We start from the raw sequence: 57,671 nt of genomic DNA on the forward strand, positions 1-57,671 counted from the left end.
GCTATCCGGCATCCAGGTCTCAGACGTCGGGTTGGGCTGGGTGAGCGTAGCACTCATAACGCGTTCCTGTTCAGTTGGGCTGATTACACACAAATGGTAAGCAGAAGGGTAAAAACAATCTCTCTTGGGCATGAATTTGCCAAAGGCGGCTGCCTTTATGTCTAATATGCACAAATTACGCAAATAGCGTTTGCTGGCCCAAGCCATGTTCTGGTCAATGGTGTGGCATCTGCCCCACTCTTGACCAGAGGATTTGGATTTTTGCACTTTTGGTGTGATAAGGGGGACCAGTATGGAACCTGCGCGGCCATGTGCTTTATGGTTTGTGTGGGGTGTTTTTTCTTTTTTCTTGCGGGGTAACGCGCAATGGCGCAGCTGCGTAGACCGTTTGTAAACGTGATGTCCGGCCTTCTGGTGGGGGCCAGCCTTGTGGGGGCAGTAAGTGTTGCTCACGCGGACCCCCTGATGACCCCCAATGACGATGTTTCCTTCTCCGAAGGGAATGGCAACATGGACACGGGCGCGGGCAAATCAACCGAAGCAAAGACCGTGCACGGGCACCGTAGCCTGCCCCCCGGTTATCAGGATGCTCCGTCCATGGAGTTCCAGCATGGGGATGACCCGGACCATCTGGCCAAGGTGCACAGGGATTCGGTCACGGGCTCGGACCTGTCCCGCTATGGTTCCGCTTACCAGAGTTCCGGTCCGTTTGGTTCGGGGCAGGTGGGGGATTCCACAGGCAATGGCTGGGTTACCCCGCGCTAAACTGGTGTGGGTTCGTCCTCTATAAGACGAATATCGGCCTGGCCACTGGTCAGGTCGGTCAGCTTTGCACAGACGTCCTGTTGCAAAGCCTGTGGGAGCAGAAGCTGGAACCACGCCCCGTTTTCATCAAAAACGGGAGGTTCGGCCTCCACTCCCCACTCAGGCAGACGGGCCTGAATAATTCCCAGTAATGAAAACGGGCAGTGGAACCCAAGCCTGATCCGCTCGATCAGCTCTTCCTTCGGGGCTTCACGCAGGCATTCGGCTGCCGTGCCGGCATAGGCCCGCACCAGCCCACCCGCACCCAGTTTGATCCCCCCAAACCAGCGGGACACCACAATAGCTACGCGGTCCAGCTTTTGGGCAACAACCACCTGCAAAATTGGGCGGCCTGCCGTGCCCGAGGGTTCTCCCGCATCGTGGCAGCGGCAGTGGGGGCCAAACTGCCATGCCCAGCAATGGTGGGTGGCATCCGGCTCGGCTGCGGCAATGCTGGCAATAAACGCATCGGCTTCCGCAATGCTGGCAATGGGGATTGCGCGCGCGAGGAAACGGCTTTTTTTAATATCCCGTTCCAGCAAAAAAGGGCCGACCAGCGTTTGTGTCATGCGCCCTTCTTATCCTTTCCGTTCCGGTTCGGGCAAGTCGGGCGGGGGCAATGCGCAGCTTCACGAGGGGCATATGCCAAAACTGGGGGCTGACAGTCTTTTGTAACAGGAGTAACGCGGTAACAGATGTTAACCTGTGTTACGCTAGCCCGGAACTGGCAAACCCTGCCACCAGAGGTCTGAACAAAGGAGAAAGCACCCACATGATGCCGGTATTCCGTAAAAAATGGAAAATCCTGTTTGGCTTGTGTGCGCTTGCACTGCCCCTTATGGCCGGTGTGCCCGCCCACGCCGATGGTGACCCGCTCAATGGTGGGGATGATGATGACACGGACGCCCACCGTGCCTCCAGCATGCATAATCTGGCAGGCAAGTTACCTTTGCCACGCGCGCACAAGGACTTTAGCAAATACCGTTTTGTGCCACCGGGGGACAGGGTGGTGGAACAGGCCGATACAAACCGGCTGCTGTTCTGGACCAAAGGCGGCCAGCCAGATGGGTATGCCCAGCGGCGCGGGAGCAGTGTGATTTATTACAACGCCCAAGGGCAGGCTGTGCGGGTACAAAGGCTGACAGCGCAGGAAATGAACGACTAAATGCCTCGCCCAGCCCATGGTTCTGTTCAATCAAAGCCAGAGGCTGGGAGGATACCCCTGTGGCCCCGTTAAAAAGGGGCAACAGGGGCGTGTTTTCAGGCTGTGGTGGCAATCAGTTCCAGAATGGAAGCAGACGACTCCTCAATGGAGCGGCGCGTTACATCTATGACTGGCCAGTTATGGCGGCGGCATAACCGCCTTGCCCAGTGCAGTTCTTCCTGCACTTTTTCCAGATCAATATAGGCGTAATCGGTTATGGCCTCTGGGCGGGACTTGCCCGGGATCATCTGGTTCAGGCGGTTGCGGCGGATTTCAATCAGCCGTTCGGGGTCTATGGTCAGGCCAATAACCGGCTTGGTTGTGGTAAACAGGGCTTCTGGTGGTTCTATGCCCATAACCAGCGGTACGTTAGCCGCCTTTATGCCCCGGTTTGCCAGATAGAAGCAGGTCGGTGTTTTGGAAACGCGTGAGACGCCAACCAGAATAACATCCGCCTTGTTCAGGCCGCGTGTTTCCTGCCCATCATCATGGGCCAGCACATAATGCATGGCCTCAATACGCTGGTAGTAGTTTTCGTCCATAATATACTGGCCGCCGGGGTGGCGGGTTGCCTCTTCCCCGGTTTCTTCGGCCAGAAAGTTCAGGGCGTTGTCCAGCACGTCCAGAAGCCTGATCTGCAGGCTGGCGCAACCGGCTTCCATATCCGCCTGAAGGATCGGGTCTGTCAGGGTAGACATGACCGGCCCACGGTTATTGGCAATATGCCGCAAAACCCGCCGGAGCTGGATCTGGGTGCGGATCAGGTTCCAGTGCCGTAGCCGGACTTCAGTGTTGGGGAACTGCGCAATGCAGGCCCGCGCCACGGAATCGAGCGTTTGCCCCGTAGCCTCGGAAACGAGGTGGAGAGTAAGAATTTTTTGCATGGTATCAGATTGAAAAATGGCCGCCTCAAAGCGAGGCGGCCACTTTTTCCTTAGGCTTTAACAGCCTTGTTATTGCGTGCGGCAAGAGCTGCCTGTGCTGCGGCCAGACGGGCGACCGGCACACGGAAGGGGGAGCAGGAGACGTAATCCAGCCCGACTTCTTCAAAAAAGGCGATGGAGAGCGGGTCCCCACCATGTTCACCGCAAATGCCCAGCTTGAGGTCGGGCTTGGCGGCACGGCCTTTTTCCACACCCATGCGCACCAGAGCGCCCACGCCTTCGCGGTCGATGGAAACGAAGGGGTCCTGGGGCAGCAGCCCTTTTTCCACGTATTCAGGCAGGAAGGAGCCTGCATCATCACGCGACAGGCCAAGGGCTGTCTGGGTCAGATCGTTGGTGCCGAAGGAGAAGAAGTCAGCACTCTGTGCAATCTGGTCCGCAGTCAGGGCTGCACGGGGCAGTTCGATCATGGTGCCAATCTTGTAAGCAAGCTTGACGCCACGTTCGCTCAGCACATCGGCAATAACGCCTTCGCAGGATTTACGAACCAGATCCAGCTCGGCTTTGGTGCCGATCAGCGGGATCATGATTTCGGGTTCCACGGCCTTCCCGGTTTCCTTCGCAATGTCCAGAGCGGCCTCGGTAATGGCACGCACCTGCATGGCGTAGATTTCGGGGTAGGTAATGCCAAGGCGGCAACCACGGTGGCCCAGCATGGGGTTGGATTCGGAAAGGGCCGAGCGGCGTGCGCGCAGGCTTTCCACATCCTTGCCCAGTGCCTTGGCCACATCAGCCAGCTCGGCCTCACCATGCGGCAGGAACTCATGCAGCGGCGGGTCGAGCAGGCGGATGGTAACCGGCAGGCCAGCCATAATACGGAAGAGTTCCGTAAAGTCGCTGCGCTGGAACGGCAGAAGGGCCTCAATAGCGCGGGCGCGTGTCTGTGCGTCATCCGCCATGATCATCTGGCGCACATGGCCAATACGGTCAGGGCCGAAGAACATGTGCTCGGTCCGGCACAGGCCAATGCCTTCCGCACCAAAGCGGCGGGCGGTCTGTGCATCTTCGGGTGTTTCGGCGTTGGCGCGCACACCAAGGCGGCGTACGCCATCTGCCCAGCCCATAAGGGTGGCAAAATCGCCCGAAAGGGTGGGCGGAATGGTGGGAACGCGACCCTTGTAAACAGCACCCGTACCACCGTCGAGCGTAATCCACTCGCCCGCTTTGAGCGTGTGGCCATCCACGGTCATGGTCTGGGCCTTGTAGTCCACGGCAATGCTGCCAGCACCGGCCACGCAGACACGGCCCATGCCACGGGCCACAACGGCTGCGTGGGAGGTCATGCCGCCGCGGGTGGTCAGCACGCCACGGGCTGCGTGCATGCCGTGTACGTCTTCTGGCGAGGTTTCAATACGCACCAGAATAACGTCTTCACCCTTGGCTGCGCGGTCTTCCACATCCTCGGCGGAGAAGGCGATTATCCCGGTTGCAGCACCGGGGGATGCGGGCAGGCCGCGGGTCAGCAGCTGGCGCTCGGCTTTGGGGTCCAGCACAGGGTGGAGCAGCTGGTCGAGCGATGCGGGAGGAACGCGGGTTACCGCTTCTTCCTGCGTGATCAGGCCTTCCTTGGCCATGTCAATGGCTACGCGCAGGGCTGCGGCTGCGGTCCGTTTGCCCGAGCGGGTCTGGAGCAGGTAGAGCTTGTTGGCCTGTACCGTAAATTCAATGTCCTGCATGTCGCGGTAGTGGCGTTCAAGCAGGTCGCGCACCTTGAGCAGTTCGCTGTACGCGTTGGGCAGGGCTTTTTCCATCGAGGTCTGACCCTCGACCGAACGACACTCCGCCATGGGCTGCGGGGTGCGGATGCCGGCCACAACGTCCTCGCCCTGTGCGTTGATCAGGTATTCGCCGTAGAAGATGTTTTCACCCGTGGACGGGTCGCGGGTGAAGCACACGCCCGTTGCACAGTCATCCCCCATGTTGCCGAACACCATGGACTGAACGTTAACAGCCGTGCCCCAGCTTGCGGGAATGTCATGCAGTTTGCGGTAGGTGTTGGCGCGTGGGTTCATCCATGAGCCAAAGACGGCTCCAATGGCACCCCACAGCTGGTCCTTGGGGTTTTCGGGGAAGGGGGTTCCCGTTTCGGACAGGACGATCTGCTTGTAGCTTTTTACAACGTCCTGCCATTCTTCGGCGGTCAGGGCGGTGTCATCAATCTTGCCAGCGGCGCGTTTGGCCTGTTCAAGCAGGTCTTCAAATTCGTGGTGCGGCACGCCGAGCACAACGGAGCCGTACATCTGAATGAAGCGGCGGTAGCTGTCCCATGCAAAGCGGGCATCGCCCGAGGAGCGGACAAGGCCTTCAACCGTTGCGTCGTTCAGACCAAGGTTGAGCACTGTGTCCATCATGCCGGGCATGGAAACGCGCGCACCGGAGCGGACAGAAACCAGAAGCGGGTTTTCGGCATCGCCAAAGCGCAGGCCCATGGCCTGTTCTACCAGCCCCATAGCCGCTTCAAGCTGGGATTCCAGCTCGGCGGGGTACTTCCGTCCGTTGTCGTAAAAGGCGGTGCAGACTTCAGTGGTAATGGTAAATCCTGGGGGCACCGGCAGGCCAATATTGGCCATTTCCGCCAGATTGGCGCCCTTGCCGCCGAGGAGATTGCGCATCCCGGCGTTGCCTTCGCTTTGGCCAGCGCCGAAACTGTAGATCCACTTGGTCATTTTGCCGTTCACTTCATTCTTTTGTGCCAGATGAGCTGAAGTTCCGACCGAGGGGATGGGAACAGGGGATACCGGAACAGCAGCCGGACTGGGCACGGAATTTTTATTTTTGGTTTGGACGACGAACTCCACCCCTTCGTTGCCCGGCAGCATGGCGCAGATTTGGCCGCCGGGCAATCTCTCTTTTACACGTAAATGGTAAAAAACTGCGGGTGTGGTGGTTCTATCCGTTTGTTACGCAAAAGGCGTTCCATTCTGCTTCGTCCATGGTGGGAATGTTCAGCTCCGCCGCTTTTTTGGCCTTGGAGCCTGCCTTTTCCCCCAGCACCACCAGATCGGTCTTTTTTGATACGGAGTCGGACACCTTGGCCCCCATGCGTTCGGCCGTGGCCTTGGCCTCCGGGCGGGTCATGGTGAGCAGCGTGCCGGTAAACACAATGGTCTTGCCCGCCAGAGGGCCGCCACTGGCGGCACTTTCCTCGGTAATGGTCAGCTCGGCGCTCAGTTCGGCCAGCGTGGTCTGGTTGTGGGGCTCAGCAACAAAGGCCACCACATCCGTTGCTATGGCGTTACCAATGCCGGTAATGGACCCCAGTTCCAGCCGGGCGTCAGAGCCGATAATGGTGGCCGCCTCCATCTGCTGCAGCCAGTTGGCATAGCTGCCGTAATGGCGGGCCAGCAGGCGGGCGTTACTTTCCCCAATACGGCGGATACCCAGCGCGTAAATAAAGCGCGAAAGTGGGATTGTGCGCCGGTCGTCTATGGCCTGAAGCAGATTACGCACAGACTGCTCACCCCAGCCATCACGCTGTTCCAGAGCTGCTGCGTGGGCCTTGAGCCGGAAGATGTCGGTGGGGGTGTGGATCAGCCCGGCGTCATAAAACTCGCGAATACTGCGCTCACCCAGCCCTTCAATGTCAAAGGCAAGGCGGGAGGCAAAATGGATCAGCCGCTCCACGGCCTGTGCGGGGCAGGTCAGCCCGCCGGTGCAGCGGCGCACCACTTCGCCTTCAGGTCGCACGGCCAGCGCGCCGCATACGGGGCAATGATCGGGAAAATGAAAAAGAGGCTGCCGTTCGGGCGCTGGCTCACCTGCTGGGACCGTACCAAGCACCTGCGGAATAACATCGCCTGCGCGCTGGACGTACACAAGGTCACCTTCGCGCACGTCCTTGCGGGTAATCTCGTCTTCATTGTGCAAGGTGGCGCGGGTTACAAGCACCCCGCCAACGTTAACCGGTTCCAGATGTGCAACAGGGGTCAGGGCACCGGTGCGCCCGACCTGAATTTCTATGGCGTTCAGGCGCGTAATGGCCTGTTCTGCCGGGAACTTCCACGCGATGGCCCAGCGGGGGGCACGCCCGGCAAAGCCCAGACGTTCCTGCAGGCTCAAGTCATCTATTTTGTAAACAACGCCATCAATATCATAGGCCAGACTGGCGCGCTCGCGGTTGATTTCCTCAAAAAAAGCTTCGGCATCGGCCGCTCCCTCAATCTGGCGGGAGAGCGGGTTGACCGTAAACCCCCATGCCTTGAGCTGCTCCAGATAAGCCCAGTGGCTACGGGTTGCCTTGTTCGAGCAGAAACCCTGCGCATAGGCAAAAAGGGAGAGCGGGCGCTGGGCCGTAATGCTGGCGTCCAGCTGCCGCAAGGACCCCGCCGCCGCATTGCGCGGGTTGGCAAACAGGCGCTTGCCTGCTGCCTCCTGTGCGGCATTGAGTGCGATAAAGTCGGTTTTGGAGAGGAAGACTTCCCCGCGAATTTCGATCAGGTCGGGGTAGGGGGCGGGGAGCTCCAGAGGCAGACTGCGCAGGGTGCGCAGGTTGGCGGTTACGTCTTCCCCTTCCGTGCCATCGCCCCGAGTGGTGCCCCGGATGAACTTGCCGGATTCGTAAGTAAGGCTGATGGAAAGACCATCAATCTTGGGTTCACCCACCAGACGCAGGCTGGACGTATCTGCCTGATCCAGCCCCAGAAACCGTGCTGCACGGGTGATGAAGCCTTCAAACTCCTCACGGTCAAACACGTTGTCGAGCGAGAGCATGGGGGCAAGGTGGACATGCTTGCCAAGCCCCGTATCCGCGCTGGCCCCGACTGCATTGGCTGCGCTGTTCTGTGGTTCAGCATCGGGGTAAAGGGCGGCAAGCTCGGTGTAGCGCTTGCGCAGGGCATCATACTGCGCGTCGCTTATTTCCGGGGCGTCATGACCATGGTAGGCGGTGTTGTGGTAGGCAATCTGGCTGGCCAGTTCCGCCAGTTCCGTGCGGGCCTGATCACTGTTCATTTCCGTGACCGGGGTGGTGTTCGTTGTCATTTTTTGGAGTCCAGCAGGCTGGCGGCGGCAGCGCGGGCTGCATCGGTAATGGTGTCTCCTGCCAGCATGCGTGCGATTTCTTCCCTGCGTTCGGTTTCTGCCAGAGCTATGGCGTGGGTTGCGGTTTGTCCGTTACGGGTCTGTTTGCCAATCCGTAAATGCGCATCAGCACTGGCGGCAACCTGCGGGCTGTGCGTAACGGCCAATACCTGCACATTCAGTGCCAGACGGTGCAGGCGCTCACCAATGGCGGCAGCGGTTGCACCGCCTACGCCTGCGTCAATTTCGTCAAAAATGAGCGTGCCAATACCAGATTGCCCGGCCAGAACCAGCTTGAGTGCCAGCATCAGGCGGGATAGTTCCCCCCCCGATGCCACCTTGGCAATGGGGCCGGGGGGCTGGCCGGGGTTGGCGGCAATAAGGAACATGACCTGCTCCATGCCGTGGCGGCTCCACTGCTCGGAGGGGAGGGGCTGCAACTCGGCCAGAAAACGGGCTTTTTCCAGTTTAATGGGTTTGAGTTCGGCCGTTACGGCCTGCTCCATTTTTTTGGCGGCAAGGGTGCGGGCATCGGTCAGGGCGCGGGCGGCCTCCATATAGGCAAGCCGGGCGTCTTCCGTGGCTTTGCGCAGGCCCTCCAGCTCGGTGGCGCCATTGTCCAGTGCGTGGATGCGCGCAGTCAGTTGCGCCAGCAAAGCTGCCAGTTCATCCACCAGCACGTTGTGTTTGCGCGCAACGGTGCGCAGGGCAAACAGCCTTTCTTCCGTTTCTTCCAGCTCCCGTGGGTTGGCTTCCGTATCTGCCATAAGGCGGGAGAGCAGGCTTTCAGCTTCGGCCAGTGCGGTTTCTGCATTTTCCAGCGCGCTCAGGGCTTCGGCGGTGCGGCCTGCAAGCTCATCGGTTTCAGGCGGTGTGCTGTCCGATGTGGTGGAGGGGACCAGACGCAAAAGGGCGCGGTTGGCAGCGCGCAGGGCGGCGGCTGGCCCGGTGGAGCGGCGGTCACGCGGTGTGAGTTCGGACAGGGCGGCTGCCACGGCCTCGCCCCGGCGTTCGGCCTGCTGGAGCGCGTGGCGTTGTTGCGCCAGCTGGCTTTCCTCCCCCGGTTGGGGCGCTAGTGCGGAGAGTTCGCTCACCGTATGGCGCAGCCATTCTTCCTCACGGGCGGCGTCTTCCAGTGCCTGTTGTGCGCTGGCAAGGCTCTGGCGCAGCTCCTGCCAGTGGGTAAAGGCCTGTGCGACTTTTTTAAGGAGGGAGGGCTTAATGCCGTAAGCATCCAGCAGGCCGCGATGGGTGGAGGCATCGGCCAGCCCCATCTGCTCATGCTGGCCCTGAATTTCGATAAGAGCGGAAGCAATTCGGCGCAGCAGGGTCAGGCCCACGGGCTGGTCGTTAATCCATGCGCGTGACCGCCCCTCGCGCGAGATCACCCGGCGCAGCACAAGGGGTTCGCCTTTGTCGGCCGGAATGCCCTGTTCTTCCAGCTGGGTGTAAACCGTATGGCTTGCCGGGGTTTCAAAACAGGCGGTTACACGGGCTTCCTCCGCACCGGCGCGGACAAGGCCCGCATTGGCGCGCTCGCCCATGGCAAGGCCCAGACTATCCAGCAGGATGGATTTGCCTGCCCCGGTCTCCCCCGTTAAGGCGGTAAAGCCGGGGTGGAGAGCAAGGTCTAGTGCCTCGATCAGCACAACGTCTCTGATGGAAAGATGTGTCAGCATAGCGACATCCGGCTTTTAGGTTCACACCTGAAATGACTGGAGTCTGCGGAACAGACTAAACAAATGCGCCTGCTCCCGCCTGAGCGTGAACAGGCATACCCTTGCTGCGAACAGGAAAGGTGAGTCCTGTATGTTCCTGTTGTGTTCTTAGTTCAAGAGTGAAAGTGAAAAAGCCGTATTACTTTTTGGTGGCCGCCGCAGGAGTAGCGGTTGCAGGCTGCTGCATGGCTGCCGGGGCGGCCATACGCTCATCCCGTGTGTCTGATGCCTGTGCTTTGAGCAGGTCCGGTTTGGCAGGGGTGGTAACTGCCTTGCCCGGAGGCGGCAGTTTGCCGTCGATCAGGTGGTAGCTCTTCAGCTTGTTGTAAGCGTAGTGGTACCACTGGCTACCGGGGTAGTTGTAACCCAGAACAATGGCGGATTTGCGCGCCTGATCGGTTAGCCCAAGGTCTAGGTACACTTCCACCATGCGTTCGAGTGCTTCAGGCACATGGTTGGTGGTCTGGAAGTCCTGCACAACGCGCTGGTAACGGTTAATGGCACCTTCATAATTACGTTCGCGCTGGTAATAGCGGCCAACCAGCATTTCCTTGCCAGCCAGATGGTCACGGCACAGATCGATTTTAAGCTGGGCGTCGCGGGCGTATTTGCTCTGGGGGAAGCGGGTAACCACTTCTTCCAGCGCGTCCATGGCTTCTGCCGTGCCCTGCTGGTCACGCTGCACGTCTGCAATCTGCTCATAAAAGCAGAGCGAGCGCAGGTAATAGGCATAGGCGGAATCGGTGCTGGTGGGGTGCAGGCTGATAAAGCGGTTCAGTTGCTGCACGGCTTCGGGGTATTTTCCTTTGAGGTAGTAGGAATACCCTTCCATCAGCTGCGAATTGGGGATGTAACCCGAATAGGGGTAGTTCTGCTGGAGTGTTTCAAACTCGGCAGCAGCCAGCTCGTAGCGGCGTGTGCGCAGGGCATCAATGCCGTTGTTATAGAGCGTCTCCGGTGGTGCAATTTTGGGCGTGATCGGCCCTTTTTTGCTGCCGGTCAAAAGACTGCAACCCGTAAGCCCGGTCAGCACCAGAGCTGAGAGCACGAACGGCAGACGACGACGGACTGACTGTGTTTTTATAGAAATATCAAACATACCGGCTCTTCAGATCGAGACGAAATCTTATAGCATGTCAGCGGGTCAAGAAAAGCAAAGAAACGCCGATTATTGAAAGAGCCGTGCAAAAAGCTGGTCAGGCTGCAGCAGAGGTGGATTGCAGGTCTGTTGTGTCCTGCCATGCGGTGCTCTGGGCAAACAGGGTTTTGAGCAGCATGTTGTTGAGCGTGTGGCCCGAGCGGTTGCCCCGGAAGCTGGCGTTGAGCACGCAGCCCGCTAGATACAGATCCCCCACCGCATCCATGATCTTGTGGCGTATGAACTCATCCGGGCAGCGCAGGCCCGCCGGGTTGAGTACAACGTCATTATCCACAACAATGGCGTTATCCAAAGACCCGCCCAATGCCAGCCCGGCTTGATGCAGGGCTTCAATTTCCTGCCGCATGGCAAAGGTGCGGTTGCGGGCCAGCTCGTTGCGGAAGGAGGTCGGGGTCAGGTCCAGAGCATAGCTTTGTGCGCCAATGGCGCGGGCGGGAAAATCAATGCTCATGGACAAATGCGGGCTTGGGCTGCTGTGGGGGAGCAGTTCCACCCAGGCATTCTGGTGCTCCACCCGAACAGGTTCCAGAACCTGTACCACCTTGCGTGGCAGGTCCTGCGTTTTGCGTCCGGCGCAGTCGAGCAGAAAAACAAAATCTGTGGCGGAGCCATCAAACACCGGGGTTTCCGGCCCATCAACCAGAACAAGTGCGTTGTCTATGGCGCACCCGCAAAGGGCGGCCATCAGGTGTTCAACGGTTGCAACCCGGTTTTCGGGGCGTGCTTTTTCGCCCAGAACGGTGCTCAGATGTGTTTCCACTACGTAATCATAACGCGCGGGCAGGGGGGCTGCCTGTGGCAGGTCGGTCCGTTGGAAAACAATGCCGTGCCCTGCGGGAGCAGGGGCAATGGTCATGTTAATGGAGCGGCCAGTGTGCAGGCCAATACCTACGGCAGAAATGGCATGGTGCAGCGTGTGCTGGGCCGGTGCGGTTTTTTGGCGCATCTGTCGCATGGTGGTGGGGAGGATCTCCACAGATTTGGAACATGGGGTAAGCTCCCCAGACAGATTATCCATGATCCCGACCGCCCCGTATTGGTGTGGAAAGTTATCTCACACTAACGCTAGGGCCTGTTTGGGGCAGATGCGAGTCAATGATTATTGCCGTCTGTTTCATCCCCCGCCATGCGGCACACAGGTGCCGGGCGGGGGTAGCCCATAAGGCTTAGCGGCGCAGAAAGGTTGGAATTTCCAGCCCGTTATCGCCTTCACCATGGCGGGGTGCACCCTGCTCGGCCTGGCTGATGGTGGGGTGAGACTGCGCTACAGGCTCTTCCCGTGTTTCTGGTGTGGTGGCCCGGCGGAATGCACCAGTCACGCGGCCAAACAGGCTCCGTGCATTGGGGTCCTGCACAGGGTAGGCCGAGGGACGCGGCGGTTCGCTGAACAGATTGGCATGTTTGGATGCAGCAGGCGCTGGTGCGGGGGCCGGTGCAGGCTGGCGGGGCTGTTGTGCCGCAGCGGCAACCTGACCGGGAACCATGTGCGCCGGGGGGGCGGCATGGCCGGGCTGGGGAGCATAGGCCTGCTGCTGTACGGGGGCACTCTGCTCGGCCACGGGGGGCTGAGGCTGTGCAGGCGGCGGCGCGCTGGGCTGTGCCGCAGGGGCAGCGTAGGTCTGTTCCGGCTGGGCTTCGGTTTCCACTGCTGCCAGATGCGGGCGTTCAGCCGCGCCTGAGGGTACGTCAATCCCCGTGGCAACAACGGATACGCGTACGCGCCCGCTCATTTTTTCCTCAATGACCGTACCAAAGATCATGTTGGCGTCTTCTGGTACTTCACGGCAGATGCGGTTGAAGGCTTCTTCCGCTTCAAAGAAGGTCATGTCTTCACCACCGGTAACATTGACCAGCAGGCCCTTGGCGGTAGCCATGCAGGTATCTTCCAGCAGTGGGTTGGAAATGGCGGCTTCGGCAGCTTCCACCGCACGGTTTTCACCTTCGGCTTCGCCCGTACCCATCATGGCCTTGCCCATTTCCGCCATAACGCTGCGGATGTCGGCAAAGTCGAGGTTGACGTAGCCGCGTTCCATCATCAGGTCGGTAACGCCGCGCACGCCCATGTTCAAAACTTCGTCAGCCAGCTTGTAGGCTTCACGCAGGGTGGTGCGTTCGTTGGCAATACGGAAGAGATTCTGGTTGGGGATGACAATCAGCGTATCAACATACTGCTGAAGTTCCTGAATACCTTCATCCGCTACACGTGCGCGGCGCTTGCCTTCGTAGGCGAAAGGCTTGCTGACCACGCCAATGGTCAGAATGTTCCGCTCACGCGCCATGCGGGCAATAACTGGTGCTGCCCCTGTACCCGTGCCCCCACCCATGCCGGTGGTGATGAACACCATATGTGCGCCGTCCAGGTAGCGGGCAATTTCGTCCGCTGCTTCTTCCGCTGCGGCACGGCCCACTTCGGGCTTGGCGCCTGCGCCAAGGCCGTGGGTCAGGTGCGGGCCAAGCTGGATGCGGCTGTCGGCCAGACTTTTGGCCAGACTCTGCGCATCGGTGTTGGCTACAACAAACTCCACACCCTGCAGGTTGGAGGCAATCATGTTGTCAACCGCGTTCGTCCCCCCGCCGCCAACGCCTATAACGGTGATCTTGGGCGAAAAATCAGCATGAGTCTGGGGTGGAACGGTTAGGTTGAGTGTCATGTGTCTCTCCCGGACTGCGGCGGGTTAACAGGGGCGTTGTAGATAAGATTGCGAATAGTTTACCAACCTTTTGCGGGGCAAATCAAACCCTCTCACGAATAAAAGCAACCAGTTTTTGTAAAAAACCAGTTGGCGCGGCTTCGCGGAATTCCACATCACTGAACGGACGCTCCGCACTGGCCGCCCAGAACAGCAGGCCAGCAGCCGTGGCAAAGCCTGCTGCGGCTGCCGTATCTTCTGGCAGACCCGCAATATTCTTGGGCCTGCCCAGACGGACCGAGCGCGTAAAACCAGGGCCGGAATGACGGCCAACACTTACCGGCACCCCCAGAATACGCTCGGCCAGCGGGCGGATTCCATCCAGCAGGGAGCCTCCTCCGGTCAGCACAATGCGACCACTGGCGGCCATGCCAAGGCCCGCGCCATCCAGTTTTTCGCGCACCAGTTCCAGTGTTTCTTCCATACGGGGGCGAATGATGCGGCCAAGCTGGGCGCGGGAGATCTGCTCAAAATGAGGCACATCATTGCCCAGCAGTTCCACGGTCAGGATTTCGTCCTCCACGTCGGAGGAGAGGTCCGCACTGCCATACACGGTTTTCAGCCGCTCGGCATTGTCAAGCGATGTGCCAAGCCCGCGGGCTATGTCACGCGTAACATGCAGCCCGCCAACCCCGATCTGGGCGGTGTGCAGGATCTGGCCTTCACCAAACACGGCAAAGGATGTGGTGCCCCCGCCCATGTCCACAACCGTTGTGCCAAGGTCGCGTTCATCCCTGTCCAGCACGGACAGGCCGGATGCCAGCGGGGAGGATACAAGAGCCTCCATGCGCAGTTCGGCACGGCTCAGCACGGTTTCAAGGTTCAGCAGGGCGGTGGTGGCGGCATCAATAATATGCAGGCGCGCCTTGAGCGTTTCGCACAGGTGCCCCCGTGGGTCAGACACGCCCTCAGTATCATCCACCGTAAAGTCTATGGGCAGGGTGTGAATGACCTCGCGCCCCTGCACGGTGGCCTGCACGCGCCCTTCCGTAACCACGCGGCGGATGTCCGCCTCGGTTACGACCCGCCCGCCAATGGGCCAGCGCACATTGAACAAGCGGCTGGCCGGATGCCCGCAGGACAGGTTGACCACCACCTTGTCTATGGTGCGCTCGGCCATGTTCTCAGCCTGCGCTACGGTTGCGCGTATGGCGGCTTCGGCCTCCTGCAACTCGGTTATGGCGCCATTGCGCACACCAGCGGAGCGGCGCCAGCCAAAGCCCGCCACGCGCAGCATGCCGTTGGGCTCCCCCTTGCCAATAAGGCAGGTAATTTTGGTCGAGCCAATATCCAGCACCGCACTGTAGCCGTTGCGCCATGTGTGCGGGCGTTTGTTGCGCTCACTGGGGGGGAGCGGAAGGGATGCTTCCCCCCCGCTCATGCGCAGTGTGGGGGAGGCTGAAGAATGGCTCCGCTTTTTGTGCAGCCGGTCCGCCAGACTGAGTGCGGGGGAAGCAGGGGAGTGCGCGGCGTCATTCATCTCGGCTTTCCTCCGTGGGGGATCGGGTGGGCTGGGTGTGGTGGGGTGTGTGCTGCGGGCTGCTTTTTGCGCCATCCCCTGCCGGTGCGGAGGGGGCAGGGGGCGGTTCAGGAGGGCGTTCACGTATGGTCAGCCGGTCGGGCAGGCGCATGTCAATCAGTTCAACGGGGCGGTCAAGCAGCTGTGTTGTGGCGTTAATTCTGGCCAACCGGTGAATGGCCGGGGCTTCCTCCCCTTCGGGCAGGAGCACGGTTGCGCCATCTTTCAGGCTCAGGTTCCAGCGGCGGTCGCTTACCCGTACAGCGGCTGTTACGTGGGATTTTACGTCCGGTTCCTGTGCCAGCACGTCTATCAGGGCGGCGGCGTTTTCGTTCGCGCCGTCACCTACGACCAGTGGCAGTTTGGCAAAGGCGGTGGCGTCCTTGTCGTTCGCGCCCTGATCCGGCACTTTCTGCCCCTGCCGGTCGATCAGGATAAAATGGCCCTGATGCTGCCACACCGCATAAGGCGGGCGCTCGGTAATGTGCACGTCAATCTCGCCAGACAGGTGGCGCTCAACGCTTACATGGTCAATAAACGGCAGGGCGGTCAGGTTCTCACGCGCGCGGGTGACGTTGAAGTTGAGAACCGGGTCCCCCACGGCAATGTTCAGGGCGGTGTGAATGGCCTCGTCACTGGTCAGGTTGGCCCCTTCAACCCGGATACTGGTCACGCGCAGGGCGGAGGTGCCCAGTAATTTGTCCCGCAAGGGGGCAATCTGTTTTTGCAGGGCCGGAAGAGGCACCGCCAGATAAACAGCAGCCCCGGCCCCCGCCAGCAGCATAAGCCCGATAACGGGCCGCAGCAGGCGTTTTTGGCGCTTGAGGAATAATCCCGTGCGGGAGGGGCGGCTGGCGGGGCGCTTCATTGGCGGCAGGTGGCCTGCTCAACAAGCCAGTGGCACAATGCGGGGTAGCTAATGCCGCAATAGGCGGCCTGTTCGGGCAGGAGCGATGTTGCGGTCATGCCCGGCTGGGTGTTGACTTCCAGCAGGATCAGGCGCGGGTTGGCCGGGTCTGCATCATCCAGCCGGAAATCCGAGCGTGATGCCCCGGCACATCCCAGCGCCTTATGGGCTTCTACCGCCACGTCCAGTGCGCGCTGGGCAACATCGGGGGCAATGCGCGCGGGCAGTTCATGCCGTGAGCCGCCGGTATTGTATTTGGCGTCGTAATCGTAAAAATCGTGGCCGCTGCCGGTGGGGGTAATGTCTGTTATGGTCAGGGCGCGTTCGCCCATTACACCCACGGTAATTTCACGCCCGGGAATAAACTCTTCTACCAGCGCATGCGGGCCAAATGTCCAGTCCCGCACAATGCGTTCGCGCACATTGGCACCGGGCCGCACGATGGAGACACCAACGGACGAGCCTTCGCTAACGGGTTTAACCACGTAGGGGGCTGGCAGGGGGTCACCTTCGGCAAGTTCGGCAATATCAATGACCCGGCCTTCGGCCACGGGCAGGCCAGCGGAAACAAAAGCAGCGCGGGCGGCCGCCTTGTTCATGGCTGTGGCGGATGCCCGTACGCCAGAATGTGTATAGGCAAGGCCCATCCAGTCCAGAATGCCCTGAATACAGCCGTCCTCGCCAAATCGGCCATGGAGTGCGTTAAACACGACATCGGGTTTTTGTGCGCCCAGTTCGGCAACCAGCGCGCCCAGATCGGCCCCCGCATCAAGCGTGCTGACCGTATGGCCTAGACTGCGCAGGGCCTCGGCCACGCCCTGCCCGGAAGACAGGCTGACAGTCCGCTCGGACGATATGCCGCCCATAAGCACGGTAATCCGTTTGGAGGTGCTCATGCGCGGGCTCCCTGTGTGCGGCCAAGACGTTTGATTTCCCAGTGCAGTTGCACGCCCGAATGCTGGGCAACGCGCTGGCGCACGGTATCCCCCAGTGTTTCGAGGTCATGGGCGGTGGCATTGCCGAGGTTGATCAGGAAGTTGCAGTGTTTTTCGCTGACCTGGGCATCGCCCTGGCGCAGGCCACGGCAGCCAGCCTGATCAATCAGCTCCCACGCCTTGCGGGCGGAAACCTCGGGTTCGGGGTTGCGGAAGGTGGAGCCACCCGTGCGTGCGCGCACAGGCTGGGACTGCTCGCGCGCTGTGCGAATATCGCCAATGCGTGCGGCTATGTCCGCCGGGCTGGCAGGCATGCCGCGCAGGCGCGCACGCACCACCATGGCCCCTTCGGGCAGGCCGGAGCGGCGGTAGCCAAAGCGCAGGGCGGCGTTGCCAAGGCGGACCATATTGCCATCACGGGTCACAATTTCCGCCCAGTCCAGCACGCTGGCAATATCCGCTCCATAGGCTCCGGCGTTCATGCGCACGGCCCCCCCGATGGAGCCGGGAATACCTGCCAGAAACTCCAGCCCCGCAAGCCCGGCCTGTGCCGCGTGTTCGGCTACTGTGGCATCCAGGCATGCGCTGCCCACCACAAGCCCGTCCGCTTCCACAGCAATATCGGCAAAGCCGCGGGCCATGCGCACCACAATGCCGTCCAGCCCGCCATCGCGGATAATCACGTTGGAGCAGGCTCCAAGGGCAATAACGGGCAGTTCGGGGGAAAGGCGCTGGAGCATGCTTGCCAGATCATCCGCATCCCTGGGCTGGAACAGCCATTCCGCCGGACCACCAACGCGGAACCACGTACGCGCCCCCAGCGGGGCCTGCGCGGTAACGCGTCCATGCGTGCCGGCAAAGGCGTGGCGAACCATATCTTCCAGCGTGGTTGCGGGCGTGCTGTTCATGCCGCGCTTCCACCTTTCTGTTCAGCCTGCAAGGCGGCAAGCTGGGCAGGCAGAGCCTGCGCCCAGTTGGTAATGGTGCCCGCACCCAGACACACAACATAGTCCCCCGGCTTGGCAATGGCGTTGATCATTTCCGCCAGATGTTCAGGGCTGGAAAGCGGGACAACGGAGCGGTGGCCGCGTTCACGCAGCCCTTCTATCAGCCTGTCGCGGCTGGCATCGGGCAGGGGGTCTTCGCCTGCGGCGTACACGTCGGAGACAATAACCGTGTCGGCATCGTTCATGCAGGTGCAGAAATCGGCAAACAGGGTTCTCAGGCGGGAGTAGCGGTGCGGCTGCATGACCGCAATAACCCGGCTGGCTCCAGCCTGGCGGGCGGCCTTGAGCACGGCGGCAATTTCCACCGGGTGGTGCCCGTAATCATCAATCACGGTAATGCCACCGGCTTCCCCCGTACGGGTAAAGCGGCGCTTGACCCCCCGGAAGCTGGCCAGCCCGGAACGGATCACATCATCACTGATGTCCATTTCGGTTGCGACGGCAATGGCGGCAAGGGAGTTCTGCACATTATGCGCGCCCAGCATGGGCAGGCGGAAAGGCCCGGCCTTGCGGGTGCGGCGGGTAACGCGGTCTGTCAGCGTGACCTCAAACGTAGCGCCCAGCTTGTCGGTAATTACCTTTTCGGCCCGCACATCCGCCTGTGGGGAGAAGCCGTAGGTGACAATCCGGTGGTCAGACAGGCGCGGAATCATCTGCTGCACGGCAGGGTGGTCTATGCACAGGACCGCAAAGCCATAGAACGGTACGTTGGAGACAAACTGGTCATACGCTGCCTCCATGGCCTCGGCAGAACCCCAGTGGTCCAGATGCTCGGGGTCCATGTTGGTAACGACCGAAATAACGGAGGGCAGGCGCAGGAACGAGCCATCGCTTTCATCCGCTTCCACCACCATCCAGTCGCCCTTACCCATGCGGGTGTTGGTGCCGTAAGCCTCGATAATACCACCGTTGATAACGGTGGGGTCCAGCTTGGCGGCTTCCAGCACGGCAGCCACAAGGCTGGTGGTGGTGGTTTTGCCATGTGTGCCGCCAATGGCTACGGACCAGCGCAGGCGCATGAGTTCGGCCAGCATTTCCGCCCGGCGGACAACGGGAATCAGCTTGGCGCGGGCTGCAACAACTTCGGGGTTGTCACGCTTGACCGCGGTGGAAATGACCACAACCTGCGCATTGCCCAGATTGGCGGCGTCATGCCCGATTGTAACCGGAATGCCCGCAGCCCGCAGGCGTTTGACATTGGCGTTTTCCGCTATGTCCGAGCCCTGTACGGAGTAGCCCAGCAGGCACAGAACCTCTGCAATGCCGGACATGCCAATGCCGCCAATGCCGACAAAATGGATGGTTCCGATGGAAAGGGGCAGGGCTCTCATGTGCGTGTCTCCGTCTCGTGTGAGGGCGGATGGGCGGGTGAAGGAGAAAGTTGGAGGCATTCTTCTACTATATCAGCCAGACGGAGGGCGGCATCCGGGCGGGCCAGCGTGGCAGCGGCGGCTGCTGCGCGGGCCAGGTCGTCCGGGGCGGTGAAAAGGTCTTGCAGGCGGGCTGCCAGTGTTTGTGCGGTAAAGTCGGGCTGGCGGATCATCCAGCCTGCGCCCGCGTCGGTTATGGCGCGGGCGTTTTCGGTCTGCTCATCGGAGGCGGCAATAGGCAGGGGGACCATGACCGCAGGGCGGCCTGCGGTGGTAATTTCCGCCACCGAGGAGCCGCCTGCCCGCCCGATGACCAGATGGGCTGCGCGCAGGATGTCGGGCACATCGTTCAAAAACGGCTCCACACGGGCCTGTACGCCAATATCGGCATAGGCTTTGCGCACGGTGTCCACGTCATCCGCGCGGGCCTGCTGAGTAATGTGGATGCGTGCGCGCAGGGCGGCTGGCAGGCGGCCAATGGCTGCGGGCACCACCTGCGAAAAAATGCGCGCCCCCAGCGAGCCACCCCAGACCAGCAGGTTGATCGTCCCGTTCGGGGTGGGCCATGCTTCCCCCGCCAGCGCGGCAATGCCGGGGCGCACGGGCATGCCGGTCAGCACGGTTCTGGCCCCCATGGGCAGCTTGGCCACGGTGGGGAAGGAGGTGGCAATTACGTCAGCAAAGCGGGAGAGCACGGCATTGGCCTTGCCCAGAACGGCATTGCCTTCATGAATGATCAGCGCAGGGTGCCTGCGGCCCAGCAACCGCGCGCCCAGCAGGGGCGGAATGGAAGGGTAGCCGCCAAAACCGATGACCGCATCAGGCTGAAGAGTGTGCAGGATGCCCCGTGCCTTCCATGCGCTGGCCAGTAGCGTAACCCCTGCGCGCAGGGCGCGTACGGGGCCACGCCCGGCCACACCTGCACCGCGCAGCACAAACTGTGGTGCATTGGCAAAAACGCCGCTGGTGCGTTTGCCTGCGCGGGCATCGGTCATCAGCACAATGTGGTGGCCACGGGCAACCAGTGCGTCAGCCAGTGCTTCAGCGGGGAAAAAATGACCGCCAGTGCCCCCGGCCGCGATCACAATAGTCTGTGGCTTCATGCTGACCGCCATTGTCTGAGAGTGGAGATAAAGCCATTGCCCGAGCGCAGGCCCCCCGGTTGCTGCCGGGTCAGGGCCAGCACCATGCCAATAGCCAGAGCAACAGACATGGCCGAAGACCCCCCATAGGAAATGAATGGCAGCGTCATGCCCTTGGTGGGGATAAGATGCAAGGTGGAAGCCATGTTAACAAACGCCTGAAGGCCAAAACCCGTTAGCAGCCCGGTGGTGGCGATGACCACAAACGGGTCATCCTCGCGGATCAGGCGCAGCAGGGTCCGCACCACAATGGCGGCAAAAACGCAAATGATCAGCAGGCAGATGACAAGCCCGTATTCTTCCCCCGCCACGGCAAACACAAAGTCCGCATGGGCGTCGGGGAGCAGATCCTTGACCCGGCCTTCACCCGGCCCGCGGCCCATAAGCCCGCCATTGCCAAAGGCGCGCAGGGCCGTATCAATCTGGTAATGATCCCCCACATTGGGGTGCATGAACCGCTCCACGCGCGAGCGCACATGCGGGAAGATAAAAAACGCGGCAATGCCTGCCGCAATCATGCAGGCAAAACCAAACCCCACAAAAATCAGGTTCAGCCCGTCCACAAACAACTGGACCAGAAAAACAGCGGTAATAACCGTAAGCATGCCAATGTCTGGCTGGGATTTAAGCAGCAGCAGAATAAGCCCATATAGCCCGAATGCGATGAGCATCCCCGGAAAATAGCGCGAAATACGGCGCTGGGTCAGCAGCCACCCCGTGACCACGGCAAAGCAGGGCTTGAGAAACTCCGATGGCTGCAAAGACATGAGCGGCAGCGCAATCCAGCGCCGTGCCCCCTTGATCTCGATCCCGTGGACCAGCGTAAGCATGGTCGCACCCAGCATGAGCGCCCCCCCGATCAGGGAGAGCCGCAGCACCGTCCGGCGCGAGAGCATGGAAACCCCGGTGACAATAACCCCCGCCACGCTCAGGAACATGACCTGCTTGAAAATGAACATGTTGCGCGACGCACCAATGCGCACCGCAACCGCCGGGCTGGCCGCAAGCATGAGAATGTAGCCAAAGCCGATAAGAATGAAGGTGCAGACCAGCGTTGTCCGGTCCACGTTCCGCCACCAGCGGCCAAAAGGCGAATCATCAGTGCGGGAATAACCGGCCATGCTTGTCCTACTGCCCCGTCGTGCTCATCTGCTGCGTACGCACAGCATGGGCCAACGCCTGAAAATGCTGCCCGCGTGCCTCAAACCCGGCATACTGGTCAAAGCTCGCACAGGCGGGTGAGAGCAGGATAACGGGCGTATGGGTCTGCTGTGCAAGACTGTAGGCTTGGGGGACTGCTTTTTCCAGTGTCTCCACCACGGTATGGGGCACGTTGTGGCGCGTAAGGGTTGCTGCCAGTTCCGCTGCATCCCGCCCGATCAGGAAGGCATGGGTGATACGGCCAAAATATGGGCTCAGGCTTTCTATCCCGCCTTCCTTGGCTATTCCCCCTGCAATCCATACCAGCCGGTCATAGCACCCCAATGCGCGGGAGGAGGCATCGGCATTGGTGGCCTTGCTGTCGTCTATGAAGGCAATGTTGTTGCAGGTTTCAACCAGCTTCTGCCGGTGTGGCAGACCGGGGAAGGAGGCAATGGCCTGTGCTGCCATGGTATCCGCAATACCCAGAAAACGGGCCATGGCCAGTGCGGCGGCTGCATTCTGGGCATTATGCGCACCCGGCAGGGCGGGGGGCAGTGTGGCCAGTGCCGCGCTGTTGTGCCAGACCGCGCCATTCTGGCCGTAATAGCTGGCGGCAGGGTTGGTGCCGGACACGGTTATGCAGGGTGTGGCCGACTGGGCCAGATGCCCGGCAATGCGGGTGCATTCAGCATCGTCAATGCCAATCACGGCAATATCGTGTGCTGTCTGGCCCGCAAACACACGTTGCTTGGCCAGTGCATACCCGGCCATGCCTGCGTGGCGGTCCAGATGGTCCGGGGTCAGGTTGAGCAGGCAGGCGGCATCAAAATGCAGGGTATCCAGCCGTTCCAGCATGTAGGACGACATTTCCAGCACATACACGCCGTTATCGGGGAGCAGGGGCAGGGCCAGTGCTGCGGGACCAAGGTTGCCACCGGCTGCAACCGGCACACCGGCCTGTTCCAGAATATGGGCCAGCAGGGTGGTGGTGGTGGATTTGCCGTTGGTGCCGGTAATGCCCGCAAAGCGTGCCTTGCTGCCTGCGGCGCGGACTGCGCAATAAAGCAGTTCCGCATCGGACAGAATGGGCACACCCGCTGCAATGGCCAGTGCGGCAACCGGGTGCACACGCGGCAGGTGGTGCGGAATGCCGGGGGAGAGAACAAGCGCGTCAAACCCCGCCATATCCTCCAGCGGGGCGCAGGTAATGCGGGCAGCCTGCTCGGGGGGCATGTGGGCCAGCGCCTGGGTCAGGCCTTGGCGTCCGGCCTCTCCATCATCCCATGCCTGAACATGCGCGCCACATGCGGCCAATGCCTGCACGGCGGGCAGGCCATTGCGGCCAAGGCCCAGCACGGCAAAACGTTTCACGGCAAACACAGTGGGAGGGAAGGTGCTCATCGCAGTTTCAGCGTGGCCAGACCACACATGCCCAGCACGATGGAAACAATCCAGAACCGGATGACAATCTTGGGTTCAGCCCAGCCCTTTTTTTCAAAATGGTGGTGGATGGGCGCCATAAGGAACACGCGGCGGCCCGTGCGCTTGTACCAGAACACCTGAATGATGACCGAGAGCGTTTCAACCACAAACAGCCCACCAACAATGCACAGCACCAGTTCGTGCTTGATGGCAACGGCCAGCGAACCAAGTGCCCCACCGAGGGAGAGCGAGCCCGTATCCCCCATAAATACGGCGGCAGGTGGCGCGTTAAACCACAAAAAGCCTAGCCCGGCCCCAACAAGGGCTGCGCAGAACACTGCCAGTTCCCCCGTGCCGGGCACGGCATGGACCTGAAGGTAGTCTGCAAAAACATGGTTGCCCACTACGTAGGACAGAATGGCAAACACCAGTGCCGCCACCACCACGGGGCCAATGGCCAGCCCGTCCAGCCCATCGGTAAAGTTGACCGCATTGCCAAAGCCGGTAATCACGATCATGGCGAACACGGGGTAGAGCAGGCCGAGGGGGAGCAGCAACTCCTTGGCAAAAGGGAAGGCCAGATGGTTGGCCAGTTCAGGCGGCATCAGATACTGCAACCACCCCCCGCATATGAGCGATATGGCAAATTCCGAGCCAAGGCGCGCCCGTTTGGAAAGCCCATCCGTGTTGCGCCGTGCCAGTTTGCGGTAGTCATCGGCAAAGCCAATCAGGCCAAAACCCAGCGTGGTCAGCAACACGGCCCATACAAAACCGTTTTCCAGATTACCCCAGAGCAGCGTAGCCACCGTGAGTGCGATCAGGATAAGCATGCCGCCCATTGTGGGGGTTCCGGCTTTTTCAATAATATGCCGTTCAGGCCCAACCGTGCGGATGGGCTGCCCGTAACGCTGGATACGGCGCAGCATGGTAATGAGCGGCCTGCCCAGAAGCAGGCTGATCCCCAGTGCGGTCATGCAGGCACAACCCGCCCGGAAGGAAATGTAACGCAGCAGGTTGAGCAGCGTAATGTGCCCGTCATGCACCGCGTGAGAGACCAGTAGATACAGCATTCAGGTGGGCTCCACGGTGTTAAGGGTTTCAAGGGCTGCAATGACATCGCGCATGCGACTACCCAGACTGCCTTTGACCAGCACGGCATCTCCCCCGCGCAGGGCGGCACAGGCCAGAGGCGCAAGGGCGGCGGCGTTGTCCGCCCATGCGCCCTGTCTGGCGGGGGGCAGAGCATCGAAAAGGGTTTTCATGTAAGGTCCGCAGCAAAAAACAAGATCGGCCGAGGCAGCCGCTACTGGGGCAAGGGCTGCGTGTTCAGTTGTAGAGAATGTTCCCAGTTCGCGCATATCGCCCAGAATGGCAATGTGGCGGGAGGCAGGCAGGTGGTGCAGGACGTCCAATGCCGCGCGGATGGAGGCGGAAGAGGCATTATAGCTCTCGTCCAGCAGGGTTATGGCCCCTCCCGCAATGTGGCTGAGTGCCCCCCGGCCCTTACCGGGGGCAAAACCTTGCAGTGCCGTGGCTGCTTTGGGCAGGTCTGCCCCAAGGGCTGCGCAGGCGGCCAGTGCGGCCAGTGCGTTGCGGGCCAGATGCAGGCCGGGTGCTGGCACATGCACGGCTACCTCTACCCCGGCAATGCTGGCGGTAAACTGTGTGCCATCGGCCCCGGAGTGCACAGCGCCCATATGCGCGGTGCTGCCAGGGCTGGAGCCCGTGCGCCACAGGGTTGCGTTGGCCTGTTGTGCGGCCTGAACAAAAAAAGAAGCACCGTGCGCATCATCCGGCACCACAGCCACGCCATGGGCTGGCAGGGTGGTGATAATGGAGGCTTTTTCTGCCGCAATGGCGTCCAGGCTCCCCATATGGCCCAGATGGGCGGAGCCTATGGTGGTAATAACCGCCACATCGGGGCGAACCATGCGGGCAAGGGGCAGGATCTCGCCGGGGTGGTTCATCCCGATTTCACTAATGCAGAAGGCTGCATCTCGTGGCAGGCGGGCAAGGGTCAGGGGCACGCCCCAGTGGTTGTTATAGGAGGCCTCGGCCGCATGCGTCGGGCCATTGGCGCTCAGGCACAGGCGCAGCATTTCCTTGGTGGTGGTTTTGCCCACGCTGCCGGTTACGGCCACGACCTTGCCGGTAAAACGCGCACGTGCGGCTTGGGCAAGCTGTTGCAGGCCCACCATTGTATCGGCCACCACCAGCACACGCGGGTCGGCCAGCCCATCTGCCGCATGCACCATGGCGCAAGCGGCTCCCTTGTCCAGTGCAGCCTGAACATGGGCGTGGCCATCGCTGGTATCCCCCTTAAGGGCGATAAACAGATCACCGGCGGCAAGGGTGCGTGTGTCGATGGAAATGCCGGTTATGGCCTGCTCAGTCAGGTTTCTGGCAGAGGCTTCAGGCTGTGTGCCTAGGGGGGCGGAAGGGGCTGCTGCGGGCAGAAAATGCCCACCCGTTGCCTGTTCCAGTTCCGTGCGGGTCCATAAGGAGGTCATGGCTGCCCCACTACGGCGCGAATAACTGCGGCATCATCAAACGGCAGCACGGTTGTGCCTATAATCTGCCCCTGTTCATGGCCTTTACCTGCCACCACCAGCACATCCTTTGCTCCAAGCATGGACAGGGCCTCTGTTATGGCCTGCCTGCGATCCCCGATTTCCAGCGCATCGGGCGCGCCCGTGCGGACCTCCGCACGGATTTGTGCGGGGTCTTCCGAGCGGGGGTTATCATCTGTGATTATGGCAATATCAGCGCCATGTGCAGCCGCCTGTGCCATAAGGGGGCGTTTGCCCTTGTCGCGGTCTCCGCCTGCGCCAAAAACCACCACCAGTCGCCCCTGCGCATGTGGCCGCAGGGAGGAGAGCAGGCGGGCCAGTGCATCTGGCGTGTGGGCATAATCCACATAGGCACTGGCACCATTGGGTAATACGGCGGCCCGTTCCATGCGCCCGCGTACCCCGACCAGAGCGGGCAGCAGGTCCAGTGCTGCGGGCAAAGCGGCCTCGTCCTGCACAGCCAGAGTCAGAGCCAGCAGGGCGTTATCGACCTGAAAACGCCCGGGCAGAGGGAGCATGACAGTTTTAACCAGCCCGTTGCAGCTTATGCGCAGTTCCTGCCCGGCGGGAACGGCCTTGCAGTCCAGCAGGCGCAGGGTCGTGCCGTTGGTGCCGGTCAGGCGCAGGTGCAGGTTGCGGCTCTTGGCAATGCCGTGCAGTGCATCAAGCGTTGTGGCATCCATGTCCGCATTGGCGGCGGCAATGGCGCCTTGGGGGAGCAGGGTATCAAACAGCCGCAGCTTGGCCGTGCGGTAGGCGGCCATGGTGCCGTGGTAGTCCATGTGGTCACGGGTGAGGTTGGTAAATCCGGCGGCCTGAAGGTGCAGCCCATCCAGCCGCCCCTGCTCCAGCCCGTGGGATGATGCCTCCAGTGCTGCGTAATGCACCCCTGCGTGCTCCAGCGCGGCCAGCCCGTTGGCCAGTGCAACCGGGTCCGGTGTTGTCAGGGGGGGGAAGGTAACCCCCGTACCTTCGGCGCCGGTCAGCCCCAATGTGCCAATGCCCGCCGCCTTGTGGCCCTGTAATGCCCAGATCTGGCGCAGGAAGTCGGTTGTGCTGGTTTTGCCGTTGGTGCCGGTTACGGCAACCAGATGTGCTGGTTGTGGGCCAGCCAGCATGGAAGCCCAAAGGGCCAGCACGTGGCGCGGGTCGGGGCAGGTGACAAATGGCCGCTCTGGCACACCCTGCGGCCAGAGCGTGCCGGTTGGGGCCAGAATGGCCGCCGCCCCCTGTTGCACGGCTGCTGCAATATAGGTGCGGCCATCCACCCGCGTGCCGGGGAGTGCGGCAAACACAACGCCTGGACCTGCCTGCCTGCTATCGGCCGTAATGGCGCTCACATGCGGGTCGGTGGTGGTCGCGCTCAGGTTAAGGGTGCGCAGCAGGGTGGAAAGGAGTGTGCTCATTCGTCCATGTTCTCCCCTGCTGTTTTTTTGCGGATTGCCAGAGTATGTGCCGCCGTGGTGCGTGCCAGTTTTTCTGCCTGCCGGGTGGCGCGGTGTTCGGCCTCAAGCTTGCGGGGGTCTCCGGGGTCGTTCCCCGGGCCGAGCGGGCGAACCCCCCGTGGCACCGCCGGGTGCATGGGTATGGCCAACTGGGCATCAATCTGGGCCGCGTGCTCCACATCGGGGAAAATCTGCAACATGGGGCCAATGCGTGAGATCACGCGCGAGACTGTGGGGGCCGCGTTCCAGCCTGCTGTTGTCCAGCCGTGGGTCTGGGGGGTGGGCTGTGGGCTGTCCAGCATGACGTACACGGCGTAGCGCGGCGCATTCATGGGGAAAATACTGGTAAAGGCAGAAATATTGACGTGTTTGAGGTAGCCGCCATGCGGGCCGATTTTTTCTGCCGTGCCGGTTTTTCCGCCTACAAAATACCCGGGGGATTCAGCCGTTCGGCCCGTGCCCTGCGTCACGTCCAGCCGGAGCAGCCTGCGCAGCAGCGCCGAATTGCTTTCGGAAAGAACGCGCACGCCCTGCGGAATAACCGGGGCTTCGGGCATGGGGGCACCGGTGCCTGTTGGCAGGGTGGGTAATGTCTGCCGCAGGGCTGCACTTTGCACACCCTGCTCGAACTCCTCTGCGGGGGAGGCGTCTGGCGCGGGTGGGTCGGGGTCTTCTTGGTCCAGCAGGGTGGGTGTGACCAGAATGCCACCGTTAACCGTGGCCGCCGTGCCGCGTACAATAGCCAGTGGTGGTTCGGCCACACCGTGACCAAACCCTACGGTCATGGTTGTGGCAAGGCCCCACTGGCGGGGTACCAGCGGGCGGGCGGCTTCGGGCAGTTCCACCGGCACAGGGGCAAAAAAGCCCATGCCGCGCAGCCACTCGGCCTGCCGCTTGCCGCCCACATCCAGCGCGATATGTGCTGCCGCAGGGTTGGAGGAATAGGCCATGACCTCGGGCAGGGATAACCATGGAGCAAAATGGTCGTTCTTCATGTCCCGGATGGTAAAACGCCCGATTTTGAGCGGAACGGAAGAAAAACTGTCCCATATATGGATGGTGCCAGTCTCCAGCCCCATGGCGGTGGTTTGCAGCTTGAAGGTGGAGCCCGGCTCATACAGCCCGGTTACAGCGCGGTTGAACCGCTCATCGTTTGTGGCGTGGGAAAACTCGTTGGCATCATAATCGGGCAGGCTGACCATGGCGATAATTTCGCCCGTGCGCACGTCCATGACAATGCCGCATGCGCCAATGGCCTGGAATGTATCCTTGGCAGCAGCGACCTCTTCACGCACGGCGGACTGCACACGAATATCCAGTGAAAGCCGCAGGGGCTTGCGGTCCACCAGCAGGCGTTTGTTAAAAAAGCGCTCCACGCCGGCAATGCCGTTATCATCAATATCCACGGCCCCCATAATCTGGGCGGCCATGTGGCCCAGCGGGTAGTGCCGCTGTTCCCCCGGCTCAAAATAAATGCCGGGAATACCCAGATTGTTAATGGCCAGTTCCTGCTGGGGCGTAATGTTGCGTGCGATGTACACAAACTGCTTGTGCCGGGCCAGACGCTCGGCGGTTTCAGGCTCGTTCAGGTCATGCAGGACGGATTTGAGCTTGTGGGCAACATCAACCGGGTCGATCAGCTCCTGCGGGTTGGCGTAAACCTGCGCCACCGGCAGGGAAAGGGCGAGTGTCTGCCCGTTACGGTCCACAATGGAGGCCCGGTGGACCTGCGGCAGAACGTAATCCCCCGCCAGACTGCCCTTTGGGTCAATTTTGGGTATTTTTGGCACCTGTGGTGCAATCTGGCGCTGCTCGGGCACCATGGGGTGCAGCACTGTGGCAATTGTCAGCTTGATGGCAACGCAGGCAAATAGCGCGCAAAACCCGGCGGACACACACAGCAGCCGCACATGCATTGTTTCCCTGTGCGCGCGGGCGCGCAGGTCATCCCCCGTTACACCAATTGTGCGTGTTGTTTCGGAATCATGGCGTGGGGGGCCGACCATATCGTATCAGAAGGACTTTCAGCCAAAACAATCAGTTGGTTACGGGAACAGGGGCGGGCAGGGCGTCGCTACCGCGACTCAGCAGGGACCCGTTCGTATAACCGGAAGTTGCGCGGGCTTCCATATACCCCTCTGCTACGGGTGTTCTATGTGCGCGAACAGGGTGCCAGCTTGCTGCGGCCACCGGCAGGGGGTGGCGCACAGGCGTTATGTCATCACTGTTCTGGGCAAGGCGGCGTGGGGCCATGGCCTCCGCCCGGCTGGCAGCAGCCAGCGTTGCACGCCGGGAGGCTGAGGTATCCGCATCATCCGCGCTGGCTGTTGCAAGGTTCTGGTGCAGGCTGGGGCGGGGGGCATCAGCCACCTGCACGGGCTGGTGGCGGGGTGTCACCGCTACGCGGGCAATGGGGGCATCATGCTGCGCAACCGGCGGCGGCAGTGCTGCGGGTGCAACCAGAACATGCGGTGCCTGTGCCGGGCTTTCCATGGCAACAGTTACCGGGTGTGGGCGCACAGCGCGCACAGGCAGCGGACGCGGGGGCGTGGGGGCTGCATCGGCTACAGCCAGAGTGTGTTCACGCTCGGGCTGCGGCGGGGGCAGATGCGCCGTGGTGCTGCTGGCAACCGCCACGGGGGCTGCGGGCTGGGCTGCGGTTTTGCTGCCCTGTGCAACCTGTGCGGGTGCGCTGGCCTGCGTTACGGCCACGGGTTCGTGGACCACATTGGGCAGGTGCTGCACAAGGTCTGCCATCCGCACGAACTGGGCCGGGTCCATGGACTGGAGGTAAGCCGCGTGTTTGACAACAAGAGCCGCCAGTCGCTCCGGCTGGTTTTCCAGCGCCCATTCCGTGCGGAGCATGGCGGTCTGCCCGCGCACGTGTTCGGTTTCGCTGACAATGGCGGAAATCTGCTGGTCCAGCAGGGTTGTCTGGTGCTTCTTTGTATAAAGGAAGAACCCCGATGCAATCGCCAGAACAGCGCAGCAGCATGTAAATGGGCGGGGGATCATGCACTCAATCCTTTAGTCAAAGAAGCGGATGGAGAAGGACGTTTCATCATGGCGCGCAGGCGTGCGCTGCGGGCACGGGGGTTGGCCCGGCATTCGGCATCGCTTGGGCGAATGGCCTTGCTGGTCAGGCCCACAAAAGCAGCCGGGGCCGCCGGGGCAAGCGATGCACGCGGGTCATGGCGGGAAAAGCTGACATCCTTGCCCAGAGCGCGCTGCATGGCGCGCTTGACCAGACGATCTTCCAGCGAGTGGAAAGAGACAACAACAAGCCGTCCGCCGTCATTTAACAGGGTCAGGGCCTGTTCCAGACCACGTTCGATTTCGCCCAGTTCATCATTCACGGCAATCCGCAGGCCCTGAAAGCTGCGGGTTGCGGAGTCAATGCCCGAGCGGTCCTGCGGCACCACGCTCCGGATGACCTCTGCCAGTTGCAATGTGGTGTGGAGCGGGGTTTCTGCCCGCGCGGCCACAACGGCGCGGGCTACGCGGCGGGCGTGGCGTTCTTCCCCATAAAAATGGAAAATATCGGCCAGTTCCGCCTCTGGGGCAGTGTTGATGATGTCGGCTGCACTGCGGCCCTGTCTGGCCATGCGCATGTCCAGCGGCCCGTCAAACCGGAAGGAGAAGCCACGCTCGGCCTCATCAATCTGGAAGGAGGACACGCCAAGGTCCATGACAATGCCATCAAAACGGGGGGCATGGGCCTGCTCCGCCAGTTCGGCCATGTGGCCAAAACTGCCTGCCAGCATATGCAGGCGTGAGCGGCCTTCCACTTTTTCCATTTCGGCGCACAGCACCTGCCCACGGGCTATGGCGTCCGGGTCGCGGTCTATGGCCCACACGTTGCATTCCGCCGTGTTTAAAATGGCGCAGCTATAGCTGCCCCCGCCAAAGGTGCAGTCCAGAATGGCCTCACCACGGGTGGGAGCCAGATAATGCAGCACCTCATCAAGCATGACGGGCACATGTCCGCTGCTGGGGGGCTTGATGGCGGAGGGAAGTGGGAGCGCGTTCATGGCCTAGTCTTCCCTCTGGCTGGTCTGCGATGCCGCGGGAATGGTGACACGGCGGGACTTCTGGCGTGCTTCGGCCCGGCGCAGGCGCGCAGCCTCGGGTTCCCAGATCTGAAAGATGCGGCCAACCCCCATGAATGCGGCGGTAGAGACATCATGCAACCCGGCATGTTCGCGCAGGAAGTCGGGTAGCATCAGGCGGCCTTCACGGTCAGGGTCCATGGGGTAGGCATCGGCGTAAATGGCGGCGGCAAGGTCGTCATGCTCGTCAGAGAACATGTCCAGCCGGTCCAGTGGCTCGGTCAGGCGGGCAAAGGCCACGGCTGGCCATGCCTCAATGCAGGGCAGCGTATGGGAGGGGCGGAGAATCACCAGCGCATCGCCTTCCTTTTGCTGTGACTTGAGAACGGAGCGGAACCCAGCAGGAATCGAGACGCGTCCTTTTGCGTCGAATCGATTTTCATGCGTGCCGAGGAACACACTCACGAAGTTCAGAAGTCCTTTTGAGCCAATGGTTTCTGTTCCTGGGAGGGGCGGGGAACATGGGACCGCAACCACTTTTATGGTCTGCCGTGGGATAGCATGGGATAGCATGGGACGCAAATTAAAAGCGAAGAAAAAACAGCAGAAAACAGCCGTTTATAAAGTATTCATACTTTGTTGGAGAGTCGCATGAATGTATTGATCGCGTAGAATCGAACTTGGGAAAGACATTATTTGTTCATGTTATGTTCTTTTGCAGTAAAAAGGGCATGCAAAAGCCCATGCGTGCCCAGCTTCATGCGCGGAAAAAAAGAGGGGCAAAAAATGCCAGACGGTCTGTAAGCCGGGTTCTGTCTAGCCCAAAAGGGCCTGGACGATCATTCCTCTGGGACATGTCTTGCAACATGCCTCACGCGACCAACCCGAACGACGGGGCGGGAGAACCCCCGAAACCCTAAGGTTTCTGCCGTTCCTATTCGGTCTTGCTCCCGGTGGGGTTTGCCGTGCCTCCCCTGTTACCAGCGGAGCGGTGCGCTCTTACCGCACCGTTTCACCCTTACCTTCAGCCCGTCCCATGGTTTCCCATGGCATGGAACCCGGAAGGCGGTCTGTTTTCTGTGGCACTTTCCCTAAGGTCACCCTCGCCGGTCGTTAACCGGCACCGTTCTTCCCGTGGAGCCCGGACTTTCCTCCATCATACGCAAAAACGCACAACAGCGACCGTCCGACCGTCTGGCCCGCGCACCCTGCGTTGGCGGCTGGCGCAGGTCAAGGGCTTTGTGTTGGAAAAGCGCTCTTGGCAGGAGCGGGCAAGAGCGCACATCATGCACATATGTCTGATTTTATGGTCCCCACCTCCGTTTCAACCCCACTCCGGCCCAACCTGCCCTCTCGCGTGCTGCTTGGGCTGATCCGCTGGCAGGAGCGCCGTAAAAAACGCTTACCCAAAAAAGGGGCAGGGCAGGGCAACACTGCGCAGGGTCAGGGCGGGGCACAGGTACAGGCACAGCCTGCGGCGGCACTGCCAGAGCAGCAGCATTTTCTAAAAATACTGCGCAAGGCAATGGATACGCCCTCTTTTCCCCAGCGTCTGTCCGCCCTGCCGCTGCGCAGGGTGGTGCGTGTGCAGGTGCCGGGGGCAACGGGGCCATTGGCGGCACGGCTTTACATTCCGCATGGGCGGGTACGTGGGGCAGTGCTGTACCTGCATGGGGGTGGGTTTGTGCATTGCGGCCTTAACTCCCACCACGGCATATGCTGCCGCCTTGCGCGGGCATCGGGTGCGGCGGTGCTGCTGCCCGATTACGCACTGGCGCCCGAAAACCCTTTTCCCGCAGCGGTGGAGGATTCCCGTGCGGCACTGGTCTGGCTGGCGGGGGCCTCCGCCCGGCACTGGCGCGGGCAGGTGGCGGTTGCGGGGGATAGCGCAGGGGGGAACATTGCCGCCGTACTGGCGCAGAACGGCCGGGCAGGCCTGTGCCCTAACCCGGCCCTGCAACTGCTGTATTACCCATCACTTTACGGGCGTAATAACCTACCGTCGCAGTCTACATACGAGGAAGGGTATTTTCTCTCCCGCCGCTCCATGGAGTGGTATGCTGCCCAATACATCCAGCGGGAGGAGGACTGGACACACCCGCACTTTGTGCCCGGCCACACGGCTGATCTGGGCGGGCTGGCCCCGGCCGTTATTGTTACGGCAGCATGTGACCCCATGCGGGATGAAGGGCAGGCCTATGCCTCAGCCCTCAAACGGGCCGGGGTGCCGGTGCTGTACCGCTGCTACCCCGGAACCCTGCATGCGTTCCTTAATTTTTACGCGCTTATGCCCCATGGCAAGGCAGCACTCCGCCTTGGGGGGCGCGCCTTACGCAAGGCTTTTGCGGCCAGCGCGTAAGGCGCGGTGCAGGGGCGCAGGGAGCGCTCTGCTCAGGGAATAGGGTGGAACTGGCCGGGGGAGCCTTGGTCGGAGAGGACAATCCGGTTCATGCGGTCCACTTTGAGTGTGAACAGCTTGGGCAGTTCACCCTTGGGGGCTGGGCATGTGCCGGTGCTTTTTTCCATCACGTCAATGCGTGATGCGGTGGGCTGGTCGTTCCCGTTGACAACAAACAGCAGGCAGTCTGGCCTGTCATGCGTCATGCCGTTCTGGGTGACCTTGAGCCGCAGGTGCTGGACCAGAGCCGTATCATCGTACCAGCTCTGGGCCGAAAACGTGTACCGGTCCACCAGGCGTTCCAGTATGCCGCTTTTGGCCAGAACGATCATGAGCAGCGTAAGCGGCAGCACCAGTGCCAGCCTGCGCAGGACATGCTGGCGCAGCGTCCGCTGGGCAAAGGGGCCACGTTTGGATTTGGGGGTAGGTGTGTTGGTGTCTGTCATGTCAGCATATCTTCGTGCCACAGGGCGCCATCGCGGGCCAGCAGGGAGCGGGTGGAGGCGGGGCCCCAGCTTCCCGCCGGGTAGGGTTCCAGCGGGGTCATGGCGTGCCGCCATGAGTTGAGAATGGGTTCAATCCACTGCCAGGAGGCTTCAACCTCGTCCCGGCGGATGAACAGGGCGGGGTCCCCGCGCACGGCATCGAGCAGAAGGCGCTCGTACGAATCCTGATACGTGACCGAAAAGGCATTTTCGTAAGACATGCCCAGCGTGGCATTGCGCACGCGGAACCCGCCTGCACCGGGGTCACGCACCGCCATGACAAATGAGAGTTCCTCATGCGGGGCAATGCGGATAACCAGCCGCCCCGGAGAGGGCATGTTGGTAAAGATCGGCCACACCTGCGGGCGGAACTGGATGACAATTTCGGTGGTTTTGGTGGCCAGCCGCTTGCCGGTCCGCAGGTAGAAGGGGGTATGCCCCCAGCGCGCGGTACGGATTTTGGTGCGGATGGCAACAAAGGTTTCCGTATTGCTGGCACGTCCGGTGCCCAGATCCTCGTTATAGCCGGGTACGTCCTGACGTTTGATCTCGCCTGCCACGTACTGCCCGCGAATAACGTTGCGGCGCACCATGTCCGGTGTCATGGGGCGCAGGGCGTTGAGCACTTTCAGCTTTTCGTTGCGCAGATCATCGGAGCCGAGGGAGGCCGGGGCATCCATGGCCACCATGCACAGGACCTGCAACAGGTGGTTTTGCACCATGTCGCGCAGAGCGCCCGATTCATCGTAATAGGAACCACGGCTGCCCACCCCTACGGTTTCTGCCGCAGTAATCTGCACATGGGCTATGGCCTCGGACGACCACAGTTTTTCCAGTGCGGGGTTGGCAAAGCGCAGGGCCAGAATGTTCTGCACCCCTTCCTTACCCAGATAATGGTCAATCCGGTAAATGGATGCTTCGGGGAAGAACTGCCCCACCCCCTGATTGATGGCGCGTGCGGTTTCCAGATTAACGCCAATGGGCTTTTCCAGCACCACGCGGGAGTGCTGGTTAATCAGGTTATGCCGGGCCAGTGCCTCGCAGAGCGGGGAGTAGAGTGCTGGTGCGGTAGCCAGATAAAAAACACGGGGGCGGTCGTTAGCGCTCAGCAGGGTATCAAGCGTCTGCCAGTCCCCACCGGGTTTGAGCGCGTCGAGCGTAATATAGGTCAGCAGGCCCAGAAAATGGCGCAGGGTCTGTTCGTCCTGTGCGGTTTCGGGGGCGAACTCGCGCAGGGCGGCCTCGGTCTGCTCACGGAACTGCTCCGTGTTCAGTTCCGTGCGGGCAATGCAGATGATCTGCGCATCGTCACTGAACTCCTGCGCATGGAAGCGGCGCAAAAAGGCAGGGAGCAGCTTGCGGCGCGACAGGTCGCCCGTTGCGCCAAAAATAACAAAGTCAAAAGGTCCCGTGTGATTGACCAGAGCCATGGAAAAAACATTCCCGCAAGGGTGGTGGGCAGGGCCGCCGTCAATAAAGGCGTTTGCAGGCGCTGTTACGCCACAGCGCACAAAGGCTGCTCCGCTTATGGAAGGCTCAGGACGTGTTTGCAAGGGTTAGAATGGTGTGTGATCATTGACCCCGTGCACACAGCACGATAAGCCCGCGCCTTTGGCAAGCAGCAGGATACGGGTTTTTGGTCTTCCGTATTCCTGCGCCTGAGATACGATGCGCAACTAAAGGGAGCCGAACATGGATGGCGAACAAGAAGACGCAGCAGTAGGCGGCATTGCCGCAGACCGTCTGAGAAGCATTATCGAACGGGTTGAACGGCTCGAAGAAGAGCGCAAGGCGCTGGCAGGCGACATAAAGGACATTTTTACCGAGGCCAAATCCGCCGGGTTTGATGTCAAGGTCATTCGCCAGATTATCCGCCAGCGCAAACAGGAACCTTCGGAAGTGGAAGAGCAGGAAACCCTGCTGGACATCTACCGCCGTGCGCTGGGCATGTAAGATCATCCACGCAGGCGCAACACAGGGTCGGGGCGGCTTTTGATGATGACATTGTCTTTTCCCGAATGGGTACCGCTATGGGGCCAGTTGCTGGTTCTGGCGGTGGGCATTGTGTTCGGGCTTGCGTTCATGATGATGCCTTTTGCCGTTTTTGGCGTCAAAGGCAGGCTGGCTGAACTCTCCCTCCAGCTGGAGGAACTTCAGGCAGAACTGCGCGCGCGCGCCATGCAGGGCAACAGGGTGCCGGAAGGGTATGCGGGGCATGGGGCGGAACCCCCACTCCCCTTTACCCGCCGCGCAGAGAGCGAGAGCCGGCCCGTGGTGGAGGAAGTACGCCCCCCCGTGGTGGAAAAACCAGCCACCCCACGGGGTGTGCCCGTTTTTGCGGAACTGCGCGCACCAAGGGTGTCCGACGCCTACGAGGCCCGGCAGGAAGCTCCTCCGGCGCCTTCCATGGAATCCGACCCCTACAAGTCTGCTCCGGTCAGGCGCATGCCCTGGCATGAGGAGGAAGACGAACAGCCGGAAAAAAGTGCCGAGGCCCAGCGCCGGCAAAAAGCGCCGGATGCCAACCAGGAAGCCTACCGTCCCGATTTCTCGCGTGAAGGGGGGCAGCCCCGTTCTGGCACAACGAGTGGGCGGTACGATGATTATATGGGCCGGGCCGAGCCCGTGCTGCATTTTCCCTCCCGCAACAAACCTTAACATTGGGTGTTGCGGGGGTTAGTTCCGTGGTGGCTTTGGGGCTGCTGTGTCAGACCATCACAAGGTCATCACGGTGGATGATCTCATCACGCCCCTGCCAGCCCAGAATACTGGCGGTCTCGCTTGAATGGTGCCCGGCTATGCGGCGTGCATCGTCCGCATCATAGGCGGCAAGGCCGTGGGCCAGTATGCGCCCGCTGGCATCCACCACCTCCACCAGATCACCCTGCGTAAAGTTGCCCTGTACGTGCAGAACGCCCGCAGGGAGCAGGGAGCCTCCTTTGCGCAGAGCTTCGGCTGCCCCCGCATCCACCTTGATTTCCCCCGTGGGGTTCAGGCTGCCGGCAATCCACTGCTTGCGGCCCGTATGCCCGTTGCTCTGGGGCAGGAACCATGAGCAGCGCGCGCCATCCATAAGAGCCTGCAGCGGGTGCATGGTTTTGCCAATGGCAATGGCCATGGCGCAGCCCGAGCGTGTGGCAATGTTGGCCGCCAGCAGTTTGGTGCGCATGCCGCCCGAGGAGTAGCCCGGTGGCGGCTCACCCCCCATGGCCTCGATTTCGGGCGTCAGGGCCTCAATAACCGGCAGGTGCTGCGCGTTGGGGTTGGTGCGTGGGTCGGCTGTGTACAGCCCGTCAATATCGGAGAGCAGCACAAGCTGGTCCGCATCGGTCATCTGCGCTACGCGGGCGGCCAGCCGGTCGTTATCTCCAAAGCGGATCTCGGCTGTGGCAATGGTGTCGTTCTCGTTAATCACCGGCACACACCCCAGTTCCAGTAGGGTATTCAAGGTGGCGCGGGCGTTCAGGTAGCGCTTGCGGTCTTCTGTGTCTTCGGGGGTTAGCAGCAGTTGGGCGGCTGTCAGCCCGTGGGCGGAAAGGGCATTGCTCCATGCCTGGGCAAGGCTGATCTGGCCTACGGCTGCTGCGGCCTGTTTTTCCGCCAGCCGCAGTGGCCCACCCGCAAGCCCCAGCGTATGCCGTGCCAGTGCTATGGCCCCGGAGGACACCACACTCACCGCCACGCCCTGTTTGCGTAAAACCGCTATATCTGCGGCAACGCTGGCCAGCCACTCCTGCCGTGGAGCGGCTTTTTGCGGGTCCACAACCAGAGCACTGCCGATTTTGATAACCAGCCGTTTTGCATGCAGGAGTGAGGGGCGGGGGCTGTCTGTGGTCATGGGCTCATCCGTTGGGGGACAAGGCCCCCTCCAGCTATGGCATTGCGGGTTGGTGGGTCAGGACTGGTCCTGCGCGTCCTTGCGGGAGGCCGTTACTTTATCCTGCAACAGGCGCAACAGTTCCGGTACACCCTGCCGTGTTGCCGCGGAGATCAGCAGCACAGGAGCACCACTGGCTTTTTGCAGTGCCGCCCGGCGGGCAGATGCCTCACGTGGGGTCATGGCGTCTGTCTTGTTCAGGGCAATAATTTCCGGCTTTTCTGCCAGACCGCCCCCATAGGCCGCCAGTTCGTGGCGGATGGTGCGCCATGTGTCCACCACGTTGCCTGCGGCACCATCAATCAGGTGCAACAGCACGGCGCAGCGTTCCACGTGGCCCAGAAAGCGGTCGCCCAGCCCCGTGCCTTCATGGGCCCCTTCGATCAGCCCGGGAATGTCTGCCACCACAAATTCTTCGGTCATGGACAGGCGCACAACGCCCAGTTGGGGGTGCAGGGTGGTAAAGGGGTAGTCGGCAATTTTGGGGCGCGCTGCGGAGACAACGGACAGGAAGGTGGATTTGCCAGCATTGGGCAGGCCCACAAGGCCGACATCCGCAATCAGTTTAAGGCGCAGCCATACCCAGCGCTCTTCGCCCGGCCAGCCCTTGTCCGAGCGGCGGGGGGCGCGGTTGGTGCTGCTTTTGTAGTTGGCATTGCCAAACCCGCCATCCCCCCCACGGCACAGGGTCACGCGCTTGCCGGCTTCGTCCAGATCGGCAAGCAGGGTTTCGCGGTCATCATCCATGATCTGGGTGCCAATAGGCACCTTGATGACAACAGCGGGGGAGGCCGCACCCGTGCGGTCCGAGCCAGCACCATTGCCACCCTTGCGGGCGCGGAAATGCTGGGTGTACCGAAAATCGATCAGCGTGTTCAGGTTGGGCACGGCTTCGAATATGATGTCCCCACCACGGCCGCCATTGCCGCCATCGGGGCCACCGAATTCGATGTATTTTTCCCGACGGAAGGCTGTCACACCATCTCCACCGTCGCCTGAGCGAACGTAGATTTTAGCCTGATCTAGAAACTTCATGACATACCTTCCGGCCCGGAACACGAAAAAGGGCCGAACCTTCCGGCCCGGCCCTGTTTTGCGTTCCAGCTACGCTAAAACGTAGGCTGGAAAAACCCAGCCTGCTTATTCGGCTGCGAGGGGCAGCGCATCAACAGAAACGTGGACGCGGCCTTCTGCACGGCGTTCAAAACGCACATTGCCGGGAACCAGAGCAAACAGCGTGTGGTCGCGGCCAACGCCAACGTTCACGCCAGCCTTTACCTTTGTGCCACGCTGGCGAATGATGATGTTGCCAGCAAGAACCTGCTCGCCACCAAACTTTTTTACACCAAGGCGGCGTCCGGCGCTATCGCGCCCGTTACGGGATGAACCGCCAGCTTTTTTTTGTGCCATGACCTAAGTCCTCCGTGGTCTAACCGGCCTGTTGTTTCCCCAAAGGGAAATCAGGCGGCGTTAATTTCCTGAATGCGCAGAACGGTAACCGGCTGACGGTGGCCGTTTTTGCGGCGGCTGTTCTGCCGACGGCGCTTCTTGAAGATGATGACCTTCTTGAGGCGGTCCTGAGCGACAACGGTAGCCGTTACCTTTGCGCCAGCAACTGTGGGAGCGCCAATGGTCGTGCCGCTCTCGCCACCAACGGCCAGAACGTCATCAAAGGTGATGGTGGAGCCGGCTTCGACTTCCAGCTTTTCAACCTTCAGCACCATGTTGGGCTCAACCCGGTACTGTTTGCCGCCAGTGCGGATAACTGCGAACATAAACTGTCTCTCTTTCCGATCTCTTGACCCTCGCGGCACCTTGGGCACAGGCGAAAAATCAGCTCGCTTTTTATTCTTTGGCCGCGACTTTGCACGGCATGCTTCCATCTGCGTGGATTAGCGGGGCTTTTACTGGCAGACTCGCTGCCACGTCAATCAATAACTTGCGCTTTGGCGTAATTTTGGCGGTGAACCGGGGGTATGGCCCTGTTACGCCCCTTTGGGGTGGAAAAGTCTGGCACCAAGCTGCCTGACCTCACGCCATGCCTGCAAACCAATACCGTAGGCGGAAAGGTCCGTATATTTTGCATCAATCAGTGTAACGGGGCCAACTCCGGCCAGCGTATGCATGCCTTCTGTATAAGGAGCAAAACTGTCGTTCTGGCCGATGGCGGCCCCGGCGTGGGTTACAACCCGGTCGGGGGTCAGGGTGTCAAAGGTCAGGGGGCGGATTGCCCCACCATATGTATGTGTGCAGTCCTGCACCGGGAGCACCAGCTTGCCGTTGTGCACGCAGGGTGTGCCGCCGGGGCGGGTGCTTGCATTGTCCAGCCGGACAGGGTTTGCGTGGTGGCGCTGCCACGGGCCAAGCAGGCTGGAGGCATATGCCAGATGCAACGCGCCTACGGCTGCGGTGCGGCTGGTGGCGGGCATATAAAACAGCCACCACAGACCATCATGAAAAAAGGGTGTGGCGTCTATGGCAATGTCATCACCCAGATCAATTACCGTGGCTTCCTCCCACTGATCGGGGAAGTGCCTGCAACGGTAAAGTGTTAGTTTGCCCGAGCGAAAAGCCTCGGGCAGCATCCATGTATGGCCATCGGCTTCAAAAACATATGGGTAGGAGAGGTGCCACGGAGTCTGCAACACCTTGCGCTGCTCCAGCAGATGCAGGGATTTATCGTAGATCAGGACATCTATGGAGCCTACGCGTACGCGGTAGTCATAGTCCTCGACAAACACGTAAAGCCTGTCATCGCGCCACAGGCCAAACGGGTCTGCACGAAAGCAGAACCGGCGCATGGGAGGGGTCCAGACAACGGGCAGCCCTTCAAGCGTGCCCTGTGCCAGAATATGCTGGAGCGGGCTGTTTACAATGCCCACACGCCAGATGTCTTTGCGCAATCCCATGGTCAAGAAAATCCCTGTTTTGTGCCGCCGGACTGAGGGGAGGCCGGGTTACCCCCTGTGTCTCAAATCATTCTTGAAAAGCCATATCCCCACAAAGCGGGAGAGCAGAACCCCGGCGCTGGACAGTACGGTGGCAATGCAGGCACCGTAAAGTCCCATCTGGCTGGTAAAAATGTATAAAACCGGAAAATACAGTACCGTAATAACGGTGCGGTTAAGGGTTAAAAAGCGCACGCGGTTCATAACAGTCAATAACGGGTCTAGCGGTACAAGCAGCAGGTTGCAGGCAGTGGCAACCAGCATCATGGAAATATACAGGGATGAGTTTTCAATTGTTTCATGAAACATAAAGGAAAATATTTTCCCGCCGGAAAAAAATGAAAGAACAATAAGCGCGGAAGACAGCAGAAATAGAGCTGAAAACATGATGAAGGTCAGCTTTTTTAAGCCGCGCCAGTTGTTCTGATCCCGCATTTTAATCAGTTCCGGGTAAAGCACCGGGGTCAGCAGTTGTGCCGGCGTGGCTATGCCATCGGCAATCTGCCGCGATACCCGGAAAATAGCCGCGTCCGCCGGGCCAAGATGGCCACCAATAATAAGCGTTGCAATCTGCCCAGAAACAGAGCCGAGTGTCTGGTTCAGGGTCACATTGCGTGTGAAATCCCACATTCCCGGCAGCTTCCATTTGCGATTGTGGAAGGCATGCGCGTAGATTTTAAAAATATTCATTTTAATGGAGGAAAGTGCGAAGCACACAGAGCCAGCGTAATCAATAACCCGCGTAAGCCCCCAGATCAGCAGGAAGTAACCCAGAGTATAGTGGAGCTTGTAGCCAACAAATGTTGCGGATGTCTGAAATGTTGAGCACAGAAAATCTATGATCGGGGCAACGTGGAATTTGCCAGACAGGCGCAATATGCCATTGGACCACCCGGTGTACATAAACGGACTGCAAAAAGCATAAAGCAGAGCTAGCGTTATAATATGCTGGGGCCAGCTGGCGAGGGTGCCATAAATCAGAACCAGCACAATGCCCAGACTTAGGGCAATTGCAGCGGATAGCGTGTCCAGACGTATGGAAAACCCGATAACCTGCTTGATAAGGGGGATATCCTTGCGGGCGAATGCCTCGCTCCCAAAGTGGATGAGCGTCTGCCATGATTGCATGCGTGAAACCATGGAGGCGGCGGAAGCAAGGGAATGAATGAGAATGAGCAGGCCAAAGTCCGCCAGCCCCAGAGTACGCACGGCAAGGGAAATGTAGATAAAACTGCAAAGCGCATTGCCAATGCGTCCTGCGGTCAAAAAACCTACATTGCGGAATATGCTGTTAAAGAGTGATTTATCGCTGGCCATGAGGGTGTCGAACACAAACTTGCGGATTTGTCCATGACCTGAACCCCCGATGTCTGGGAATGATCCCGGCCATGCTCCGTATGGACAATAAAAGCCATTATTCCGCCAGCCTTTAATGTTCCCACAGGCAAAGTGTGCTCAGGTCGGGGCCAGATAATGCATGATGGCCTCGGCCCCACGTTGCGAAGCACCAAGCAGGGGGGCGCAGAAGGCGTCCTGGAAAAATTTTTCCTGCGCAGGGCGGTACAGGGCGTGGCGCTTTGCCGCATTGGCTATGGTGGGCATGAGGTCGTGCAGGTTTTCTACGACGTCGCCCAAGGTCCAGTATACAAAGTGCGGGTCATTCTTCCATGCGATTTTGTTGGGGTTTAAAAAAACGCAGGGGCGGGGAATGGCAAGGAACTCGTAAATCTGGCTACTGACATCCCCAATATAAAGAGCAGCCTGAGATGTGTATGTCATGTCCAGCATTGCAGGTGAGCCGGTATCAACCAGAATACCCGGCCCTTCCTGCCGTTTTAAGGCGCGCGCCTTAAAACCGAACCCCTTGTGAAACATTTTGATATGGGGGGCCACCACCAGATTATACCCCTCGGGTTTGTCCAGTTGTGCCCGAAATCCCTTGATAAGCGGCATCATCCATCTGGAGGCGGATGTCAGGGATCGCTGGCAATGGGGGTTGTAAAGGGCAAAAGGGTGGCCGTTGGCAAAATGAATCGGCTTTTCGTGGCGCATGGCGGCAAAAACATCGAACTTCGGATAGCCGATAATTTTGCTGGCATGGTTTTGCAGCAGCCCATGGCTTTTGAAAAAAGTTTCTTCCTTGGGGCCGGACAGTAAGGTCAGGTCAAACTGGTCTATCAGGTTCTGGTCTTTTACGTAACGTCCTGCGGCCCCATGCATGAGTAGAATGAGCTTTGGTTTATTCAGCCCCATCTGCTTTAAAATGCCGGCTGAATACTCTGTTGCAATGACCGCATCATACGTATTCAGCTCGTCAACATTTTCTTTCAGAACAAGGGTACGTTCCTGATCAAGGCGTCTGGCGCGCTTGAGTGCCTTTGCCCTCCATGATTTGGGGAAGGGCTTAAGGGGCAGGTCTGGTAAATCGAGCGAACGCCTGATGCGTTGCAGATGTAATGGTGTGTCGGGGAAGCTGTAATACTCAGTTACCTGATTACCCGGCATTGCCGCCAGCGCGCTCGCCACGGTTGCCGTGTGGTAGCACTGATATGGCTCGGCAATGTAGATAAAGGCAATTTTCACGACTAGTCTTTCTGGTCAGATTTACAAAGTGCTGAAATTTCAGGTTCTAAAATTGACAGGGTTTTATGGCATAAGAATGCAATCTTCAGGGCAGGATCAGGCCGTTGTGGTTTTTATGTTATGGGCCACAATCTGCTCAACGCGGGCCAGAATGTCCCGGCCGATCCGGTCAAAATGCTGCGCGCCAAAACGGGCCAGTACTGTAGCGCGGGCATGTTGGCCCATATCTGCCAGATGCTGGGGCTGTTTGAGCAGGTCTTCCAGCGCACTGGCAAGGGCCGCACTATCCTGCGGTGGCACAATGCGGCCGGTTTGCGGGGTAATGGAAGACGGGATTTCCCCCGCGTTGGAGGCAACAACCGGCAGGGATGCCAGCATGGCCTCATGCGCGGCCAGGCAGAAACCTTCCCACAGGGAGGGTTGGACATAAAGGTGCAGCCGGGACAGAAAAACCGATGGGTCTTTAATATGGCCAAGGATCTGTATGGGGAGCTGGCCTTTGGCAATCAGTGCCTCAAGGTGGGGGCGTTCTTCCCCTTCACCACCGATCAGGACTTCAAATGGGGGGAGGTCAGGGCGGTTTTGCAGCAGGGCAACGGCCGCGCATAGCGTGTCATACCCCTTGACCGGGTGCAGCCGCCCTAGTGTGCCAATGCGTACAGGCGTGCCCGGTTGCCAGGGGGATGCGGTAGGAACATCGGGGTCCGCCCTGAAGATGGGCCATTCCACAAGCCTGTCGGGTGTAACACCCAGTGTGCGGCGTGTCTGTTCTGCCACACAGGAGGAATCGGCCACCCACAGGGCGCTTCTGTTTTTAAAGCGGCGTAACAGGGCTGCGTTCAGGGGTTTGAGGCGCGCGGAATGCTGCCAGCTTACAACGGGAATATGTTGCCATTGTCCAACCATCTGCCCCAGTAATGTGGCCCGGCTGAGCGATGTCCAGATAACATCGGGTTTATAGGCGCGCATTTGCTTGTGCAGCCAGCGCAGGGCAGGGAGGTGGTCCTTGCGTGTGCCGGGGCGGATATGGAGTGTAAGCCCGGCATTTTCCAGCGGTTCAATAGCCAGACCGTTGCGCCGGGTCAGGGCAAAAACCTCAACATGGTGCCCGGCGTTCCGCATGACCTTTGTAATGGCCGGAACGGGTAGCGCCGCGCCACCGCTTTCCACGGAGTTTATAATATATGCGATTTTCATCGGCGCGATTTTTGCACGGATCAGACCAATAGGCGAGGGACAAGCACGCTGGGCATGCTTGCAGGAGCAGGGAGGGACTTAGACCTTTTTTTGCAAAAAGCGCATGATGGCATCCGCCGCTCCGGGGGATGTCGGGCTTTTGTCCTGATGTTCAAAGGTTTCAGCAACATAAGCGCGCTGCCTGCCTTCAAACTCATCCTGACGGGTAAAGGCAACGGAAAGTGCGTGGCCCAGTTCATCGGGGGTGTCGATGACCTGCCCCAGTGTCCAGAACCGGTAGTCCTTGTTGTTCTGCCAGTGCGCGTGATGCGCATTGAGGAAAATGCACGGTCTGGGCCGGATCAGGAACTCGGCAACCTGACTGCTGACATCCCCCAGATAAAGGTCCGCCGCCATGGTGTAGGTCATGTCTATGCTGCGGGTGCTGCCGGTATCGATCAAGATATTGGGGTATTTGGCAAAGCGCTTGACCAGTGCTTCGGCCTGTTTTTTGTGGCCGTTGAACAGGCGGTAATGCGGTGCGCAGATCAGGTTATAATGATCCTGATTGGCAAAGTAGTTCAGGATTGTCTCGCCAAACTGGTACCATGATGTCAGCCCGCGTGAAAAATGCGGGTTGTACAACACAACGGGTTTGTCGTTATCAAACAGTCTGGCCTGCTGCTTGTGCAGACGCTCCACAATGTCGAACTTGGCATAGGTGCCCATGTGGTATTCGCCGGGGGTTATAAGGCCCCGTTCAAGCAGCCTCTGTTCCACTTTTTTGCCCGAAAGAAGCACAAAGTCGAACTGCTTGATGTCATCAGCAAACCCGATGGCCCGGTCGCCTGCACCGTGGCGGGTCCAGATGTACAGGGGTTTGGTCACGCCCATGCGCTTGAGGTAGAGCGATGTCCGCTCCGGTACCACAATGGCCTGAAACTGATTGAAGTAATGGCGGCTGAAAAACAGGGAAGCCAGCCGCTCGAGCGGGCCGTGGCCATTACGCTCGACCAGTCTGCCAAGCCATGCGGGAATGGGGAGCAGGTCGTAGATGACCTTTGCCGTCGGGTAGAGCCGGCCGAGCGAGCGGGCGTAATCCAGATGGTTCTGGGTCGGGCAGGCCACATGCACTTCCGCATTGGGGTGGCGGGCTGCCATTTCAAAGGCGATGGGGAGCGAGTGGAGCGTCTGGTGCGGCTGGGCAATCAGCAGGAAAACCACTTTCAGCGTTTTAAGGGCGCTTTGTGGCGGTGTCTGTAGTGCCGACACGCCATGAGGACCGCGCCCCAGACTCTGAAGGTGTTTCTGCTGGTCTGTCATATCGAAAAAAAATGGCTGCACAGGCACATAGGTCAAGCTACGGCTCTTTCCTCTTGGGAAGCGGGCACCATAACCCGGCTACCACAAATACACCTCAATTCTATTCAGCGTTTGGTAAGGACATGTATAGTGCACGCTGACTTGCACCAGATAGCGCACAGCGTCAAGACGCAAACACATGCGGTAAGGGCCTGAACATACACATAAACCCTCACTTAATATGGATGTTTGACACATATCTTGACCACCCTGCGCGCAGGGTATGCCAGAGCAGCCATAATATGGCCAATGGCGGCGGGGGGTGCGCGCGGCTGGTTCGGCCACAAGCCTTGGGGATATGGTGCAGGAAGCCAGTACATGTTCCTGCGGATAGCACTTGCGTATTTGTGCCAGCGCACCTATAACGCATCCCCACGGAGAGGTGCCAGAGCGGTCGAATGGGGCGGTCTCGAAAACCGTTGTGCGAGCAATCGTACCTAGGGTTCGAATCCCTATCTCTCCGCCATTCCTTAATTCTTATAAAAATATGCTGGGTATCAAACAGCCTGTTCCTTTCGGCTGTTGAGTTGGCACCCGTTCGGGCATGAGCCGCTATTGGTGCAGCGTAACAGATGCCTGTGCCATCACCCTCCTATAGGGCTGTGCTCTGCCTGATATGTTGTGGTTTTTCATGTTTATAAAACAGGAAAACGTATGAATATATAATGCATATTCCGGAAATAATTTTTATTACCGCTTAATGTGATGCGTACATATTAATTTTGTTTTTATATCAATAAAATTTTTTCTAACAGATTTTTGAATAAAAAATTCCTAGCTTCAGGCCAATCCCAACCACAATCCATCGAGAACTGGGAACGCATGAATGCTATCGTCATAACCGCATTGAAACGGCCCTATACTTTTGTGGTCCTTTCTCTGCTCATTCTCGCATTTGGCGTCATGTCCGTACTGCGTGCGCCAACCGACGTGTTTCCCAACATCAAGCTGCCTGTCGTGTCTGTTGTATGGACATATGGCGGCATGCTGCCAGAGGAGTTTGCCGGACGCATAACCTATAATTACGAACTGGCCGTGACCTCCACCGTGGAGGGCATAGAACACATGGAGAGCAGTTCGTATTACGGTCGCAGTATCGTCAATATCTACTTCCAGCCCGGAACGGATATTGGTGAGGCGGAAGCCGAAGTTACGGCTATTTCCCAGACTGTTATCAAACAGCTGCCAGACAATATTCCCGCCCCCATGGTCATGCGGCTGGATGCGTCCTCAGTGCCGGTTCTGGCCTTGCAGGTCACATCGGACAAGCAGACCCCCTCAGACCTGTTCAAGATCGCAATGACGCGCATCCGCCCCATTCTTGTTACCGTGCCGGGCTCGGTTCTGCCGCAGGCGTACGGGGGGATGGACAGCTTTATTATGGTTGCGCTCAACCAGACACAGCTTCAGGCGCACCATCTTTCCGCCATGGACGTGCAGAACGCCCTGCGCAAGCAGAACATTGTTCTGCCCGCCGGGGATCAGAAAATAGACCGCACGGACTGGATGGTTCAGACCAACGCCACCCCGCGCTCCATGCAGGAACTGGGGGATATTCCCGTCAAGCGCGTAGGCAATTCGGTCATTTATGTGCATGACGTTGCCAACGTGTACCGTGGCGGCCACCCGCAGACCAACCTAGTGCTGGTAAAAGGCAAACAGGGTGTTGAGGTCATTGTCATGAAAAGTGGTGATGCCTCAACGCTGGATGTCGTTTCCAGAACCAAGGAGCTGTTGCCGCGTATCCAGCAGCTTGTGCCGCCGGATGTGCATATTTCGGTCCTGAGTGATGCATCGGTTTTTGTGAAGGACGCCATCCGGGACGTCGTGCGCGAAATGCTGACAGCCGCAGTGCTGACTGGCCTGGTTGTGCTGCTGTTCCTTGGCTCGTGGCGCTCCACCATTATTATCGCCACGTCCATTCCCCTGTGCATTCTGGCCGCCATTATCTGCCTGCTATGGGCTGGCCAGACCATTAACGTGATGACACTGGGTGGCCTTGCTCTGGCTGTGGGTATTCTGGTGGACGATGCGACCGTCATGATCGAGAATATCGATACCCATCTGGAAATGGGCAAGGATCTGGAAACAGCGATTATCGATGCTGCCAACCAGATCGTTATTCCCACGCTGGTTGCCACCTTGTGCATCTGCATTGTGTGGACCCCGCTGTTCCGCCTGAGTGGTGTTGCAGGGTGGCTGTTCATGCCCATGGCCGAAGCCATTGTTTTTGCCATGCTGGCATCGTTTATCCTGTCGCGCACACTGGTGCCGACCATGGCCAAATATCTGCTGGCAGGGCAGGTGCATCCCGGTTTGCATGGGGATGAACATGAGGCCCTGCCCAAAGGTGTTTTTGGCCGGTTCCAGAACAGGTTTGAACATGCTTTCCATGCCTTCAAGCTCCGCTACGGGCGGGTGCTGGAACGTGTGGTAACCCGGCGTCACAGGTTTGTGGCTGTGTTTTTGGGTGTGTCTGTTCTCTCCCTCGCCCTGTTTGCGGTGGTGGGGCAGGACTTCTTCCCCGAGGTTAAATCCGGTGCGTTGCAGATGCACATGCGCGTGCCCCTTGGTACCCGGATTGAAACCACAGGGCGCATAGCCAGTCTGGTGGATGACCGTATCGAGCAGCTTCTGCCCGGTCAGGTGGAAGGGGTGATCAACAACTGCGGTCTGCCGGAAGGTCCGCATAATCAGGCGTTTATTCCAACACCCACAATTGGCACGCAGGATTGCGATCTGAGCATCACGCTCAAGAACGAGCTTTCCCCCGTATGGGATGAGCGCGCTCTGCTGCGGCGTGAGCTTTCGGCCAGTTTTCCCGGCACGGTCTTTACATTCCAGCCTGCGGACCTGACGGAAAAAATCCTTAACTTTGGCTCCCCCGCCCCGGTTGATATTCAGGTATCAGGCCCGAATATCCGGGATAACTACCGCTATGCCCGCCTGCTGGTGAACCGCCTGCGGCACATACCCGGCGCGGTGGATACGACAATCCAGCAGACCATGGCCACGCCAACGCTGTTTGTGCAGGGGAACCGCACATTTGGTCAGGCCACGGGCATGACCGAAGGGGATATTGCCAGTAACGAACTCATGACTCTCTCGGGCAGTCAGACAGTCGACCCACAATACTGGCTTGACCCCAAAACCGGTATTACCTTCCCGCTCAATGTCTATGTCTCCCAGGACCAGCTTACACATTACAACAACCTGCTGACCATTCCGGTGGATAAGGGGGACAACGACCCCGAAGGCAAGGATATGCAGTTGCTGGGTAGCATCAGCACCATCACGCCCATCGGCACGCCGGGGCAGGTGTCTCATTATAACTCTATGCCTGATATAGATATTTACGTTTCCACCGAGTTTACCGACCTTGGCTCTGTTCTAAGTCAGGTCAAGCAGGAAATCGCTGCAACACAAAGCGATCTGCCACGCGGTGTGGCGGTGGACATCCGCGGGCAGGCCACCACCATGCATAGCGCTTATGTGGAGCTTATTGCCGGTCTCGTTGTGTCGGTCCTGCTGATTTATATGCTGATTGTGATCAACTTCCAGTCCTGGATTGATCCTTTCATTATCATCTCGGCATTGCCGGGGGCTCTGGCGGGCATTGCGTGGAGCCTGTTCCTGACCCATACGCGCCTTTCCGTGCCTGCGCTCACAGGTGCGATCATGTGCATGGGAACAGCCACGGCCAATTCCATTCTGGTCGTGTCCTTTGCCAAGGAGCGCTTTGCCATGCACCGCAGTGCCGCGACCGCAGCAATTGAAGCCGGTATTGGCCGTATCCGCCCGGTTATTATGACAGCTTCGGCCATGATCATCGGCATGGTGCCAATGGCCATCAGTAATTCCCAGAATGCGCCACTCGGTAAGGCGGTTATTGGCGGGCTGGTGGTGGCTACGGTTTCCACCCTGCTTTTTGTCCCCTGTGTTTATGCAATTTTCCACCATCGTCCGGCCCGGCCATCCAGCACGGATGCCGCTAACCAGCAGGAGACTGTCTGATGTTTGTTGCTAGCAAAGGCAGAATTGTCATTATTTTCTTCGCGGCTGTCATGATGGCGGATATTGCGTATCTGCTGGTCCAGCGCGCCCATAATACCGTGCGCATCCAGCAGGACGCCGCCTATGACCGGGTGCCCGATGTTGCGCTGGTCAAGCCCACCCCCGCACCACCAACAGTGACCATGTCCTTACCGGGTACAATCAGCGCATGGTACGAAGCGCCCATGTATGCGCAGGTCTCTGGCTATGTAAAAATGTGGTACCGCGATTACGGCGCAGTCGTTAAAAAGGGTGATCTGCTGGCCGAAATCAATACGCCCCGGCTGGATGCGGAATACGCACAGGCGCAGGCGGACCTGAAGGTAGCGCAGACCAAATACGGCCTTGCTGCCATAACCGCCACCCGCTGGCGGTCCATGGGCCAGTCGCAGGCTGTATCTGGCCAGTCTGTTTCCGTGCAGAACGCCAATGAACAGTCCGCCAAGGCAGAGCTGGAAGCCGCTGAACACAAGGTGGCCCAGTATCAGGCCATGATCCACTTCAAGAGCATTGAAGCACCGTTTGATGGTGTGGTCATCGCGCGTAACATCAACGTGGGGGATTATGTGGGGGCCGGGAGCGGCAGCATGAATGCAAACGGCACAGCCAGCGAGCTGTTTACCGTGGCGGACACCCATGCCATGCGCCTGTTTGTATCCGTGCCGGAAACATTTTCCTCCATCCTCCAGCCCGGACTGGTGGCAAAGGTGTCCGTTCCACAGTTCCCCAATGCCGTGTTCGAAGCAAAGTTCCTGACAATTGCTAAAGGTTTTGACCCCAATACCCGTACGGTCATTACGGAGTTTTCCATCGACAATGCGGAACAAAAACTATGGCCGGGCAGTTTTGCTTCCGTCACCCTGACCGCTCCGGCCCGCAAGGGGGTTTATACCATTCCCACTGGCGCACTGGTGTTTCAGGAACACGGTATGCAGGTTGCCACGGTCAATGCGCAGCAGATTACGCATTACCAGAACATAACCGTGGGGCGCATGTCGGATGCCTATACGGAGGTCAGTGCAGGTCTTGCCCCCGATGACCGGATTATCAACAACCCGCCCGCCGATCTGATGGAAGGGGGCAAGGTCAGGCCCGTGGAGCCGGAGCAGGGCTACCTCAGCACACCCAACGCAACGGCGGAAACAAAGGGGGATGATGACGAATGAAACATATATCTGCATATTTTCGTCCTCTGCCTGTACGCACTCTGGCGGCGCGGGCGGGTCTGCTGCTCTCCCTGAGTGCGCTGAGTGCGTGCGATCTGGCCCCCCGTTATGCGCCGCCACATTATGTTGTGCCGGCCTCCTGGCACGGGCAGGGGCCTTTTAAGGATGCGGCCCCCAGCACCGTGGCGCTGAAACCAGACTGGTGGACCCTGTTTGATGATACCGTGCTCAACGGGCTTGAGCAGGAAGCACTGGCCAACAATGCTGACCTTCAGGCTGCTGCGGAGCGTTTTTCGCAATCCCGCGCTATTGTTATGGAAGCGCGCTCCGACCTTTTGCCGCATTTTGGCATGGCGTTTGGTTCAAGCGACAATAAAAGCTCGGCAGACAGGCTGTTCCGCTACAAAGGCCCGATTACTGCAACGGATGAGTTCTATTCCGGCCTTGCAAGCTGGGAGCCGGATATCTGGTCTGGTATTCGTAACCGGGTCAGGGTGCAGAAATACTATGCGCAGGAACAGGCGGCAGACTATGCCGCCGCACGGCTCAGCTTGCAGGCGGAACTGGCAACGGATTATTTTGCCCTGCGGGGGCTGGATGCCCAGCACGCCATTTATACCCAGTCCATTGCCTATTATCAGCAGGCGTTACACGTTACCCAGACACGGCTGGATAACCAGAATGCCACCGGTATTGATGTCGCCCGCGCGCAGAACCAGCTGTACATGACACAGGCCCGCCTGCTGGACGTGCAGGCCCAGCGGGACGTGCTGGAACACGGTATTGCCGTGCTGGTCAATGAGCAGCCATCCACCTTTCATATCCAGCCGGTGGATGATCTGAGCAATGCAGAACCTAATGTTCCTGCGGGTCTGCCGTCTGACCTGCTGGAACGCAGGCCCGATATTGCCGCGTCGGAAAGGCGTATGGCACAGGCAAACCGGGCTATTGGTATTGCCCGTGCGGCGTTTTATCCACATGTGTTTTTTAGCGCCAATGGCGGGTTTGATTCCAATGGCTTCAACCTGGCTAATCTGGCCAACAGCATGTGGTCTTACGGGGCGTCTGTTTCCATGCCTCTGTTTGAGGGCGGGTTGCGCCGTGCCCAGTTGCAGCATTCCTGGTCCGTTTACCGTGAAACGCTGGATCATTACCGCATGACCGTGCTCTCCGCTTTTGCGGATGTAGAGAACGGGTTTTCCATGACCAACCGACTGCGGGCAGAAACCGAGCGTCTGGGCCAAGCGGTAGGGACGGCGGAAAAAGCCCAGACCCTGACCATGACTTTGTATAAAGGTGGTGCTGACAATTACCTTGATGCATTGATTGCTCAGGTCAACACACTGGATGCACGGATTGACCGGGTGCAGGTGCAGGCCCGCGCCTTGCAAAGCACAGTCGGGCTGATCCGTGCTCTGGGTGGGGGCTGGCGGCAGAAAGACCTCCCTACGCCAGATGCCACGATGACATTTGGTGTCATGCAGTATTCAGGCCTGCAAACACCATCGGATACGCTTCAGCAGCTTAATAAATACTAAGGACTTTTCTTTCTGAAACTTATTAGTATTTTTCATAAGTTTTTGAAACCATGACCATGCGGCTGTTTATGTGGCGTCTGGTCATGAAAGCGCATGATGGGGGCATACGCAGGCATGAGAGTATAGGTGGGTGATCCTTGCTCTCATGCCTATTCTGCCGCTGTCTTTTGTTGCCAGAGCATCAAAGGGCAGGCTCTCTTAACTTTTTTGCGCAAGCCCTGCGGGTTTTGTGCGTAAAAGCCGCAGGGCGTTCAGGGTGACAAGAACAGTGGCGCCGGTATCGGCCATAATGGCAAGCCACAGGCCCGTCATGCCAATAATGGTTGTTACCAGAAAAATTCCTTTCAGCCCGAGTGCGATGGATACATTCTGCCGGATGTTGCCCATGGTGGAGCGGGCAAGGCGAATAAGGGCCGGAATGTCTGTAATACAGTTACGCAGTATGGCGGCGTCCGCAGTTTCCAGCGCAACATCTGTTCCCGATCCTATGGCAACACCAACGGTTGCCTGTTTAAGGGCAGGGGCATCGTTAATACCGTCCCCCACCATCATAACCGGGCCATGTGCTGCCAGTTCGCGGATGGTCTGCTGTTTCTGTTCCGGCAGCAGTTCGGCTTCGTAATCCACATGCAGCAGGGCTGCAATGGCTGCGGCTGTGCGTTGGTTATCCCCTGTCAGGATAAGGGGTGTAACCCCAAGGCTGCGGAGCTGCTGTATTGTTTCCTGCGCATCCTGCCTTGGTTCATCCCGCAATCCGATCAGTGCCAGAGCCGTGCTGGTGTAAAGGACAACAACCGTTTTGCCCTCACTTTCCATGGCAGTGGCCTGTGCTGCGGCGGTGCTGGACAACGCGCCATCCTGCATTGCATGCCGGAGGCTGGCGATTGTTATGATCTGCCCATCAAACACGGCAGACACACCCTTGCCCGGAATAGCGCGGCTATCCTGCACAGGTGGCAGCGCCATGCCTGCCGCCTTGCGTACAATGGCCTGAGCCAGCGGGTGGTTGGAAGCTTTTTCCACTGCTGCGGCAAGAGCAAGAACTTCGGCCGTGGAGTGCTGATCCAGGCAGAGAATATCCGTTACCTCGGGCTGGCCCATGGTCAGGGTGCCTGTTTTATCCAGTGCAACCGTTTTGATCGCCGCCGTGGCTTCAATAACGGCACCACCCTTCATAAGCAGGCCATGCCGTGCCCCAGCGCATAGAGCCGATGCAATGGCAGCTGGGACCGAGATAACCAGAGCGCACGGGCACCCAATAAGCAGCAGAGACAGGCCACGATAGACCCAGACCGACCACGCCTGCCCAAAAAACAGGGGCGGGATAGCCACAACCAGCGCAGACAGACCCACAATGGCGGGCATGTACCAACGGCTGAAGCGGTCAATAAACCGCTGTGTTGGTGCGCGTGAATCTTCCGCCTGCTCAACCAGCCGGATAATCCGGGCAATGGTATTGTCTGCTGCTGCGCGCGTTACCTGTACCCGCAGGGCTGTTTCGTTATTAATTGCCCCTGCAAATACCGGGTCGCCCGGCCCACGCGTTACGGGCATGCTCTCACCCGTTACGGGGCTTTCATCCACACCGCCGGTGCCTGAAATAATTTTGCCATCGGCAGGAATACGGTCCCCCGGCCGCACAATAACAACATCGCCGGGTACGAGCTCTGCTGCCGCGACGTCTTCCATCATGTCGTTTTTTTCGCGTAGGGCCGTTTTGGGTACCAGCGTGCTTAACGCCCGAATGCCATCGCGCGCATGGCTTACGGCAACGCCTTCAAGCAGTTCGCCCACGGCAAACAGGAAGACAACCAGAGCCGCTTCCTGCGCCGCACCAATAAACAGCGCACCAGTTGCGGCAATGGTCATCAGTGCTTCAATGGAAAAAGGCTGCCCTGCACGGATGGCGGCAAAAGCCCGTAAGGCGATGGGTATAAGGCCCGCAAGGCACGCCACAATAAAAGGCCAGTTCCCGGAAGCTGGCAGCAGAAGTGCCAGCCCCCATGCTACCACAAGCAAGGTTGCGGTGAGCAGAACCAGATGCCCTTTTCCCGTTCGGTACCAAGGGGCATCGGTTTGTGTGGTGTGCTCGTCAGCCCCAGTGTGCGGGTTAGGTGCGCTGCCTGCCTGTGCAATGGCTTCAATACCGTAGCCAAGGCTTTTTACCCGATTTTCAATATCTGCCGGGGGAGTGGCATGCGCCGTTGCCGTAACCCTGAGTTTTCGGGACATGACAGATATTTCAACCGCTTCAATACCGGGTAGCTGGGCTACGGCTCCTTTTATTTTTGCAGCGCAGGATGGGCAGTCCATCCCTGTTACGAGCCATTCATGTGTATCCGGCATTTTATCCTCCTGTCCCGACGCGAGAGAATGAGATAGCTACATCCTCTAGTGACTAGAGGTTCAAGGGGATTCTGCATGTTGAGTATCGGAAAACTGTCTGGGCTGACTGGTGTAAAAGTGCCAACCATCCGGTACTACGAGCAGATCGGGCTGCTCCCCAAGCCGGAACGGAATGAAGGCGGGCAGAGGATTTACAATAATACCAGCCGCGAACGCCTGAACTTTATCCGCCATGCGCGCGAACTGGGTTTTCCGCTGGACGATATTCGGGAATTGCTGGCCCTGTCGGATGACCCCGACCAGAGCTGTGAGGCCATTGATGCCATTGCAAAGCGCCAGTTGGCGGAGGTGGAACACCGCCTTGTAAGGCTGAATGCCCTGCATAGAGAACTTGAGCGTATGGTCGCGCAATGCACCTGTGGCACAGTGCAGACGTGCCGGGTTATTCAGGTTCTGGGGGATCATGGCCTATGCGCGGCTGATCATCAGAAAATCGTGTCTCATGATATTGACCAGTAATGTCGCAAATAGCTGGTTGCTTGGAGTGCCCTGCCAAACTTCATTTTACGGTATAAATATCAGGCGTGACTATGGCCTGATTTATCAGGATTATTGTGAATAAAACTCAGCAATATAGTTCTATGAAATGCATATTATTCATGAAAAAATACTCAGGACTGAGAGCGCTAGGCCGTAACACAGGCCGGGCCGGAATGATGATCTGATCAAACCTGCCAAGTCTAATGCAGGCGCTCTCGTGCTGATCGTTTTGGGAGAGAGTGCGTGTCAAAACCGGACAAGAACACACTGCGTCTTATTTTTCCGCAATGGCAGGGTGGGGATAACCCACCATATTATCTGGGGTCCAGATTGCTGGCATGGCTGGCACCCCCATCCCACGGACCGGTTGAGGAAGTACCTGTTGATGCCCCGACAGATACCCCATTGCCGCTGGAAAACGACATGCGCGGGCGCAGTGTTCTTGTAAAACAGATCAAGGCGGCACAGGCAATTATTGCGCGCCACCAGCCCCGCTCCATTGCTGTGCTGGGTGGGGACTGTCTGGTATCCCTTGCTCCGTTTGCCTGGCTGGCTGAACAATACGGGGATAAGCTGGGTGTTCTGTGGATTGATACACACCCGGACGTGCAGACCCCCGAACAGTATAAAAACGCGCATGCGCATGTGCTGGGTGCCCTTATGGGCCATGGTGACCCTGACCTGACCAACGCGGTCAAGCAGCCCATAGCGGCCAAAAATGTCATGATCGCGGGTATTCATGATCCACTGCCGTATGAGGCCCGGTTTATTGCCGAGCACGGCATTCGCACATGCTCACCCCAGCAGGTGCGGGAGGGTGCTCAACCCGTTATGCAATGGCTCAACGATAGCGGGATTGAGGTTCTGGCCATTCATCTGGACCTGGATGTGCTGGACCCGCACAACTTCCGCTCCCTGCTGTTTGCAAAGCCCGGCCGTGGCAAACACGATTTTGGTGATGTGGCGGAAGGAAAGCTCAATATTCCAGATGTGTTGAAGCTGGTCGGGGAGGTCATGACCGAAAAGCAGGTGGTGGGCATGACAATTGCCGAGCATATGCCGTGGGATGCGCTGAATTTACAGCAGATGATGCAACAGCTCCCCCTGCTAGGGGCGTAAGCGGCTGTGTATATGCAAGGGTATGCGGGGTTTACGCATGCCCTTGCGTGGCATCATGCCAGTTTCATTTCTTCGATAAAAAGAGCCAGCGGCATGGAATACTGGTTATGCCGTGGGTAAAAAAGATGGAACCCCACATGGGTAGGGCAGATTTTTTCCAGCGCAGGAACAAGCTCGCCTGATGCAATATGGCTTTCCACCACAACCCTTGGCAGGTACGCAAGCCCTATGCCATCCAGGCAGGCATCCCGCGCAGAAAACACATTATTGCAAATAAACTGCCCACTTGGCTGGAATTTAACGTCTTTTCCATTCTGCCGGAAAAGCCATTTATAAAGCTTTCCGTACGTTGGTAGCCTAACACCAATACAATTGTGCTCAGTCAGGTTATTGGGCTTTTTGGGGGCCGGATGTTCCCTGAAGTAGCTGGGAGCTCCAATAACCACAAACTCAATGGCAGGGGAAACAGGGACGGACATCATACCCTGTGCAACCATCTCGCCCAGCCTGATCCCTGCATCAAAGGATTCATCAACAATATCGACAAGTTTCATGTCGGTTGAAACTTCTATGGCAATATCAGGGTATTTTTTAAGAAAATTGGCTAGTTTGGGGCGTAGAAAATACGTCAGGGCTTCATCTGTCGCGGTAATTCTCAGTTCACCTCTCGGTGCGCTACGAAACTCATCCAGACTGGCAATTTTATTTTCAATTTCGTCAAATAACGGCTGAATGTTGCTCAGCAGGTATTCCCCTGCACTTGTGGGAACAACCCGCCGGGTTGTTCTGGTCAGCAGTGTAACTCCCAGCCTTTCTTCCAGCAGCCGCATGGTATGGCTTAAGGCCGAGGGCGTTACGCCTCGCCGTGCAGCAGCACGTGTAAAGCTTCTTTCCTGAGCAACCGCAAGAAAGGAAAGAAGTTCATTAAAATTCTCACGGGACATTCTAAAACCCTGACACTTGCGGTTGTCTTTTAACATACAACATATTTTTGCAGCGCATCAGGGCCAGGCCATGCAAAATGTTCTGTGCG

Annotated in this window: 47 protein-coding genes, 1 tRNA gene and 1 other RNA gene (1 of these 49 only partly in view); 11 read left to right on the top strand and 38 right to left on the bottom strand. The window is 59.2% G+C overall.

Annotation, left to right across the window (positions count from 1 at the left end; genetic code table 11):
* Positions 1-57, bottom strand: partial view of a class II 3-deoxy-7-phosphoheptulonate synthase gene (locus tag GOB83_RS04335; RefSeq protein ID WP_086645600.1) — the 5' portion only. 1,323 nt of this gene lie to the left of the window's left edge; only the first 57 of its 1,380 coding nucleotides appear in the window; its start codon is at positions 55-57; its stop codon lies off the left edge, out of view.
* 309 nt (positions 58-366) lie between these two features.
* Here GOB83_RS04335 and GOB83_RS04340 point away from each other — a divergent pair, with 309 nt between their 5' ends.
* The gene (locus tag GOB83_RS04340) at positions 367-765 is read left to right on the top strand and encodes a hypothetical protein (protein ID WP_086645599.1); all 399 of its coding nucleotides are present in this window, start codon (positions 367-369) and stop codon (positions 763-765) included.
* Here the strand turns inward: GOB83_RS04340 and GOB83_RS04345 are convergent.
* Positions 762-1,373: an IMPACT family protein gene (locus tag GOB83_RS04345; RefSeq protein WP_165925344.1), complete on the bottom strand. Its 612-nt coding sequence runs from the start codon at positions 1,371-1,373 to the stop codon at positions 762-764. The genes GOB83_RS04340 and GOB83_RS04345 overlap by 4 nt on opposite strands.
* Positions 1,374-1,576: 203 nt before the next feature.
* On the opposite strand from GOB83_RS04345, the gene GOB83_RS04350 reads away from it, so the two are divergent.
* Positions 1,577-1,969, top strand: coding sequence for a hypothetical protein (locus GOB83_RS04350; protein ID WP_233129051.1), 393 nt, complete (start codon positions 1,577-1,579; stop codon positions 1,967-1,969).
* 95 nt (positions 1,970-2,064) lie between these two features.
* On the opposite strand, the gene GOB83_RS04355 is transcribed toward GOB83_RS04350, so the two are convergent.
* The 23 genes from GOB83_RS04355 to rnpB form a co-directional block, all read right to left on the bottom strand.
* Positions 2,065-2,892 (bottom strand): pyruvate, water dikinase regulatory protein, encoded by an 828-nt coding sequence (locus tag GOB83_RS04355; protein WP_086645597.1) that lies wholly within the window; start codon positions 2,890-2,892, stop codon positions 2,065-2,067.
* Positions 2,893-2,942: 50 nt separating this feature from the next.
* Complete coding sequence (gene ppdK, locus GOB83_RS04360) at positions 2,943-5,618, bottom strand: pyruvate, phosphate dikinase (RefSeq protein WP_086645699.1); 2,676 nt, start codon at positions 5,616-5,618, stop codon at positions 2,943-2,945.
* Positions 5,619-5,841: 223 nt separating this feature from the next.
* Positions 5,842-7,902: an NAD-dependent DNA ligase LigA gene (gene ligA / locus GOB83_RS04365; protein WP_165925481.1), complete on the bottom strand. Its 2,061-nt coding sequence runs from the start codon at positions 7,900-7,902 to the stop codon at positions 5,842-5,844.
* A gap of 26 nt (positions 7,903-7,928) precedes the next feature.
* Positions 7,929-9,650 (bottom strand): DNA repair protein RecN, encoded by a 1,722-nt coding sequence (gene recN / locus GOB83_RS04370; RefSeq protein ID WP_165925345.1) that lies wholly within the window; start codon positions 9,648-9,650, stop codon positions 7,929-7,931.
* Between the two features lie 178 nt (positions 9,651-9,828).
* Complete coding sequence (locus GOB83_RS04375; RefSeq protein ID WP_165925346.1) at positions 9,829-10,788, bottom strand: outer membrane protein assembly factor BamD; 960 nt, start codon at positions 10,786-10,788, stop codon at positions 9,829-9,831.
* Positions 10,789-10,885: 97 nt separating this feature from the next.
* A complete protein-coding gene (gene lpxC, locus GOB83_RS04380) occupies positions 10,886-11,866 on the bottom strand; it encodes a UDP-3-O-acyl-N-acetylglucosamine deacetylase (RefSeq protein WP_086645594.1) in 981 nt (326 codons plus the stop codon).
* 148 nt (positions 11,867-12,014) lie between these two features.
* Positions 12,015-13,499, bottom strand: a complete 1,485-nt coding sequence (gene ftsZ, locus GOB83_RS04385) for a cell division protein FtsZ (protein WP_086645593.1) — start codon at positions 13,497-13,499, stop codon at positions 12,015-12,017.
* 82 nt (positions 13,500-13,581) lie between these two features.
* Positions 13,582-15,018, bottom strand: coding sequence for a cell division protein FtsA (gene ftsA, locus GOB83_RS04390; protein WP_165925347.1), 1,437 nt, complete (start codon positions 15,016-15,018; stop codon positions 13,582-13,584).
* The gene (locus GOB83_RS04395; RefSeq protein ID WP_086645591.1) at positions 15,011-15,925 is read right to left on the bottom strand and encodes a cell division protein FtsQ/DivIB; all 915 of its coding nucleotides are present in this window, start codon (positions 15,923-15,925) and stop codon (positions 15,011-15,013) included. The genes ftsA and GOB83_RS04395 overlap by 8 nt, the downstream gene beginning before the upstream one ends.
* Entirely contained in the window at positions 15,922-16,860 is a 939-nt protein-coding gene (locus GOB83_RS04400; RefSeq protein ID WP_086645590.1) for a D-alanine--D-alanine ligase, read from the bottom strand. Before GOB83_RS04400 ends, GOB83_RS04395 begins: the two co-directional genes overlap by 4 nt.
* Positions 16,857-17,807 carry a UDP-N-acetylmuramate dehydrogenase gene (murB, locus tag GOB83_RS04405; RefSeq protein WP_165925348.1) on the bottom strand — a complete coding sequence of 317 codons (951 nt, stop codon included), beginning with the start codon at positions 17,805-17,807 and terminating at the stop codon, positions 16,857-16,859. The genes GOB83_RS04400 and murB overlap by 4 nt, the downstream gene beginning before the upstream one ends.
* A complete protein-coding gene (gene murC, locus GOB83_RS04410; protein ID WP_086645588.1) occupies positions 17,804-19,237 on the bottom strand; it encodes a UDP-N-acetylmuramate--L-alanine ligase in 1,434 nt (477 codons plus the stop codon). The genes murB and murC overlap by 4 nt, the downstream gene beginning before the upstream one ends.
* Entirely contained in the window at positions 19,234-20,379 is a 1,146-nt protein-coding gene (murG, locus tag GOB83_RS04415) for an undecaprenyldiphospho-muramoylpentapeptide beta-N-acetylglucosaminyltransferase (RefSeq protein ID WP_165925349.1), read from the bottom strand. The genes murC and murG overlap by 4 nt, the downstream gene beginning before the upstream one ends.
* A complete protein-coding gene (locus tag GOB83_RS04420; RefSeq protein WP_086645587.1) occupies positions 20,376-21,539 on the bottom strand; it encodes an FtsW/RodA/SpoVE family cell cycle protein in 1,164 nt (387 codons plus the stop codon). Before GOB83_RS04420 ends, murG begins: the two co-directional genes overlap by 4 nt.
* 7 nt (positions 21,540-21,546) lie before the next feature.
* Positions 21,547-22,962, bottom strand: a complete 1,416-nt coding sequence (murD, locus tag GOB83_RS04425) for a UDP-N-acetylmuramoyl-L-alanine--D-glutamate ligase (protein ID WP_165925350.1) — start codon at positions 22,960-22,962, stop codon at positions 21,547-21,549.
* Complete coding sequence (gene mraY / locus GOB83_RS04430) at positions 22,959-24,053, bottom strand: phospho-N-acetylmuramoyl-pentapeptide-transferase (protein ID WP_165925351.1); 1,095 nt, start codon at positions 24,051-24,053, stop codon at positions 22,959-22,961. Before mraY ends, murD begins: the two co-directional genes overlap by 4 nt.
* Positions 24,054-25,493, bottom strand: coding sequence for a UDP-N-acetylmuramoyl-tripeptide--D-alanyl-D-alanine ligase (locus GOB83_RS04435; protein WP_165925352.1), 1,440 nt, complete (start codon positions 25,491-25,493; stop codon positions 24,054-24,056). It abuts the gene before it with no gap.
* Positions 25,490-26,959 (bottom strand): UDP-N-acetylmuramoyl-L-alanyl-D-glutamate--2,6-diaminopimelate ligase, encoded by a 1,470-nt coding sequence (locus GOB83_RS04440; RefSeq protein ID WP_165925353.1) that lies wholly within the window; start codon positions 26,957-26,959, stop codon positions 25,490-25,492. The genes GOB83_RS04435 and GOB83_RS04440 overlap by 4 nt, the downstream gene beginning before the upstream one ends.
* Entirely contained in the window at positions 26,956-29,004 is a 2,049-nt protein-coding gene (locus GOB83_RS04445; protein ID WP_086645582.1) for a peptidoglycan D,D-transpeptidase FtsI family protein, read from the bottom strand. Before GOB83_RS04445 ends, GOB83_RS04440 begins: the two co-directional genes overlap by 4 nt.
* A gap of 31 nt (positions 29,005-29,035) precedes the next feature.
* On the bottom strand, positions 29,036-30,013 hold the full coding sequence (ftsL, locus tag GOB83_RS04450) for a cell division protein FtsL (protein ID WP_165925354.1): 978 nt from the start codon (positions 30,011-30,013) through the stop codon (positions 29,036-29,038).
* Positions 30,010-31,029, bottom strand: coding sequence for a 16S rRNA (cytosine(1402)-N(4))-methyltransferase RsmH (gene rsmH, locus GOB83_RS04455; protein WP_165925355.1), 1,020 nt, complete (start codon positions 31,027-31,029; stop codon positions 30,010-30,012). Before rsmH ends, ftsL begins: the two co-directional genes overlap by 4 nt.
* Positions 31,030-31,032: 3 nt before the next feature.
* Positions 31,033-31,512 carry a division/cell wall cluster transcriptional repressor MraZ gene (gene mraZ / locus GOB83_RS04460; RefSeq protein ID WP_165925356.1) on the bottom strand — a complete coding sequence of 160 codons (480 nt, stop codon included), beginning with the start codon at positions 31,510-31,512 and terminating at the stop codon, positions 31,033-31,035.
* Positions 31,513-31,832: 320 nt separating this feature from the next.
* Positions 31,833-32,245, bottom strand: an RNA gene (gene rnpB / locus GOB83_RS04465) — RNase P RNA component class A.
* Positions 32,246-32,341: 96 nt separating this feature from the next.
* Between rnpB and GOB83_RS04470 the strand changes: the two genes are divergently transcribed.
* Positions 32,342-33,406, top strand: a complete 1,065-nt coding sequence (locus tag GOB83_RS04470) for an alpha/beta hydrolase (RefSeq protein WP_165925357.1) — start codon at positions 32,342-32,344, stop codon at positions 33,404-33,406.
* A gap of 32 nt (positions 33,407-33,438) precedes the next feature.
* On the opposite strand, the gene GOB83_RS04475 is transcribed toward GOB83_RS04470, so the two are convergent.
* Entirely contained in the window at positions 33,439-33,891 is a 453-nt protein-coding gene (locus GOB83_RS04475) for a hypothetical protein (protein WP_165925358.1), read from the bottom strand.
* Positions 33,888-35,360: a glucose-6-phosphate dehydrogenase gene (gene zwf, locus GOB83_RS04480; RefSeq protein ID WP_086645577.1), complete on the bottom strand. Its 1,473-nt coding sequence runs from the start codon at positions 35,358-35,360 to the stop codon at positions 33,888-33,890. Before zwf ends, GOB83_RS04475 begins: the two co-directional genes overlap by 4 nt.
* Before the next feature lie 262 nt (positions 35,361-35,622).
* On the opposite strand from zwf, the gene GOB83_RS04485 reads away from it, so the two are divergent.
* Together GOB83_RS04485 and GOB83_RS04490 are read left to right on the top strand one after the other, a co-directional pair.
* On the top strand, positions 35,623-35,883 hold the full coding sequence (locus GOB83_RS04485) for a DUF2312 domain-containing protein (RefSeq protein ID WP_086645576.1): 261 nt from the start codon (positions 35,623-35,625) through the stop codon (positions 35,881-35,883).
* Positions 35,884-35,925: 42 nt separating this feature from the next.
* The gene (locus tag GOB83_RS04490; protein ID WP_165925359.1) at positions 35,926-36,588 is read left to right on the top strand and encodes a hypothetical protein; all 663 of its coding nucleotides are present in this window, start codon (positions 35,926-35,928) and stop codon (positions 36,586-36,588) included.
* A gap of 49 nt (positions 36,589-36,637) precedes the next feature.
* Here GOB83_RS04490 and proB read toward each other — a convergent pair whose 3' ends face one another.
* The 9 genes from proB to GOB83_RS04535 all read right to left on the bottom strand — a co-directional run bounded on the left by proB (position 36,638) and on the right by GOB83_RS04535 (position 45,744).
* Positions 36,638-37,768, bottom strand: a complete 1,131-nt coding sequence (proB, locus tag GOB83_RS04495) for a glutamate 5-kinase (RefSeq protein ID WP_086645574.1) — start codon at positions 37,766-37,768, stop codon at positions 36,638-36,640.
* A 57-nt stretch (positions 37,769-37,825) separates the two neighbouring features.
* On the bottom strand, positions 37,826-38,842 hold the full coding sequence (obgE, locus tag GOB83_RS04500) for a GTPase ObgE (RefSeq protein WP_086645573.1): 1,017 nt from the start codon (positions 38,840-38,842) through the stop codon (positions 37,826-37,828).
* A 105-nt stretch (positions 38,843-38,947) separates the two neighbouring features.
* A complete protein-coding gene (gene rpmA / locus GOB83_RS04505) occupies positions 38,948-39,217 on the bottom strand; it encodes a 50S ribosomal protein L27 (protein WP_048854263.1) in 270 nt (89 codons plus the stop codon).
* A gap of 50 nt (positions 39,218-39,267) precedes the next feature.
* Positions 39,268-39,582: a 50S ribosomal protein L21 gene (gene rplU, locus GOB83_RS04510; protein ID WP_165925360.1), complete on the bottom strand. Its 315-nt coding sequence runs from the start codon at positions 39,580-39,582 to the stop codon at positions 39,268-39,270.
* Between the two features lie 210 nt (positions 39,583-39,792).
* Positions 39,793-40,716 (bottom strand): glucosamine inositolphosphorylceramide transferase family protein, encoded by a 924-nt coding sequence (locus GOB83_RS04515; RefSeq protein ID WP_165925361.1) that lies wholly within the window; start codon positions 40,714-40,716, stop codon positions 39,793-39,795.
* A gap of 48 nt (positions 40,717-40,764) precedes the next feature.
* Complete coding sequence (locus GOB83_RS04520) at positions 40,765-42,087, bottom strand: lipopolysaccharide biosynthesis protein (protein WP_264802527.1); 1,323 nt, start codon at positions 42,085-42,087, stop codon at positions 40,765-40,767.
* 123 nt (positions 42,088-42,210) lie between these two features.
* Positions 42,211-43,338: a CDP-glycerol glycerophosphotransferase family protein gene (locus GOB83_RS04525; RefSeq protein ID WP_165925362.1), complete on the bottom strand. Its 1,128-nt coding sequence runs from the start codon at positions 43,336-43,338 to the stop codon at positions 42,211-42,213.
* A gap of 96 nt (positions 43,339-43,434) precedes the next feature.
* The gene (locus tag GOB83_RS04530; protein ID WP_165925363.1) at positions 43,435-44,535 is read right to left on the bottom strand and encodes a glycosyltransferase; all 1,101 of its coding nucleotides are present in this window, start codon (positions 44,533-44,535) and stop codon (positions 43,435-43,437) included.
* Positions 44,536-44,613: 78 nt separating this feature from the next.
* Positions 44,614-45,744: a CDP-glycerol glycerophosphotransferase family protein gene (locus GOB83_RS04535; protein ID WP_165925483.1), complete on the bottom strand. Its 1,131-nt coding sequence runs from the start codon at positions 45,742-45,744 to the stop codon at positions 44,614-44,616.
* Positions 45,745-46,252: 508 nt separating this feature from the next.
* Here GOB83_RS04535 and GOB83_RS04540 point away from each other — a divergent pair.
* From GOB83_RS04540 to GOB83_RS04555, 4 genes are all read left to right on the top strand, one after another.
* Positions 46,253-46,342: transfer RNA gene (locus GOB83_RS04540), tRNA-Ser, on the top strand.
* 356 nt (positions 46,343-46,698) lie between these two features.
* Positions 46,699-49,890 carry an efflux RND transporter permease subunit gene (locus GOB83_RS04545; RefSeq protein WP_086645568.1) on the top strand — a complete coding sequence of 1,064 codons (3,192 nt, stop codon included), beginning with the start codon at positions 46,699-46,701 and terminating at the stop codon, positions 49,888-49,890.
* Complete coding sequence (locus tag GOB83_RS04550) at positions 49,890-51,095, top strand: efflux RND transporter periplasmic adaptor subunit (RefSeq protein ID WP_086645567.1); 1,206 nt, start codon at positions 49,890-49,892, stop codon at positions 51,093-51,095. Before GOB83_RS04545 ends, GOB83_RS04550 begins: the two co-directional genes overlap by 1 nt.
* Positions 51,092-52,633 carry an efflux transporter outer membrane subunit gene (locus GOB83_RS04555; protein WP_095350223.1) on the top strand — a complete coding sequence of 514 codons (1,542 nt, stop codon included), beginning with the start codon at positions 51,092-51,094 and terminating at the stop codon, positions 52,631-52,633. Before GOB83_RS04550 ends, GOB83_RS04555 begins: the two co-directional genes overlap by 4 nt.
* A 198-nt stretch (positions 52,634-52,831) precedes the next feature.
* On the opposite strand, the gene GOB83_RS04560 is transcribed toward GOB83_RS04555, so the two are convergent.
* On the bottom strand, positions 52,832-54,979 hold the full coding sequence (locus tag GOB83_RS04560) for a heavy metal translocating P-type ATPase (RefSeq protein WP_165925364.1): 2,148 nt from the start codon (positions 54,977-54,979) through the stop codon (positions 52,832-52,834).
* Positions 54,980-55,054: 75 nt separating this feature from the next.
* On the opposite strand from GOB83_RS04560, the gene GOB83_RS04565 reads away from it, so the two are divergent.
* Positions 55,055-55,498 carry a MerR family transcriptional regulator gene (locus GOB83_RS04565; protein ID WP_086645564.1) on the top strand — a complete coding sequence of 148 codons (444 nt, stop codon included), beginning with the start codon at positions 55,055-55,057 and terminating at the stop codon, positions 55,496-55,498.
* A 264-nt stretch (positions 55,499-55,762) separates the two neighbouring features.
* Positions 55,763-56,638, top strand: coding sequence for an arginase family protein (locus GOB83_RS04570; RefSeq protein WP_165925365.1), 876 nt, complete (start codon positions 55,763-55,765; stop codon positions 56,636-56,638).
* 53 nt (positions 56,639-56,691) lie between these two features.
* Here the strand turns inward: GOB83_RS04570 and GOB83_RS04575 are convergent, their stop codons facing one another.
* Positions 56,692-57,582: a LysR family transcriptional regulator gene (locus tag GOB83_RS04575; protein ID WP_165925366.1), complete on the bottom strand. Its 891-nt coding sequence runs from the start codon at positions 57,580-57,582 to the stop codon at positions 56,692-56,694.
* Between the last annotated feature and the right edge of the window lie 89 nt (positions 57,583-57,671).

It is taken from the genome of Acetobacter fabarum, from assembly GCF_011516925.1.
Lineage (GTDB): Bacteria > Pseudomonadota > Alphaproteobacteria > Acetobacterales > Acetobacteraceae > Acetobacter > Acetobacter fabarum.

What these genes read in the sequence shown, in the direction of transcription:
- murG (WP_165925349.1), bottom strand. Translation starts at nt 20,379, where the DNA reads ATGAAGCCACAGACTATTGTGATCGCGGCCGGGGGCACTGGCGGTCAT.
- ppdK (WP_086645699.1), bottom strand. Translation starts at nt 5,618, where the DNA reads ATGACCAAGTGGATCTACAGTTTCGGCGCTGGCCAAAGCGAAGGCAAC.
- obgE (WP_086645573.1), bottom strand. Translation starts at nt 38,842, where the DNA reads ATGAAGTTTCTAGATCAGGCTAAAATCTACGTTCGCTCAGGCGACGGT.
- GOB83_RS04345 (WP_165925344.1), bottom strand. Translation starts at nt 1,373, where the DNA reads ATGACACAAACGCTGGTCGGCCCTTTTTTGCTGGAACGGGATATTAAA.
- GOB83_RS04490 (WP_165925359.1), top strand. Translation starts at nt 35,926, where the DNA reads ATGATGACATTGTCTTTTCCCGAATGGGTACCGCTATGGGGCCAGTTG.
- GOB83_RS04350 (WP_233129051.1), top strand. Translation starts at nt 1,577, where the DNA reads ATGATGCCGGTATTCCGTAAAAAATGGAAAATCCTGTTTGGCTTGTGT.
- GOB83_RS04375 (WP_165925346.1), bottom strand. Translation starts at nt 10,788, where the DNA reads ATGTTTGATATTTCTATAAAAACACAGTCAGTCCGTCGTCGTCTGCCG.
- GOB83_RS04470 (WP_165925357.1), top strand. Translation starts at nt 32,342, where the DNA reads ATGTCTGATTTTATGGTCCCCACCTCCGTTTCAACCCCACTCCGGCCC.
- zwf (WP_086645577.1), bottom strand. Translation starts at nt 35,360, where the DNA reads ATGGCTCTGGTCAATCACACGGGACCTTTTGACTTTGTTATTTTTGGC.
- GOB83_RS04340 (WP_086645599.1), top strand. Translation starts at nt 367, where the DNA reads ATGGCGCAGCTGCGTAGACCGTTTGTAAACGTGATGTCCGGCCTTCTG.
- GOB83_RS04530 (WP_165925363.1), bottom strand. Translation starts at nt 44,535, where the DNA reads ATGAAAATCGCATATATTATAAACTCCGTGGAAAGCGGTGGCGCGGCG.
- GOB83_RS04420 (WP_086645587.1), bottom strand. Translation starts at nt 21,539, where the DNA reads ATGGCCGGTTATTCCCGCACTGATGATTCGCCTTTTGGCCGCTGGTGG.
- ftsA (WP_165925347.1), bottom strand. Translation starts at nt 15,018, where the DNA reads ATGAATGACGCCGCGCACTCCCCTGCTTCCCCCGCACTCAGTCTGGCG.
- ligA (WP_165925481.1), bottom strand. Translation starts at nt 7,902, where the DNA reads ATGAACAGTGATCAGGCCCGCACGGAACTGGCGGAACTGGCCAGCCAG.
- rpmA (WP_048854263.1), bottom strand. Translation starts at nt 39,217, where the DNA reads ATGGCACAAAAAAAAGCTGGCGGTTCATCCCGTAACGGGCGCGATAGC.
- ftsL (WP_165925354.1), bottom strand. Translation starts at nt 30,013, where the DNA reads ATGATCCCCCGCCCATTTACATGCTGCTGCGCTGTTCTGGCGATTGCA.
- GOB83_RS04475 (WP_165925358.1), bottom strand. Translation starts at nt 33,891, where the DNA reads ATGACAGACACCAACACACCTACCCCCAAATCCAAACGTGGCCCCTTT.
- GOB83_RS04395 (WP_086645591.1), bottom strand. Translation starts at nt 15,925, where the DNA reads ATGAAGCGCCCCGCCAGCCGCCCCTCCCGCACGGGATTATTCCTCAAG.
- GOB83_RS04440 (WP_165925353.1), bottom strand. Translation starts at nt 26,959, where the DNA reads ATGAGCACACTCCTTTCCACCCTGCTGCGCACCCTTAACCTGAGCGCG.
- murC (WP_086645588.1), bottom strand. Translation starts at nt 19,237, where the DNA reads ATGAGAGCCCTGCCCCTTTCCATCGGAACCATCCATTTTGTCGGCATT.
- GOB83_RS04560 (WP_165925364.1), bottom strand. Translation starts at nt 54,979, where the DNA reads ATGCCGGATACACATGAATGGCTCGTAACAGGGATGGACTGCCCATCC.
- GOB83_RS04545 (WP_086645568.1), top strand. Translation starts at nt 46,699, where the DNA reads ATGAATGCTATCGTCATAACCGCATTGAAACGGCCCTATACTTTTGTG.
- rplU (WP_165925360.1), bottom strand. Translation starts at nt 39,582, where the DNA reads ATGTTCGCAGTTATCCGCACTGGCGGCAAACAGTACCGGGTTGAGCCC.
- murB (WP_165925348.1), bottom strand. Translation starts at nt 17,807, where the DNA reads ATGAACAGCACGCCCGCAACCACGCTGGAAGATATGGTTCGCCACGCC.
- GOB83_RS04445 (WP_086645582.1), bottom strand. Translation starts at nt 29,004, where the DNA reads ATGGTCGGCCCCCCACGCCATGATTCCGAAACAACACGCACAATTGGT.
- GOB83_RS04575 (WP_165925366.1), bottom strand. Translation starts at nt 57,582, where the DNA reads ATGTCCCGTGAGAATTTTAATGAACTTCTTTCCTTTCTTGCGGTTGCT.
- GOB83_RS04555 (WP_095350223.1), top strand. Translation starts at nt 51,092, where the DNA reads ATGAAACATATATCTGCATATTTTCGTCCTCTGCCTGTACGCACTCTG.
- rsmH (WP_165925355.1), bottom strand. Translation starts at nt 31,029, where the DNA reads ATGAACGCGCTCCCACTTCCCTCCGCCATCAAGCCCCCCAGCAGCGGA.
- murD (WP_165925350.1), bottom strand. Translation starts at nt 22,962, where the DNA reads ATGAGCACCTTCCCTCCCACTGTGTTTGCCGTGAAACGTTTTGCCGTG.
- ftsZ (WP_086645593.1), bottom strand. Translation starts at nt 13,499, where the DNA reads ATGACACTCAACCTAACCGTTCCACCCCAGACTCATGCTGATTTTTCG.
- GOB83_RS04400 (WP_086645590.1), bottom strand. Translation starts at nt 16,860, where the DNA reads ATGAGCACCTCCAAACGGATTACCGTGCTTATGGGCGGCATATCGTCC.
- recN (WP_165925345.1), bottom strand. Translation starts at nt 9,650, where the DNA reads ATGCTGACACATCTTTCCATCAGAGACGTTGTGCTGATCGAGGCACTA.
- mraY (WP_165925351.1), bottom strand. Translation starts at nt 24,053, where the DNA reads ATGCTGTATCTACTGGTCTCTCACGCGGTGCATGACGGGCACATTACG.
- proB (WP_086645574.1), bottom strand. Translation starts at nt 37,768, where the DNA reads ATGACCACAGACAGCCCCCGCCCCTCACTCCTGCATGCAAAACGGCTG.
- GOB83_RS04515 (WP_165925361.1), bottom strand. Translation starts at nt 40,716, where the DNA reads ATGGGATTGCGCAAAGACATCTGGCGTGTGGGCATTGTAAACAGCCCG.
- GOB83_RS04565 (WP_086645564.1), top strand. Translation starts at nt 55,055, where the DNA reads ATGTTGAGTATCGGAAAACTGTCTGGGCTGACTGGTGTAAAAGTGCCA.
- GOB83_RS04355 (WP_086645597.1), bottom strand. Translation starts at nt 2,892, where the DNA reads ATGCAAAAAATTCTTACTCTCCACCTCGTTTCCGAGGCTACGGGGCAA.
- GOB83_RS04435 (WP_165925352.1), bottom strand. Translation starts at nt 25,493, where the DNA reads ATGACCTCCTTATGGACCCGCACGGAACTGGAACAGGCAACGGGTGGG.
- GOB83_RS04485 (WP_086645576.1), top strand. Translation starts at nt 35,623, where the DNA reads ATGGATGGCGAACAAGAAGACGCAGCAGTAGGCGGCATTGCCGCAGAC.
- GOB83_RS04550 (WP_086645567.1), top strand. Translation starts at nt 49,890, where the DNA reads ATGTTTGTTGCTAGCAAAGGCAGAATTGTCATTATTTTCTTCGCGGCT.
- lpxC (WP_086645594.1), bottom strand. Translation starts at nt 11,866, where the DNA reads ATGGATAATCTGTCTGGGGAGCTTACCCCATGTTCCAAATCTGTGGAG.